Below are 41,486 nucleotides of genomic sequence, written 5' to 3'. Positions count from 1 at the left end.
AATCCCAATCCAGATACCCAATTGAGCCTGCTGTAGTGGCAACTTGCGATCGTGGCCTATACGAATCAAGGACTTACAGCGCTTCGTGTCGAACTCGGGTGCGCCAGGTACTGATGCGCCAGCATCACCGAGAGCTTCATCTTGCGCACCTCGGAAAGCATGCCCGCACTGCTGCCCGTGAGGAAGTGCTCGAATTCATCCAGATAGAGAAAACAAGGCACTCGACTTGTCTCGGGGAGACTGGTGCGTGACAGTGCCGCAAGGGTAATCGTGGTGACCAAGAGGCTTCCAAGCAAGTGGGCGCTGTCACTGCCGCTGCGGCCCCTGCACAAATTCACGATAAGCATCTCTTCCCTATCCATGATGCGGCGCAGTGAGATTTCCTCCTCATAGTCCACCAGTGTTTTGTAGAGGTGGGGGTCTGCAAGATAGGCCCCCACTTTGCTTTGTATGGGGGCGATGGCCTCCTGGCGTGTACGCGGCAGGAGCTTGTCATATTCCTCACGGAAAAAATACAGAACTTGCGGGTTGTGTACATGACCTAAAACTTCATGCCGATAGTCCTTGTCATCCAAAAGGCGCAGGATGTCCGGCAATGTGGCCGTGCCGTATTCAAGGAGCGCATAGAGGCAACACCTCAAGATGTGCTCCATGCGATGCCCCCATGCCTTTTCACCAAAGTGATGGCGGAACGTGTCCAAGATGCCTGATGCGGCGAGTGGGATGAGGTGCGGAGCCACCGCTTTCAATGGGTTGTATCCATAGCGCCCCGGCTTGCCGAGGGATAGGTATGTGAGCCGCTGTGTGTCCTGTTCACTCATGTTTTTGGTGATGCGATGCGCGAGGTCACCATCAGGATCAAGCAGGATGATTCCCCTCCCTGCCGCGATGTCTTGCCGGATGAAATTTTCAATCAGAGTGGTTTTTCCGGTTCCTGTTTTTCCAATGACATAGAGGTGCTGAAAACGGTCTTCGGTATAGATTCCCACGGGGCGATGTGGGAGCCGTGCATTGGTCAATCCAAAAAATGTGATGTCCTTTCTCATGAGGACAGCCTACGGGTTTGGCATCTTTTTTGGGAGAGGGTGCGAGGTCACCACGCGTGACGTTTTGGCTTCGTTTCTTTTGTGCGTGATTTTTCTACTCTGTGTAAGGACACAGCTCTTTACTGAAAGGAAATCTCATGAACCTGCGCACTGCAATCACAGAACGACTGGCGGGACATCCGCTCTACAGCCAGGAGGCTTCACGCAACCCCATCGTGTACTGCATTCTGTTTTCACCTTTCCTGAGTGCTCGGTGGTATCTCACCGAGCATGACGGCGAAGACATTTGCTTTGGCTTCGTCACGGGTCTTGCCTGTGATGAATGGGGCTATGTTTCCATCACCGAACTGGAAAGCGTGTGCTTCTCCGAGAACTTCGCACTCATCGAGTGTGATCTGTCATTTAAGCCCACCGCATGGAATGACCTGTTCCCCGGGAGAACGTCATGAGTGAAAGCGATGCACAACTCCTGGCCATCCTCACCGGAGAAAAAGAATGGCTTACCTATGAAGGGACGCTCACACCGCTTTTCTACCCTGCGGATGAAATGCGGATTCACTACAAACTGCGGGCGGCACGGGAACTGGTGACGCGGCTCCTGTGTGAAGGCATCTACCGTGACGAATCATTTTCATCACCGGACAGTGTGACCCGCTATCTCAAGCTGCACTACAAAGAGCGGCATCATGAGGTGTTCACCGTGTTGTTTGTCGATTCACAAAACAGGCTCATCGAAATCGAAGACATGTTCAGGGGCACGCTCTCACAAACCAGCGTGTATCCCCGTGAGGTGGTACGCAAAGCCTTGGCTGTTCATGCGGCTGCGGTGGTGCTGGCACACAATCACCCCAGTGGTGTAGCCGAGCCTTCACGCGCCGATGAAGTGCTCACCCAATCACTCAAGAGCGCTTTGGCACTCGTCGATGTGCGGGTGCTCGATCATGTGGTCATTGCCGGAACGACACACATCAGCATGGCCGAGCGCGGCCTCATCTGACCTTTTTGGCCACGCACCTGGTGCGTGGTTTTCTATTGGAAAGAGATCAGCAGCATCCCAGTCCATCAGGCTATCAAAGAGCTTTTCCATGAAGGAGTTAGTTTCGTCACTCGCGGTGATTTTTTGTATTGCATTTCGGTGGAGTTTTCGAAACGGTGCACCACCATGGATGCCCTCATGCTCAAAGAGCACTTGAAAAGGTTTTTCCCAAGTGAATTCAATGTTTTTTTGCTGCACAGAGGCGTTCGAAATTGTCAGTCTGAGGATGTCGCGATGATTCGCGGCATTTTCTGTTTCAGGCAATACATACAAGGCATTTACCAGTTCGAGAAATTTCTTGGCTCTTGCATGCCGAATCGCATCCCCTTCTGTGGCTTTGGTCTTTTCCGCGTCAATGACCAGCAGGGTGTTGTTCACTTCAGCCATGCGGGACTCATAGCTTTCTTTTGACAGCGTACCGTCGATCAAGAGGTCAGTCAGTCTTTCTTTCAGGGCAAGAGCGTTCGAGGTGCGAAGCTTCCAAGGCTTTTCACGATCATCTTCACCGTGAGCCTTCTTGTTTTCATCCATCTCAAAGTGAAGCTGCAACATCTCTGTGAGCAGGTCACGCTGCGGCAGCTGTGACAAGTGCGCTTTCATTGTTTCGCGAAAATGGTCTTCACGCACACAGGTGCCTTTGCAACTGCCAGAGTGACAGCGGTAATAGACACGACCCTTTTGTCTTTCACCGTACAAGGCCCGTCCACATGTGGCGCAGTGAGCCAGTCTTCGGAATAGAAATTCGCTGCGAGCGTGGTCAGGCTTTCGCGTGAAGGTTCTTCCTTCTGCAACTGCACGGCATTCGTCAAAGAGCCTTTTGCTGATGAGCGGCTCATGCTTGCCGACATAGGTCTCACCACGAACGGTGATGAGGCCATAGTAAAAACGATTGTCGAGCATCTTTGAGAAGTTGGACACAAACAGCTTTTGACCGCGTGCACCACGCAAGCCCTTGGCCGTCATATGCGTCAGCAATTCCTTGAGACTGTACCGACCGCTGGCATAGAGCGCGAATGCCTCTTTGACAAGTGGCCCTTGCACTGGATGAATGGTCTTGAGCATTCCTTTGCCGTTGTCACAATAGCCTGGTGGTGCACCGAAGGGAAAGAAACCTTGCCTTAGTCTTCCATACATCCCTTTCTTCACCTCTTGGCGCAGGTTGCGGATGTAATCAGCGGCCACCACAGCCTGAATGTCGGCAGAAAGACGTCCACCCCGTGATGAAAGATCAAGCGCTTCATGGGCGAAGTGAATGGGTATCCCTTGATCCATGAGGGTGCCGAGTTCTGCCCAGTCAGCCAGATTACGCGCCCCCCGGTCTACCTTGTGAATAACGATGCCCTCAGCGTCTCCTTTTTGCAGCCGTGTGAGCATGCGCCGAAAAAGTCTGCGGCCTGTTTTGGCGGCAGTTTCTGTTTCTTCAAACCATTCGCTGATGAAAAGCCCTTGCTTGCTGGCATAGGTTTCGATGGCGATTTTTTGTTCTGTCAGTGAGGCTCCCTTCTCACCTTGTTTGACCGTGGAGACACGGATGTATCCGAAATACTTTTTCATGTTTTTGTTGTTATGAGTACAGACTACCATTTCAGACGGTTTCGTCAAGGAGCGCCTGCAAGCGGCGGTACAGCTCTTCTACTTGAGCATGAAAATGCTCCCGCTCTTCTGTGGCTGCATTCGGCAAACACTGTGCCGCGAGTTCTTGTAAGCGTCTCATGATGTCTTCCTCCGTCATCATCACAGTGTGCGCAATAGGGGGCGTTTTTTCATGAAGGCAGGTGGTCACCCAGAGCGTCCTTTGTGCCCCTGCCTAAACAGCACTGCTTTTTCTATGCTGTGCTGATGGAACAAAAAAAACCAAAGACAGATAAATCTCAGCTCTATGGGAGCGGCTACGCAGACGAAGGTCATGCACTCATTGCCGAGCAAGTGCTGACAGAAAAAGGCAGCCGTTTTGTGGTGTGGCAGGGCGGTGAAGTTTCAGAGGAAGAAACGCTCTCACTGCCACACGCGCGTTCACTGCTCCCCATCCCCGCCACAAACAATCTGCTGGCACATAAGGTGGTGCTCTTGCCGACTGCGGTCGGTGACTGGCGCGATGTGCAAACCCTGGCCTCAGAAATTTCGGAACACCTAGAGCGCTATGTCGCACTCTCGGATGACTTCCGAGTCATTGCCAGTTGGTACATCATTCTGTCGTGGGTGTATGACCGCTTTCCACAGATGCCCTATCTCCGGCTGCGGGGTGACTATGGCAGCGGCAAGACACGCGGGCTGTCAGTGATTGGGGGTCTGCTGTACAAGCCGATGTTTGCCAGTGGTGCCACCACCATCTCCCCGATCTTTCACACGCTTGATCTCTTTCGTGGGTCACTGGTTTTTGATGAGGCGGATTTCCGATTTTCTGATGAACGAGCCGAGATCACAAAGATACTCAACAGCGGCACGGTGGCGGGGTTTCCCGTACTGCGCAGTGTGCAGCAGGAAGGAAAAGTGTTTGACCCAAAAGCCTTTGCTGTCTTTGGCCCCAAGCTCGTCGCCATGCGCCATGAGTTTTCCGATCTGGCGCTTGAATCACGCTTTCTGACAGAAGAAATGGGGGTGCGGCCAGTGCCTGCACATATTCCCAAGCAGTTACCCAAAAGTGCAGAGATGGAGGCTGAAGTCTTGCGCGGCAGGCTCTTGCGGTTTCGGCTGGATATGCTGTGGAAGATCACTCCTCTTGAAAGTGTGGATGTCGCAGATGTAAGCCCGAGAGGGCTTCAAATGCTGCTGCCACTTTTGTCCCTCACGCCACCGCCCGAAGTGCGCACCACCTTGTTGCGGCATGTCATGCGTGAAGAGAAAGAGCGAGGCACTACACGCGCCATGTCCCCGGTCTCACTCCTTTTGCAAGTCACGCTTGCTGTTGCCCGCAAACAAAACACGGACACCGTGAAGTTGCGGGATGTCGTCAGTGATGCGATGCTGCTACACGGCGAAGAGTTTGAGCGCCCGCTCACCTCTCGCTATGTGGGAAGTCTCATGCGCACGGCGCTGCGATTTACCCTGTGGAAGAGTAGCGTCTATTGGGTGAAGCTACCAGGAGAAGCAGAACTTCGGGAACTGTGCAGCCGCTATGGCGTGCAGCTCGGACAATGGGACGTTGGGAGTAAGTAAAAGAGGAAGGGGGAACCCTTCCTCTTGCTGTATATGGCTTTGTTTCTGGGGATGATGGAAGGCTTCCTTGTCTGGGTGAAGTCCCAATGTCCCAATGTCCCAAAAAAACGACCAAGGCTTACGCCCCGGTCGTTTTTCTTACTTGCCTCGGCGTAAGCGGTCTTTACGACCCTGTTGGTAACCCGAATTTCTCTGACGCTGCTTTTGCGGCGTATCGAAGACTCCTTCGAGTAAACCAGCAGAACTGCCTTTGCCATCTCGACCTCGGCGGTATCCCTCCTCGAAGGCTGTGTTGGGAAATTCTGAAGGCTTGGTCATTTCTTCGACTCCTTCACTGCTGCATCTACCAAGCTCTTCGGAACTCCGATTGTTGCGGCGCTAAACACGTCAACGCACAAATCGGTAAAACCGTACCCCGAACCTTGGGGCGTTTGAGTTGCTGACTCGGTTTGGGAGGTCGGTTTCTCGTCTGGAACTTCTCTACAGTGGCAAATTTTAGTCATGGTGGTCTCTCCAAAAAATATTGAAAACCACGCCAAAATCAACCCATCGACACAACGCTTGCAAAATTTACTGCATCGTGTATTATGTAATTATTCACATGCTCTGACAAGCAGGTGAATTCGCGACTAGGTTTCTACCTTGGCGTGTGGTCCAACGGCTTCTAGCCACCCTCAGCCCCAAGATGCGTAGACTGCATCTTGGGGCTTTCTTATTCCGCGATCCTATCGCGGAGGAGGCATCGTATGCACGTGGCAAGAAGTTACCACAAAGCCAGCCCCAAAGCAATACGCAAAATGCAAAAAACCTGCCTACCCCCTCAAGAGGTAGCAAGTGATGCAAGAAGCAAAAAAGAAATTTTCCGAGAGTTAGTCTTCTCGGGAGACTTCCAGCTTTAGGCGCTGGAATGGATGAAAGTATGCATAGGGAGTCCTCTAGGTCTAGATCAACAGTTGCCATCGTGTGCAGGAAACTCCTGCACTCTTTTGCCTCTTACAAGGCTTCGCCACCTTCTTTGTGTGGCGTGCTCCTGACCCTCGCCAGTAAGCGATTCAAATTTTGAGCGGATTATAAGGGGTTGTCAAGCGGAGTGCTTTCCCTACTGTAGGACTGGCGTCACCCCCAGTGACCTTCCCCCTCCTTCATCTTTCCCCTTCCTTTTGCGACACTGTAGAAGCACGCTGATGCTAATGTCAGCGGCACACATATCTATGGTGGAACAGAAAACATCATTTCCCATTTATCTGCGCACGTTGCGGCGCACCCATGCGCTCACACAAAAAGACCTGGCATTTCTTTTAGGACTGGAGTCGCGCAGCTCCGTATCCATGCTGGAAAACGGCACCCGGCTTCCCCAGCGGCAGCAGGTGGTCATCTGCGAACTCTTGTTTGGCAAGACCCATGAGGCGCTTTTCCCTGGCGAACACGCCGCCTTTGCCGCCAGTCTCAAAGAGCGGTGCTATGACCTTTTGGGCGCTGACGGCGAATCACCAGCCGCCCGCACCAAAGTGCTAGAGGCTGCCATTACCAATTTAGAACTGGCGGAGGTGGTCGCGGCATAGAGGCATGAAAAGATCACCTCACATGCCGCGCGTTCTCGCGCTTTATCCGACAACACGCGGATTTTCTTTTGTCCTTTTTGAATCCCCGCTGTCTCCCTTTGACTGGGGTGTTCGCACCATCACGGATGCGAACAAAAATGAGGGCGTACTGTCCGCAGTGGAAAACTTGCTGGACAAGTATGTCCCCGATGCCCTTGTCATTGAAGATGTCAGCAGCTGGGAGTCAAGGCGCACCTCACGGGTACGCAGGCTTTATGCCCGCATCGCAGAACTCGGCAGTGCCAAAGGCTTTTCAGTCTATGCCTATGACAAGAGCGCCATCCGTCATGCATTTAGCCCGTTTAAAGTAACGCGCAAACATGACATTGCACGGGTAATTGCGCTCCACATCGACTGCCTCGCGCCCAAGCTTCCACCCAAGCGGAAAATCTGGCTCCCCCAAGACCCGCGTCAATCTTTGTTTGACGCAGCGGCTCTCGGACTTACCTTTTATGCGCTGCACGGGGATACCTGGGCGCAAGACTCACACACACCTTAGGGTGTGTGTTTTTGTATTGCAGACGCCCCCGCCATTTGCTACCCTTTTGCCTACAAAGACAATCGGAGACTTTCATGGAAATGCTACTGTCTAAATCCCAGAAGTCAGGAATGATGGGCCTTGGCTCCATCATCTTTGTGCTCGACATCAAGGCGCGGCTGACTGATGAAGAAGCAGCCTTGGTGAAACGCTACAAAATGGGCGGCACCGTGCTCTATGAAAAAGTGCCCGGTGTCACGGGACTTGCAAACAAAATGGGCACCATGGCCAGCATCGGCATGCACCTCGCCGCCAAAGCCTTGCAGCTTTCGTTTACCGTCGATGAACTTTTAAAGGGCCGCACCATCGAGTGCAAAGACATCACGGAAATGATGGCCGCCAAAGCACAGATTGAAGAGGCGGCAGAAAATTTCCACCAGATTCTGGTGGCCGCCAAAAACTTTGAAGGCGAAGAGGTCAAGACCTACAACTTGGGATGATGCCCATGTGGCCGTTTTCTCCCCGCCTGTCCAAAGAAGAAAAAGAAACTCAGCGACTGTTTGCTGAGGTGCGCCGCCTGCGGGCGGCTTCTTTTTTTGACACTGACGAAAAGGCTTTTGAATTCATCCGCGAACTATTGGGTGAAGCGTTGGAAGAGGCGGGGGTCTCGGTTGATGAAGCCATGGGCACGCCGCTTCTCCACCTGGTGCTTTCCCTCCTGTCTTCGGAAGACTTTTTGATTGACTTGCCCGAGACATTGAGCGCACAGGATGGCAGTCTCAAGGAAGGCGTGATGATTCGCCAGAGACTTACGGGCATCCGAGACATGCTCGTCCGCGAAGAAGAGCTTCTGCCACTCTGGCGCAGCACCATGAAAAGCGTCTTGGTGCTCCTTCTCCAGTCGCTCCCCACTGAAGCCCTTGCCGATCCGCGCACCGATGGCAGCGTCGAGGCACCACCCCGGCTTTCAGGCAGTCTCCCCCTATGCGACATGATCGAAGACTTTCCGGTCTTTCTTGAAAAGCTGATGCTGCTTATCGGCACACCGGATGTGCAAGCGACTGATCTTTTTGATGGACTACTCAAGAAGTTTGAGCGCGGTATCTATGCCGCATCGGGCATTGCCTATGAAGACAGACTACGCTCCAAAAAGAAAATCATTGCTCCGCCACAGTATGCGCGGGACGACCCACGAGAGCTACTGGATGTGTATGCGGGCAGCACCCCCTTTGTGCCACTTCTTTCAAGCGCGGTCACACTACCCATCCCCCGCAGCATCCGCTTTGAGCACACCCACATCGTGGCGGGCACCGGGCATGGCAAAACCCAGCTGCTCCAATACCTGATTGATGATGATCTGGAGCAAGGCACCAAAGAACGCCAGTCGCTCGTCATCTTTGACCCCCATGGTGACCTTATGCGCACCATGTCGCGCAGCATTCACTTGAGCGCCGCCGCGTATCACGGCAAGGTGATCTTTATTGACCCGACTGACCGGGACTTTCCGGTACACCTCAATCTCTTTGACAGCAGCGGCATGGAGAAGCTGCCCCCGGAAGTGCGCGAAGGAGTGCAAAACAACAGCCTCGACTTCTTTGAATATTTCTTTCAAAGCTTTTTAGGAAGTGAACTCACCGGAAGACAGTCAGCACTTTTTCGCTATGTCGGCATCTTGCTTTTGAGCATACCCGGCGCGTCCATTCACACCCTGCGCAAACTGATGGAAGACGGGCGCGAGTTTCAGCCATACATGGAGAGGCTGGATGGCACGGCCAAACTCTTTTTTGAAACACGCTTCTTTGATGCGTCACTGCGAGAAACCAAAAAGCAGGTGCTGTCCCGCATCTATGGGGTGCTATCGAATCAAACCCTCGACCGCATGATGAGCGGCACGGGCCGTAGTCTCGATCTGTATCAAGCGCTCCAGGACGGTTCCGTCATTTTTGTGAACACCTCACTGACATACATGGGAGCCGAAGCCTCGGGGATTTTTACGCGGGCACTGGTGGCACTCTTGGGGCAGGCACTCTTGAGGCGGTCAGCCCTTCACCCCGCAGACCGCACCCCGACTTTTGTCTATCTTGATGAAGCGGGTGAAGTCATTGACCCTGTGCTCATCAGGCTGCTCACCGCCGTGCGCAAATACAAGGGAGCGTTTACCTTCGCCCATCAGCACATGGGCCAACTGGGTGCGGCTGAACGGGATGGCGTGCTCACGAACACCTCCATCAAACTCTATGGCGGACTGAGCCACAAAGACGCGCTGCTTTTAGCACCCGAGATGCGCACCAGCGCTGACTTTTTGGAGTCGCGCACCCGCAAAGAATCCACGACGCAGTTTGCCTTGTTCGCCAAGAATGTGACAGAAACAGCGCTCACCTTTTCTGTGCCACTGGGTTTTGCGGAGAAGAAGGCCACGCTTCCCGCTTCTTTCTACGAAACGATGCGCGAAGCATCACGGGCACGGTTCCCGCAGGTCGAACCCACTTCGCCCCTGCCAGAAGTTGTACCCGAAGATGTGCCGCTCAGTGAGAAGACGGTTGAAGAAGCGCCTGCATCTGATCACGTCACGGACGTTTTTGAAGTGCCTGATGTCATTGAAGACACACCGCCAAATGTTGTCCCTCTACGGAAAACATCCTCTGCTTCCCTTCCCGTTGTTCGCGTAAAGCCCACGGGGGGCGGTGGTGTGCGTCACCAATATTTGGCGAGCCTGCTTCAGTCCACAGGGGAAAGCTGCGGCTTCAAGGCAAGTCTTGAATATGAGGTGCAGGATAGTGGGCGCGTCGATGTGCTTCTGTCTCGCAACGATGAAACACTCTTCTGTGAAATCTCTGTCACCACCAGCCGCGAACATGAGCTCGGGAATGTGCGCAAGTGTTTTGAGGCAGGCGGGACAAGTGTCGTGGTGCTGGCATCTACCGAGCGACAGCGCACTTCGCTGCGCAACTACATGGGGTTGAAGCTCTCTGCGGATGAACTGCCTCGGGTCACGTTCTTGGTGCCCGAAGAAGTGGAAAACTTCTTTGAGGCATTCCGGCAAGTATCCCCTACCCCTGAAGCAGTCCCGACCGTCACACGGGGCTACACGGTCAAGAGCAAGGTGAAATTTTCCTCACCTGATGAGGCGCTGGCCCGCCGGAATGCACTCGCTCGGGTGATGAGTTCGGCGCATCTAGATCGCAAAGAAGCGGCTTGAAACTTAAGGTGCGCTATTAAAGAGCACGCCTTTGTTTTTCTTGTAATCGTAGATGTCGATCAGCATCATCCGACCAATCGTGTTTTGTACCGTGTCCCAAGTAATGGAAAAAGAAACTTGATAGCTGTGAACCTTCGCCGCATCAAAGGCATCATATGTCCACTGAGTAGTTTCTCCTGTGTCCGTCTGAATGAAAAATTTGCGGCCATACCATGTGTCTGTACTTGATGATCCATCTGGGCAGGTTCTCGTCACAGTCACGCCTGATGTGCTGTACGTATTTCCAACAGTCAGAGGAATATCTGCTGGCAACTGTAGGGGTCGTGAATAGGTGCAGCCCCGGGGGTCTTGCAGCATTCCCCACTGACTATCAAGCTTCATCGTCGTGGTATTTACTCCCCCAGGACTTTTCAAAGAAAGAGTGATGCCCCCATCGGCAGAAACTGCCTGGCTTGCCGTTCCGTTTTCATACGAAATTTCTGTTGCCCCCATGTCACAGTCTTTTCCCGCCGAAACGCAGGCAAGTTCAAAAAGGCCGTTCTGGCCGTAAAGACGCATTCCACTGGACATGAGCGCGGTGTAGTTTGTTCCGCGAATATTCACCTGAGAAGGAAATGTTCTTTCTCCCGTTGCCGGAGCGGGCGAACTTTCACCACCTCCTCCACCACCACCGCAGGCAGCAAGAGCCAGGGTCATGACCATGCAGGTAGATATCTGTACTGACTGCCTCATGGTGCATACCCCATGATGGTCTTACCGTAGGCGAGCACCTTGTCTGCATCATCAACAGCAAAGACGGCCACTGTATAGCGCCACGACCCTCCCGAGGGACACGGTGCGGAGTACACCCGCCCCCATGAGTTTCCCCCTGCATAGGGCTTGACTCGTTTGGGCAGTTTGTCCAATTCTCGGTTGCTTCCAATCGAGGGAATAACCCATGGTGTCCCTGCATCTCGATTTGAGGCTGGCATCACACGAAACAGTCCATGATTGTCCCAAGAAGGCGGCTCATTGAGAACATACACAATCAGGCTGCTTGTTCCTTCCGGCGCGCCGTCAATGGACATCTTTGGTGATGCGGGCTTGTCCCCACCATTGCGAGCACATTGCATTTTGGGGGCAATACGTTTATCTCCCCAGCCCTCTTCTTCAAACTGAATCTGGAGACTAGGAATATTTTTTGGCACTTCCAGTTTTGGGCCACCAAAAGAATTTTTCTCTTCTGTCGGGGTCTGCGCGTATGCAGTGCTCACAGCAAAACTCATACACAAGGCAGCAATACAAAGGTTTTTCATTGTGCGCCCCCAAAGAGTGAGATCACCTGCTTGCTCATCGCCAGCCCCACAACCTTATCGATTTCGCTCGGGTCAGGTGTCTTGGCACCAATGTCCACCTCCACGGTTCCCGTCATCTCACGCAGCGCTTTGCCATCACAGGTGAAGACGCCCAGCGTCATCTTGTCTTTGCGCTTGGTGTTCATTCCAAAGGAAAGCATGGCCTGCATGCCGTCGATGCTCCCCGGCCCCATCGAAGGCTGATAGTTCGGGATCACAAATGCATCCGCCCGTTTACTGCCGCACAGGGCCAGCAAGTCATCCGACACATCGGCTTTGGTTTTGCCGCTGACGTTTGCGCCGCGTCCTCCTTCACTGAGATAGCGCGTCACTTGCGCGGGGGTTACCACCGCAAAAGACTTTTGCGCACTCAATTCTTCGGCCACGGCCACGGCAACACCACCGCCCCCACCAATCACATGCGGGCTGGTGCTCACCACACCTACCGTGCGAACGAGGACATTCCCTTTCTGCGCAGTGACTGCTTCAACTGATTTTTCGTCGAAGGTGACAGCTACGCCGCGCTCTTTGGTTACGAGTGCAGCGGTATGTGCACCCATGAGAAGTGTCGGGGCCATCAGGAGTGGTGCGGCACACCCGCTGAGCAGGAGCGATGTCAGCGCGAACATGATCTGGACTTTTTGTTTCATGATTCTTCCTTGGTATTCATTACTTCTTCACACACTGGAACGCAGTGCCGTTTGCCGTGGTGCCCGTGGCCACGTTTCCATCCGCGCTTTTTGTCACCGCATAGTTGCCGCCGGAGCTGAAGCCTTGCAGGTGAATGAGTGCACTGTCGCCGCCCGTGTAATGCGAGTTCACGAGGCCGCTGGCTGTGCATCCCCACGACGAACCAGAGCCTGGTGACGCGCAGGCGCTTAGCAGCCCTACCGCCAGCACCGACACCAGCCACATACTTTTCGTTTCCATCGCGTCATCTCCTATGAAGTTTTGTGTTCTTGTATTTGTACCACAAAACATATATGTGAGACGTAATGTATAGTCTATGATTGGCGGGTGTGTTTTGTAAGACTTAGCCATGACTACAATTCTTGAATGGTCAGAAAGCGCCTTCACGCCCCTCAGAACACCCCGATCAGCGGGGGTGCTTTGGGTAGTAGCGCCCTTTCCCTTAAACGGCTTGCGGGGATCGCTGCGCCTGTGTCAAACAGAAGTGAGAACGTGACGCTCAGACTTGCAGGGGTGTGGCTTGAGCTGTGGGAATCGCTCAAGCAAGCCAACCCCACACTCACCGACAGCGAACTGCTTCGGCAGGCGCTGGCGCTCCGGGCTGCGCTTTCTGCTGTGGACGAGACTGGCAACCGCCCGCGTGCCCTTATAGAGTACGTAAATGAGAAGGGTGAAAAAGTGGTGGCCGACCTCGAAGAGCATGTCGGCATCAAGCAGCCTTCAGCTACCCCGTAGCTTTTCACTCACTTCAAAATTCCTTAGAATACGTTCCTGATTTTGTGGTCAGTAGCTTTCCCGCTGGGGACTTGCCGCTCACCGTCTTCGCAAGAGATACACGCCTGCAGGCACTTGCGAAAACGGAGGTGGCCTTATGGCACAACGACGAAAACCGCTGACACAAAAAACTCTGCTGACCATGCTTGCGCGGGCTCGGAAGGAGGATTTGCTGGTGGTCAAGCGGACAACAAAACAAGCGCAAAAAGTCTTGAAGGGTGGACAGCAAAAGTCTGTGCGCCGTGTGAAAAAACCTTTGTGAAAACCGCCTGCATGGTCAGGCATCTCAGTTCGTAGTGACATTCTTTCTGGCGACACTGTGTTTTTTCAAAGTCCAGAGAGTCAGTCACTTCGTGATAGTTGATTTTTACTCGATGCATCAAGAGGCGCTGGGGGAAACGCGAGAACCCGCGCACAAGACAAAAGCCGAAGGTCGCTCCTTCGGCTTTTTGTTTTATGCAAGCACCCTTTCAAGTAGCCTCTGATGCCTTGCCTGCGTGACCTTCTTCCCGGCTTCCCAGCCCGCAAGCGTTTCTTCATCTATGCCCCAGACTTTGGCCGCCGCCTTGCGTGACAGTCCCGCCAAGAGGCGGTGACGAAGAAGACGCACCGCTAGATCACTACCTTCCGGCAAGATATCTTCCCCGGCAAAGGCAACGAGCTGCGGGTAGTCACTGGGGGCAGGTTCAGTACTCCCCCTTTCCCAGTGCAGCACCGTTTCAGGGCAGACACCCAAAAGCTTGGCGGCTTCCTTCTGTGTGAGTCCCTGCGCCATTCTTGCCGTCCGAATCCGCTCCCCCAGAGTACGCGGGACGGGTTCTTTGGGGTGAACGCGCCTGATGGAAAGACCCGGAAGGATGATTTGGAGGCTTCGCAAAAAGGCAACGCTGCCATGCCCCTGCGGTTACCTGGGCAGCGTGACCAGGTCGTGCCGTTGCACGCCCGACCAAGTCAGCCGCTACCAGGGCAAGCTGAGTGGCCCGCTGCTGGACCGGATTGACCTGCACATCGAAGTGCCCAGCCTCAGCGCACAAGATCTCTTGAACGCACCGCCGGGCGAAAGCACCGAGCAGATTGCGGCCCGCAGCTTGGCCGCACGCGAACGCGCCATGGCACGGCAGCACTGCGCCAATGCCGAGCTGCAAGGCCAAGCCATCGACGCACAGGCGCGGCTCGAGGACAGCGCCACCGTTTTGCTGCAAAGGGCCGCCGACAAACTCGGCTGGAGTGGGCGCAGCACGCACCGCAGCCTCAAAGTGGCACGCACCATTGCCGATTTGGCAGGCAGCGACACCATCGCCGCCGCCCATGTGGCCGAAGCGGTGCAGTACCGGCGGGTACTCAAGGGGCAGTGAAGCCCCCAAGATGGGCGCGCAGACACGACAGGTGAAGCACTGGGGCATCGGGATAATCAACGCATGCCCCATGCTCGCCCGCACGCCCCGAGCGCTTTAGCCCTAGGCCCCTTCAGCTTTTGGCTGTCGCTGCCCCAGCTCATCACCTGGGGCAGTGTGTTCTACACCTTTTCACTGCTGATGGCGCCCCTTGAAGCCGAGCTGGGCATGAACCGGGCCGAGTCATCGCTGGCCTTCAGCATGGCGCTGCTGGCAGAGGGTTTGATGGCTTACGGGGTGGGGCGCTGGATCGATGCTGGGCGTGAGCGCTGGGTCATGACGCTGGGCTCCTTGTGGATGGCCGTGGGCTTGGTGGGGCACAGTTTTGTCACCACGGTGGCGGGTTTTTATGCCGCCTGGATTTGGCTGGGCTTGGGGATGGCGGCCACCTTGTACAACCCGGTCTTTGCGGTGGTGACGCGGCGTTTTCCTCAGGACTTTCGGCGTGCCATCATCACGCTGACTTTTTTGGGCGGCTTGGCCAGCACGGTGTTCATTCCGCTGTTTGCCTGGTGGATGGAGCTGTGGGGCTGGCGGCAAGCGCTGTGGGCACTGGCTGCGCTGCAGCTTTTGGTGTGCGCGCCCCTGCATGGCTGGCTGCTGAAAGGGGCGCCGCGCACCCTGATCGAGCCCTCGGCTGCACAGGACGCAGCGCCACTGACCTCGGTGCGCGAACACCTGCGCCATCCGCCCTTTTGGTTGTTGGCTTTGTTCATGGTGCTCACCATGTCGGTCACCTCGGCCTTGCCTGCACACATGATCGCCTTGCTGCAAGAGTCGGGCTTGTCCCCGGTCTGGGTCATCGCCATCCCGGCGGCCATTGGGGTGATCCAGGTGCTGGGTCGGCTGGTGCTGTTTGTGTTTGAGCGCTACTGGGACGTGCACGCCGCCAACCGCTGGATTCCGACCTTGATCCCGGCCGGCGTACTGGCTTTGCTGATGGGCGGCCTCAGTCCAGTCGCCTCGCTGGTGTTTGTGCTGCTGTATGGCCTGGGCAATGGGATGAACACCATCGTCAAAGGCACGGCCATGGCACAGTATGTGAGCCGTCAGCATGTCGGGCAGCTCAATGGTCTGCTGGGTTTGCCGATTGCGCTGGCCCGCGCCGCTGCGCCTTTGACGCTGGGTCTGCTGTGGTCGCCCGAGCTGGGCTACACCCTGGCGCTGTGGTGGCTGCTGCTGGCCAGCTTGCTGGGCACTGCCGCGCTGTGGGCGGCGCAAATCTACGCCCGCGCCGCACGGCACTGAACACGGCATCCGAATGAACGGGGTCAGCTTTCAACCTTCATGGCTTGCTTGTCGTCGTCAGGTATCGGCGCTGTACCCACTTGATGCCTTCAAACCACAACAAGCTCAGCAAACCCAGCGCACAGGCCGACACGAACTCGTGGGCGGGTAAGGGCGCAAAGCGCAATACATCCACCGCCCAGGGCAGATAGAGCGAGACCCACAACAACCCATAAGCCAGCCCCAAGACAACCCACAAGGTCCGATTCGGTGCCCGTAACGCAGCCCACAGCGAGCGCTGGCTTGAACGGTTGGAGAGGATCAGGGCCAAATTGCCCACAACCAAAGTGGCAAAAGCAAAGGCCCGTGCCTCGGGTTCGGCCAAACGCGCTTGGGCCCATGCAAAGGCCAACATCACGACAGCCAGCGCACCCAGTCCTTGAACGAAGGCCAAGAGCAAGGTGGCACCACCAAACAGCGGCTCTGTCGCATCACGTGGCGGGCGATGCATCACGTCGTCTTCTGCAGGCTCGTTCTCGAAAGCGACCGCGCACGCGGGGTCGATGATGAGCTCGAGCAAGGCGATATGCATCGGGTAGAGCAGGCTGGGCCAAGCCAAAAGCACCGGCAGCATCGCCATGCCGGCAATGGGAACGTGCACGGCCAAGATGTACGACATGGCTTTGCGCAGGTTGTCGAAAATCCTGCGCCCTAAGCGAATCGAGGCCACGATGGCCGCGAAATTGTCATCGATCAGCACCAGCGCGGCCGACTCGCGGGCCACGTCGGTGCCACGCCGGCCCATGGCCACGCCCACATGCGCCGCACGAAGTGCCGGAGCGTCGTTCACGCCATCGCCGGTCATGGCGACGATGTCACCCCGTTTTTTGAGCGCTTGAACAATGCGCAGTTTCTGTTCGGGTGAGATGCGGGCACAAACGCTCACGCTGGCGATGCGGCGGCAAAGCGCCTCATCGCCAAGCCCCGCCATCTCCTCACCCGTCAGCACATCACCCTCTCGCAGGTCCAGTCCTGCTTGATGAGCGATCGTTCGCGCAGTGGTGGGGTAGTCGCCGGTGATCATGATCACGCGGATGCCCGCGCCACGGCATTCGGCCACAGCTGCGGGCACTTCATCGCGAACCGGGTCTGCCAGCCCAAGAAGCCCGATGAATTCAAAATCAAAATCATGCGCCTGGGCTGGCCAGTCTTGCCCTGCAAAGGATCCACGCGCTACGGCCAACACACGCAAACCCTCGGCGGCCAGACTGTCGACCACCCCACTGATGTGGGAACGCTGTGCGCTGTTGAGGTGGCACAGGTCCATCACCGCTTCGGGTGCGCCTTTGGCGGCAACGGTCTGAACGCCGTCACCCGGCGCGGCCCACACGTGTGACATGGCGCGCAATTGCGGGCTGAGCGCATAGGTGTGCACCAGTAGCCAGTCGCGGTGCAGGTGTTCTGTGCCGGCCAGAAAACGCTGCCCGAGTTGATGGAAGGCTTTCTCCATCGGATCAAAGGGGTCGATCACGCTGGCCAAAATGGCCAGCTCCAACAGAGGGTGAAAGGTTTCGGGCAGGGGGCCTTCGGCCAGTGCATCCAGGGCGAGGCGCTCTGTCAGATCGACGCCGCCCGCAACCAGGTGGGTCACGGTCATGCGGTTCTCGGTCAAGGTGCCGGTTTTGTCGGTGCACAGCACGGTGGTGGCGCCCAAGGTCTCAATGGCGTTGATGCGTCGGGTGAGCACCCCTGCTTGCGTGAGACGCTTGGCGCCCAGTGCTGGAAACACGGTGAGCACCACCGGGTATTCCTCGGGCAGCAAGGCCATGGCCAGCGCAATGCCGGCCAGCAAGGCTTGCAACCAATCACCTTGGAGCCATCCATGAACCAAGACCAGCACAAGACTCAGACCCAGCGCCAGCAAGGCCAAGTTGCGCACCAGCCGGTTTGTTTGTTGCTGAAGGGGCGATCGCTCGTGCGCCAAGCTGAGCATCGAATCCCCGATGCGACCGATTTGGCTGCGCGCACCCGTGGCCATCACACGCGCCAGCGCACTGCCTTGCACGATCAAGGTGCCTGCACAGACCATTGGGCGATCGTCACCACCCGCCATCCACTGCGCCGAGTCCACCTGGCTTGCTGAGCTGATTTCATCGGGCAACGCCACCCGCTTGCTCACCGGAACCGCTTCGCCCGTCAGCAAGGACTCGTCAGCCTGCAGCCCGTCGACAAGCACCAGCAAGGCGTCGGCGGGCACGCGATCGCCTTCGCTCAGCTTGATCAGGTCGCCGCGTACCACCTCACTCCCAGCAATACGCAGAGCTTGGCCGTCACGAATGACCAAGGCACGCGGGCTGGTGAGGTCGCGCAGCGCTTCGATGGCCCGCTCGGTCCGGCCCTCTTGGTAGAGCGTGAGCCCCAAGGTGAGCAGCACGAAGCCAAAAAGGGTCAAGCCCTCCTGAAGATCCCCAAACGTGATGTACAGAATCCCGGCGGCCAACAGCAACAAGAACATCGGCTCTCGCAGGGTGTTCACAGCGATCGACCACAGCGTACGGCGTGCACTACCGGGCAGGGCATTGGCGCCCTCATCCGCCAGGCGCCGAGCGGCTTGGGCCGAGGTCAGCCCCCATTCGGTGCCCATATTTCATCCTTTGAATTGCATGGATCGATGTGCTCGCAGACAGTGCCCACAAGATGACCCTTGGATACACCCATGCCATGCTCGAAAAGACACGCCACGTCCAGCTTGGGGACCACGGTACACAAGGGCACCGATGCACGTTGTGGGGCAACACACACTGCGCAATGCAAACCAGAAAATCAGGGCATCAGCCCGATGACCCAGAGGTCTTGACCCTCAGGCCTGGCGCAAATGCAGCGCCGCTGCGGCCTTGACCGCTTGGGTCAGGCGCTGGGCTGACGGGGCCTCGCGCGCCCAGTGCTGCCAATACAGGGCCACATCCACCGTTGCCCCCGGCAACAGTTCTTGCAGCGTCGGGCGTTGGGCCAAATGCTGCTCGGGCACCATGCCCCAGCCCAGGCCGAGTTCGATGGCGGTCTCAAACGCGCCCACGGCAGGGGCAAAGTGGCGCGGGTAATGGGGCTGCTGCAGGCCAAAGTGCTGGGCCAAAAAGGCGTCTTGCAAGGCGTCCTTGCGGTTAAAAATCACGGCCGGTTGCGCCAGCAGTTTGTGCACGGACACCGCCCCGGCGCTGGTGCGGCAGCGCTTGAGCACGGCCGGAGTGGCTACGCAGCGATAGCGCATGCGCCCCAAGGGCTCGGCCACGCAACCGCGCATGGGCTCGGCCAAGGTGGTCACGCAGCCCATCACATCGCCGCTTTTGAGGGCATCGTGCGTGTGGTCCTGGTCGTCGATCATGATGTCGAGCAACACATGGTGGCGCAACAGCATCGCGGCCACCCCCGGCAAAAACCAGCTGTCCACTGAATCGGCGTTGATGGCCACGCTCAGCGATTGCCAGCGCACGGCCTTGCGCGCACCGCTTGGGTCAGACGTACCCTGCAGCCCGCCCAGCACATCGGCTTCCATCATGCGCACTTGCTTGACGTGGGCCAACAAGGCTTGTCCGGCGGGGGTGGCCCGCACCTGCTTGCCACGCACCAGCAAGCGCTGGCCCAAGCCTTCTTCGAGCGCCTTGATGCGCAAGGACACCGCCGCCAGCGTGATGGACAAGGCTTGCGCCGCCGCGCCAAAGCCGCCATGTTCGACCACGGCGGCCAGGGCTTCGAGTTGACGGGCGTCGAGCATGTTTGATTTAAAAAATATTGAGTATTATGAGTTTAATTGAACATCATTTAATTCAATGCCTGTCTGGCGCACACTCCAGCCCATTCGCAGCCGCCCCTCAGGAGATTTGCCATGGTTTTGAGCCTTCCTACTTTCACCGCCGGCATGGTGCTGAGCATCTCCTTGATCATGGCCATCGGCCCTCAAAACGCCCACGTGTTGCGCATGGGCCTGCAGCGCCAGCACCTGTGGCTGACGGTGGCGGTTTGCGCCATGGCCGACATCGCCTTGATTGGCCTGGGCGTGCTCAGCCTGGCGCAGTTGGGCGGCCTGAGTGACAAACTGCACGGCGCCTTGGTCGGTGCAGGCATGCTGTTTTTGGCGGTCTATGGATGGCAAGCGTTTCAGCGGTTTTTGCACCCCACGGCTTTGGTGCTGAACCAGCCCGAAGAGGCCAAGGCTGAGGCCGGAAAATCCACAGGGCATGTACAAGCAGCCTCCGTCACACGCCGCCAAGCGCTTGTGTCGGCGCTGGCGTTTTCATGGCTCAACCCGCATGCCTGGCTGGACACGGCGGTGCTGATCGGCACCGCATCACTGGCCTATGGGCAAGGCAGCACCAGCTTTGGCCTGGGCGCGGCCGCGGGTTCGATGCTGTGGTTCCTGAGCTTGGGCGTGGCCGCCTTCTGGCTGGGTCGGCGTCTGAACTCACTGCACGTTTGGCGCGCACTGGACGGCGCGGTAGCCCTGATGATGTGGGGCACAGCCGCGTGGTTGGGGTTCAGCCTGATTTGAATGCGGGCGCCTCAACGGGTTAGCCAGCGACGCGCCGCAAAGCTCAGCGCATCCACACAGGCCACCATGAGCAGCATCGCGCCCAAAATGGTTGCGGTCTTGTTCATGTGGAACAGACCCATGTGAAAGGACAACATTTGGCCCAAGCCACCCGCGCCCACCACGCCCAGCACGGCGGCGGCGCGGATGTTGTTTTCCCATCGATACAGCGTGTAGCTCATGAGCTGCGGCAAGACCTGGGGCAAGGTGGCATAAAAGAACACGCGCAGCGGACCAACGCCTTGCGTGCGCAGGGCGTCGCCAGGCCCGGTGGGGATGTTCTCCATCGCCTCGGCAAACAAGCGACCCAGCACGCCGCTGGTGTGCAGTGCCAAGGCCAAAGTGCCCGCCATGGGCCCCAAGCCCGCAGAGATCAAAAGCAAGGCAGCCCACACCAATTCAGGGATGGCGCGCAGGGCATTGAGCAACCAGCGCGTAGGGCTGCGCAGCCAAGCCGGGTCTTGGGCGGACATGCGGCTGGCGGGAACAGCCAGCGCCAAGCCCAGCGCCGCCGCCATCACGGTGCCCAGCGCCGACATGGCCAGGGTTTCCCAAGCAGCCCAAGCCACTTTCTTCACAAACACGGACGACAAATCAGGCGGGAAAAATTCCGCCACAAAGCGGCCCATGCTGCGCGCGGCCTCCATGGACGCAAAAGACGCCCAGTCCAAATCCAGCGAGACAAAACTGGCCACCACCAACACCAGCAGAGCGGCGGTGAACCAACAGGCACGGCAGCGGGCGTCAAACAAGGGCGGCGGCAATTTGTAGGGCGGGTTGGCCGCCTCGCGTGGGAAAGGCTTCATGCCAAGGCCTTTCTCAACCAAGCGCTCAAGCGGTCGGCCAGCGCCACCAGCGCGATGAACACCAGCAGCAAGGTGGCCACTTCACCACCATTGAACATCTTCATTGAGTTGTCCAGTTGCTGGCCCAAACCACCCGCACCCACAAAGCCCAACACCACCGACGAGCGGATAGCGCATTCCCAGCGGTACACCGTATAAGACGCCAGCTCGGCCGCATGGCTGGGCAGCAGCGCATACACAAAAGCCTGCAGGCGGCCACTGCCGTTGCGCATCAGGGTTTGGGTGGCGTGGCTTTCGCCGCTTTCCAAAATTTCGGCGTACACCTTGCCCAGCATGCCGCCATAGGTCAGCGCAATGGCCAGCACCCCCGCCGTGGGCCCCAAACCCACCACACGCACAAACACCAGCGCCCACACCAGCTCGGGCACACTGCGCAGCACAATCAAAGTGGCGCGCACGCACCAACGCAGCACAGCGGGCCAGCGGTCCATGCGGCCGGACAAGGCCGAGAGCGACAACACCCGGGTGGCCAGCAGGCTCAAAGGCACGGCCAGCACCAGCGCCAGCGTGACGCCCGCGGTGGCCATGGCCACGGTGCGCCATGTTTCGCGCACCACCATGTCCATGAACTCGGCGTTGTGGATCAGCGGCCAAAAGGTGGACAAGAACTGCGCCGTCACTTTTCGGTTTTCAGGCTCCCACAGCACCCACAAACGGAACTCGGTGGCCACGCCCAATGGCCACAACAGCACCAAAGCCAGGCTCAGCCAAAACACCCGAGATAAAAACGCCGGGTCTCGCGCAGGCGCACCCGGGCGCGCGCTGACCGGTGGCAACCCAGGCGGGCGCGCATCGGGCATTCGGGAAACGGTGGCAGACATCTCGCGGACTTGAGGTTCAGAGCGCAGTGCGCGTCAGCGGCAATGCATCACAGCCGGCGCAGCCGGGGCCGGCTCGTCCACGCTGATCGGCGCTTCGCCGCGCAACTCGTGTTCGTGCTGGTCATACAGGTGGGCCAAGTGCTCGCGGCTGACTTGTGCAGACGGCAAGTCAAAAACCAGCTGTCCGTCGCGCAAACCCACAATGCGCGGGAAATGCGCCAAGGCCATGTCCACCTGGTGCAAGGTGGCCACCAGCGTGACTTGACGTTCGGCGGCCAAGCCCACCAAGGCCGTCATGGCCATGCGGGCGCGCATCGGGTCAAGGGCCGACAGCGGCTCGTCGATCAGCCACAGGCTGGCCGGTGCCAACAGGGCGCGGGCCAAACCCACGCGCTGGCGTTCGCCGCCCGACAAGCGGTCCACCCGCTCGAACAATTTGTCACCCAAATCAAAGTGCGCCAGCGCTTCATAAGCCGCCGGGATGTCGGTGGGATAGAAAAGCGAGCGCAAACTGGCCCATAAACCCATGGCAGGCAAGCGCCCGGCCAGCACCGATGTCACCACGCGTTGGCGCGGCGGCAGCGGCGGCACCTGCGGGGCCAAAAACAACTGACCGCGCAAACCGCGCAGTGCCCCGGGCGATTGCGTCCAAGGGTTCACGCCCGACAGCTGCAGCGTGCCCTGGGTGGGCCGCTGCGCGCAAGCCAACACCTGCAGCAAGGTCGTCTTGCCCGCGCCCGAGGGGCCGATGATGGCCACCTGCTCGCCAGCGCCCAAACGCAGGTTGAGCGCACGCAAGGCCGCTGGGGCACCCGGCAGAGCGGCCGGGTGGCGCGCCTCCAAAGACTGCAGATCGATGTTCACGGCGCAAGGGCTCAGGCTTTAGAGCAAACCTGCACTGCGGGCCGCCGACTCCAAGCCCTTGTAGTTCTCGGGCGTGGTGGAGATGTAGCGGGTCGAGCGGTTGAGCTTCAAGATCTCGGCGTGCTCGGGGTTGGACGGGTTCAGCGCCAGCAAGGCGGCCTTGATCTTTTCGCGCAAATCGGCGGGCATGTCGGCATGAACAGACCAGTTGTAGTTGAAGTAAGGCGCGGTGGTGAAGAACACGTTCACGTCTTGCGTGTTGACCTTGTTTTCGGACACAAACTTGCGCCAAACCGTGATGTCCAGCGCAGCGGCATCGACCTTGCCACTGACCACCGAGGCGATGGTGGCGTCGTGCGCGCCGCTGTAGGCGATGCGCTTGAAGTCTTTTTCAGGGTCGATGTTGGCTTGCAGCAAAAAGCTGCGCGGCATCAGGTGGCCCGAGGTGCTGCTTTGCGAGCCAAACGAGACCTGCTTGCCTTTCATGTCGGCCAAGCTTTTGATGCCCGAGTTGGTCTTGGCGATGAAGACCGATTGGAATCGTGTGTCCTCTTCGCGCTGGGCGATGGGCACGATTTTGCCGCCCGAGCGGATACTGGCCTGCACAAAGGTGAAGCCACCAAACCAGACCACATCGACCTTCTTGTTCACCAAAGACTCCACCGCAGCCGGGTAATCGGTCACGGGCGTGAACACCACCTTCATGCCCAATTGCTTTTCCAAGTAGTTGGCCAAGGGCGTGAACTTGCGCACCTGCTCGGTGGCGGCTTCCTCGGGGATGGTGGTCACGCGCAGCGTGGTTTGGGCTTGTGCCGTCGTTGCCACAGTGGCCGACAGTGCCAGCAGGCCGATAAAAGCGCCGGACAAAATGGGGGAGAGAAAAGCTTTGAACATGGTGCCCTTGCGTTAAATCAAACAAACTCGATTACAACCTGAATTCAAGACGCTTGGCGCCGATGGCGCGAAACAACCCCGTTGGGCAAGACGCTGATCGACCCCAAAGCAAGGACCCAGGCCTTGTTCCACCCCCAGTGACACCGGCAAGATCTCTGACCTAACATACCGCATGACCATCCCCCAATTCATCCAGCTGCACCAGCACGACGCCGCCGCTGTAGCGCAAGAACTCTTGCAGGGCTTGAGCGCCCCACAGGCCTACACCTCGCCCAAATACCTCTACGACGCGCTGGGCTCGCGCCTGTTCGAGGCCATCACCGAACTGCCCGAATACGACCTGACGCGCACCGAGGCGCAGCTCATGTGCCTGCACAGCGCTGACATGGCCCAACATTTGCCCAAAGGGGCTTGCTGGGTGGACTTGGGTGCAGGCAACTGCGAAAAAGCCGGGCGACTGCTCGGCCCCATGCAGGCCGCGCGCTATGTGGCGGTGGACATTTCGGTGGACTTTGTGCGCCAAGCCTTGGGCCACCTGCAACACCAACACCCGGGTCTGCCAATGGTGGGCTTGGGCACCGACTTTTCGGGTGGCCTTGATTTGCCGGAGGCGCTGGCGCTGGATCCTGCTCAGCCGCGCGTGCTGTTTTACCCGGGCTCAAGCATCGGCAATTTCACGCCCGTGCAAGCGCTGGGCTTTTTGCAAAGTCTGCACCGCGCTTGCGGTACGGCCATGGGCAGTGGCCTGCTGATCGGGGTGGACTTGCTCAAAGATCCGGTTGAATTGGCAGCCGCCTACGACGACGCCCTGGGCGTCACCGCCGCTTTTGATTTGAACTTGTTGCTGCACATCAACCGCTTGGCGGGCAGCGACTTTGCGGTGCGCGACTGGCGGCACTTGTCGCGCTTCAACGCAGCGCAATCGCGGGTCGAAATGCACCTGCAAGCGCGCCACGTGGTCACCGTCCGGTGGCCAGGCGGGCTACGCCAGTTTGCAGCAGACGAAACCATCCACACCGAAAACGCTTGCAAGTGGACCGTGCCCGACTTTGCCGCTCTGCTTCACGCAGCAGGCTTTGCCAAGACACACGCATGGACCGATCCTGCCCAGCGTTTTGCGGTATTTTGGGCACAGTCTTGAGCTTGTCGCCGATATGATTGGTGCCCCTGGCGGGCCTGCTCATAATCCATTGAACCCAGCGCTTGTGCTGTGCCAAAAAGAAATGAACAGGAGACGTGCATGTTGAACGATCTGAAAAACAAAGTGGTGTTGATCACCGGCTCCAGCACCGGCATTGGGGCAGCTGCTGCCCTGGCCTTTGGCCAACTGGGCGCACGCGTGGCGGTGCACTACAACAGCAGCAAAGGCCCTGCTGAAGAGGTGCTCCAAGCCGTGAAGGCCACGGGCGCACAAGCCATCTTGCTCCAAGGCAACGTGCTTGAAACGGCTCAATGCCATCGCCTGGTCGAAGAAACTGTCAAAGCCTTTGGCCGCATCGACATCCTGATCAACAACGCAGGGGCCTTGGTCCAGCGCGTGCCCATTGAAGAGATCACCGACGAGCTCTTTGACAATGTGGTTCACCTGAATGTGCGCTCAGCCATGATGTGCACCGCTGCGGCCGTAGCAGCCATGCGCAAGCAGGGCCAGGGAGGCGCCATCATCAACGTGACCTCGGTGGCGGCTCGCCACGGTGGCGGGGCCGGCGCCTCGTTGTACGCCGGCTCCAAAGGCTTCGTGGCCACCATGACCAAAGGTCTGGCCAAAGAATTGGTCAAGGACAACATTCGCGTCAACGCGGTGTCACCCGGCGTGATCACCACCCCGTTTCATGAGCGATTTTCAACACCCCAAATGCTCGAAGGCTTCAGAGCCACGATCCCCATGAACCGCCTGGGCACTGCCGATGAGTGTGCAGGTGCATTCGTGTACCTGGGATCTGAGCAAATGTCGGGTTATGTGACCGGTCAAATCATCGACATCAACGGTGGGCAATACATGCCCTGATGCTCAATGCCCTGACGGGTACAGCACGGTCACGCGCCACAAGGTGCGTGGCCGAGTCAAATCGATCAAAGGCGCGCTGTGCAGCAGCAAGGCGTTGTCCCAAACAATGACGTCGCCGTTTTCATAGTTGTGCGTGTAGCAATATTTGTCCTGCGTGGCATGTGCTGCCAACTCGCGCAGCAGTGCCAAAGCAGGCTCATCCATCATGCCCTCAATGCCAAAGGAACTGCCGCTCACCGCATACAAAGCAGGCTGCCCGGTGAAGGGGTGTTTTTTGACCAAGGGGTGACGCACCCAGTTGACTTTCTTCACCTGGTCGGGGTTGAGCACCGAGGCCACGCTGCGCGATTGCGGGTTCAGGTCGTCGCGGTTGCCATAGTGGTGCTTGACCACCAGCCCCTCAATTCTCTCTTTCATGCGGGGTGACAGATCGGCGTAGGCCTTGGCCTGGTTGGCAAAGCGGGTGCCATTGGGCGCTGGCGGCACGTCTTGGGCGTGCAAGATGGTGCAACGCGCCACGTCGTCCAGGTACGAGTAGTCGGTGTGAAAGTAGGTGCCCGCGTCAACCAGCCCCGTGGGTTGTCCGTCCTTAAAGACATTCGACAGCAGCAAAATATTGGGGTCTTGTGGGTGGTGAAAGGTGTCGATGACATGCGGCGACGGCTGGCCCCACTGCCGGGCAAAGCCCACCATTTGTGCAGCGCTGAGCGTCTGGTTTTTCAGCACGATGAAGCCATGCCGGTGCAAGGCATTGGCAAGCCACTGCTGTTGGCTTGCGTCCAAGGGCTCGGACACGTCTAGCCCGTCGATGCGGGCGCCCAGCACATCACTCAAAGGTGTCAACACAGGCATGGGGCTGGCTTTTGTCAATTGATCATTTCGGGAGAAAAAATCCGCGGCAAAAACAACGCAATTTCAGGAAAGACGATGACCGCAAACAACACCAACAGCATCGGCACGACCATGATCATGGTGTCCTTCAATGCATATCGGAGCGGCACTTTGGCCACCGCACAACAAATCATGAGGCACATGCCATAAGGTGGTGTGACCAACCCAAAGGCCAAAGACAAAATGCCGATGATGGCAAAGTGCACAGGGTGCATGTCCACCGATTGGGCCAGAGGTTGCAAGGTGGTGCCCACGATGATGATGGCGGGAATCGCATCCAGAAAACAGCCCACAATGAGGAAGGCCACTGCGATGAAAATGCCGACGCCAATCACATCCATGCCCCATGTTTGGACATTGGTCAGCAAGGCTTTGGGAATTTGGTAGTAGGCCAACAGCCAGCCAAAAACCGAGGCCGTGCCCACACAAAACAAGGCCACGGCCGACAGTTTTCCGGTGTCCAACACTGCAGCCATGAACTGCTTGAAGCCCATCTCTCGGTAAAACAACAAAGACAGCACGGCGGCATACAGCACCGCAGCAGCCGCCGACTCGGTTGCCGTGAACCAGCCCAGCAAAATACCGCCCACGATGATCACAGGGGTGAACAGGGCTGGAATAGCGATAAGGGCTGATTTGAAAATTTCAGCGAAGTTGGCGCGCGGGTAGACCGGGTAATTGCGCTTGACCGAATAGGCGTGCACAGTCGCCATTTGGGCCAAACACAGCAACACGCCTGGCACGATGCCCGCCAAGTACATCGCACCGATCGAGGTGGAGATCACGCCCCCCCACACCACCATCAGAATGGACGGAGGAATGATGACAGCCAACACAGACGAAACCGCTGTGACAGCGATCGAAAACGACAAGTCATAGCCTTCCTTGACCTGGGCCTCGATGAACAGTTTGCCTTGTCCAGCAGCATCAGCGCTGGCCGAACCCGAGATGCCGGCAAAAAACACCGACAGCAGCACATTGATCTGTGCCAACCCACCCGGGAAGTGGCCCACCAGCGCCCTGGACAATCGCATCATGCGCACGGTGATGCCACCGCCGTTCATCAAATTGGCCGTCAACAGGAAAAATGGTACCGCCAACAAGATGAACGAGTTGTAGGTCTTGAAGGTCTCATTGAACAAGACCATGGGCGAAAGCCGGGGTTCGAGCAACAAAACAGGCAAAGAAGCCAGCCCTAACGCGAAGGCTACGGGAACCCGTATGGCCAACAAAAAGAAAAAGGCACCAAAGAGTACCAAAGCCGCCACTCCTGGCGAAAACATGACAGAGCTCAAACTGCTGACTCCTGTTGAAGGCTTTCATCGACGCCTGTGGGGTTGAACATGTGGTGCAACAAAAAAACCATCCACAGAAAACCCGAAATGGGCCAGGCAATGAAAATCCACCACATGGGCATATCGGCCAATTCAGAGGTTTGATTCCAGCCAAATTGGGTGAACTCAATGCCCCAGTAAAAAATCACAGCCGAAAAAATCAGCATGAAAAATTGGCAAACAAACAACAGCCGTCGGTTGACCTTGTCAGACAGTTGCGGCAAAAAGTCCACGTCAAAGTGCATCTTTTCACGCACACCCAGCGTGGCCCCCAGCATGATCAGCCAGACGAAAAAAAACCGACTCATCTCTTCGGTCCACATGTAGCGCGGTATCAAATCGGTGTACCGCGAAAAAATCTGCAGACTCACCGGCACCAACAAAAGCAGCACCGTGAAAATCAAAAGAAATGACAGCAATCCGTCGATGATGAACAACAGTTTTTTCATACGCCATGTCGGTGAGGCAAAAAACAAGGCGGCAGCTTGTAGGCCACCGCCTTGAAGGGGATCACTTCAAGCTGTTGATCCTGGCATAAATGGCATCAGCTCCGACCTCTTTGGCGTAGGCGGCCATGACCGGATCGACCAGTCTTTGCATCTCTGCACGTTGGCTGAAAGGCACCTGCTTGAGCTTGCCTTCTTTGGCGTACTTGTCCAACTTGGCCTGGTCTTCGGACGATTCAACTTGTCGGCCATAGGCGCCCGCCTCTTTGCCAGCCTTCAAAATCGCGTCTTGTAAATCGGCTGGCAATCTCTTCAAGGTCTTGACCGAGAAGCACAGGGGGCGGATCGTGATGGCGTGGCGGGTCATCAAGATGTTGGGGGCGACTTCAAAAAACTTCATGGCTTCAACGCCGGCCGCTTCGTTTTCACCGGCATTGATCACACCGTTTTGAATGGCGTTGTAGACCTCGTTATAAGCAATCACGGTGGGTGTCATGCCCACGGCGTTGAAGGTGCGGCTCCAAATGGGTGCGCCTTGCACGCGCACTTTGAGGTTTTTCAAGTCGGCCAAGTTGCCCGCCGTCTTGTTGGAGAAGATGTTGCGCACACCACCCCCGGCATAACCGATCAGCTTGACTTCGGCTTTTTGCTCCACCTCATCGGCAATGGGCTTGAGCACGTCTTGGTCCAGCACCTTGTTCCAATGGGTCAGGTCGCTGAACAAAAAGGGCGCATCGATGAAGGGCGCGGCTTTGGAAAAGGTGGACATGTGGGCGGGCGAGACAATGGCGTAGTCCACCGCCTTGCCTTGGTTCATGTAGGCGAAGTAATCCTTTTCCAAGCCCAAAGAACTGTTCTTGTGCAACACGAAGTTGATGGGCTTGCCATAGTATTTTTTGACCAGTTCTTCAAAACGAACCAATGATTTTGTAAATGCATGGTCATCGCCAAATTGCGATGCCCCATGGAGCGTGATGGGCGCTTGTTGGGCGTGCGCGCTCAAGGCCAGCACTGAAGAAAGAAAAGCGCCAATCAATGGCTTGAAAATTTTCATGTCGATGTCTCCTGTCGTGAATTGTTGAGCACACCCTCTGTGTGGCACTTTCACTCTAGGCCTTTGCCATTGGAGCTGTGCTAGGGTTAACCATAAGACCTGTCGCTGTGTGTCACCAAAGTGTCCCGGGTGACTGGTCAAGTTCGGTGCAAAAAGATAACTTGAAGTCCGGTTTGAGTCGGGGTTTACACAGACCCCATCACACCTCAGTGTCTGCTGATCGGGTACAGGTAGGCCAAGACTTTTTTCACCCCCAACGAAAGACACTGTTATGCAACACATCGGTTTTATTGGTGCTTCAGGCCTGATGGGCCACGGTATGGCCAAAAATTTGTTGTCCAAAGGTTTTCAGGTTTCTTTGACAGCGCATTCACGACGCGAGCCTTTGCAGGACCTGTTGGCTGCTGGCGCCAAGCTGGTAGAGCACCATGCGGATCTGTCGGCCTGCGACGCGGTCATCATTTGTGTCACGGGATCTCCACAAGTTGAAGCCGCCTTGGAGGGCCCAAGCGGCTTGTTCAGTCAAGCCCGCTCGGGACTGGTGGTGGTCGATGCATCGACCAGCGAGCCCGACTCCACTCGCCGCTTGGCTGCACGTTGCCAGGCCTTGGGCATGACCCTGGTCGATGCCCCTTTGGCGCGCACCCCAGTAGAGGCCGAAGCCGGAAAACTCAACACCATGGTGGGCGCATCGCCCGAGGTTTTTGCCCGCCTGGAGCCGGTGTTCAAGGCCTATTGCGAAAATATTTTCCACGTTGGAGAGATGGGCGCAGCCCATGTCATTAAGCTGCTGAACAACTTTTTGGGCCAGGCCATCACCACCGCTGCAGCCGAAGCCTTTGCCGTGGGTGCCAAGGCTGGGATCGATGTAGGGCAGTTGGTGCGCGTGGTGTCGGCCGGCGCCGTCAATTCGGGTTTGTTTCAGGCCATGGCCAAAACACTGGAGGGCGATTACACCGGACTGAAGTTCGAATTGAACAACGCATCGAAAGACTTGCGCTACTACGTGCATTTGACCGAAAGCGTGAAAGCACCTTCGTTGGTTGGCACCAGCGTACACCAGAGTTTGGTGACGGCCTGTGCGTTGGGATATGGTCAAGAACTGGTGCCCTCTTTGGTCAAGGCCCAAGCGCAAATCAATCAAGTCAGAATTGGTCAAGCTCGCTGATGTCTGAGCGTTTTGGTATGGCTCTGGTGGGTCTGGGTGCGGCAAGCCAACCGCATCTGCTCAGCCTGCAAGACTTGAGCGAGCGCATCGACCTGCGCTATGCCGTCACGCGCCACCCCCACCCTGATCGCATCAGGCCTTTCACCGGCCCTGTTCGTTTGGTCAGTGCACTGGATGAGGCCCTGAACGACCCACTGGTTCAAGCGGTCATTGTGGCCACACCGCCGTCCACCCATTTGGACATTTGTCAACGTTGCTTCGCTGCTGGCAAACATGTCTTGCTCGAAAAGCCGCTGGAGCTCAACTTGGAAAGGTCCAAACAACTGGTGTCGCTGGCCCAGCAATATGGTCTTCATTTGGGTGTTGTCTTTCAACACCGGTTCCGTCAAGCATCGCTTGTTTTGCAGGATGTGCTGGAGACAGGGCGCCTGGGTGAGGTCCAAGCCGCATCGGTGCGGGTGCCGTGGTGGCGATCGCAAGCCTATTACAACGAACTGGGCAGGGGCACGTTGGCACGTGATGGCGGTGGTGTTTTGCTGACGCAGGCCATCCACACCCTCAACCTGTTTCAGGTGCTGGTCGGGGTGAAATCCGTTACGGCTTCGCTGGTGCAGAAAACCCGTTTACACCAGATGGAAACAGAAGACCACGTGAGTGCACTCTTGGTTTTGGGCAATGGTGCAGCAGGCGACCTGATGGCCACAACCGCCATGTACCCCGGGTTCCCGGAAACGATCGAGGTGATTGGCACTTTGGGCAGCGCACGGCTGACCGGAGCCGATCTGCAGGTGCACTTTTTGACGGGCGAACTTTTGACTGTTCGCAGTGAAGGCGGCACCGGCAGCGGTGCCAACATGATGGATTTTTCACATGCGCCACACCGCGATCTTTTGACCGATTTCATGGACGCGATTGCCCAAAAACGTGCGCCGCGGGTCACCGGCGAAGATGCTTTGAAAACCCATCTGCTGATCGATGCTTTGCTGCGCAAGGCGCAAGTGTCCAAAGTCTGACGCCTCAAATTTTGACTGAGCGAAAACCCGCCAAGATATCTTGCCGCTCGGGCACGAAAAAGTTGCGGTAACGCGCATCGACCAGATGCTGCGACGTGGCCCAGCATGCGCCCTTGAGCACGCGGTGACCCTGCCACCAAGGCTCTGAATACTCTCGATAAGGGTGGGGTAAAAAGCCCGGGTAAGGCGCAAAATCGTCGGCCGTCCATTCCCAAACCCTGCCCCACTCAAACCCGTGTGTGTTCGCAGCGCAAGTCCATTGCGCCTCGGTGGGCAAACGCCTGCCAGCCCAGTGGCACCAGGCCTGGGCATCCCATGCATTCACATGCACCACGGGTGCGCTCATTGGCATCGCTCGCCAGTGGCCAAACACTTGGACCTGCCACCCCCCCTGAACGCAGCGCACATGGGGCGGCAGGGCATGCCCTGTTTCTTGCAAGAAAGGCAGGTACTGCGCCCACGACACCGCCTGGGCATCGATCTCGTAAGCCGCCAAGGCCACCGTGTGCGCTGGGCATTCGTTGTCAAAAGCAAATCCAGTCCCTGAATGGCCCAACTGACAGACTTGGGATGGGATGCGCAATCCTGCCCTTGGGACCATTTCTTGGTGCCATGACAGCGCATGACCCACACACCAGGCTTCGGGCAAAGCCACACCCAGGTTTTGTGCCATGTAGACCGAAGCCTCGTTGTGCATGGCCTCGTGTTGCAAAACCAGCCGCCAAAAGTAAAGGGCCTCGTCGCTGGCGTCGGGCGCAGCCCGCAAATGGGCCAGGCTGTGCGCCAGCACATCGGACAGGTAACGCTGGGTGTGTTCAAAGTCCGGCAGGGCCAGCGACCAGCGGCTGTCGTGCGCCACTTCACTGGAGTTGTACAGCGCATCGGCATGGGGCATGAGTGAGGGGGCAAAGCCATCGCCCGAAGAAGCGCTGCGTATGCCTTCGTGGCGCTGTCGGTTGCGCACCGTCCACCACTCCTGAAACCAAGCGATGTGGCCCCACTCCCAAAGCGGCGGATTCACTCGAGGTGACAGTGGCACCGATAAATCGGAGACCGCGGCCTGCCAGGCTTGCATCAAGCCCAGCGTGCGCTGCCGGGTTTGTGACAAAGCCGCTGCCAAGGCTCTGGTGCCATCTGTGCGCAGCGTATTGAAGAAAGGCCCTGTCAAGATAATCGTAAATAGGGTGAATGAACAGTCAAGGTGAAAGCAAACAAAGACACAAAATGCTCGCCATGGCGAAACTCAGGGCGGTCTCAAGCCATGGGCTCACCGTTGCGAACCCGGTGTACAGACGCCACGTCCAGCACCCAGACAAGGCCATCTCCGAAATTGCCAGTACCGCAAGAGGCGACGATAACATTGCGAATGGTTTCCACCATGTCATCGGGGCACAGCACACAGACCATGTATTTCTCTGTGAAATCGGTCAGCTCGTCGCGCACAGAGCGCTTGTCGATGGAGGCCGGGGCCGTGAAGCCCTGGGCACTGAACATGGACATGCCCGGAAAATTGGGGATCGCACGCAAGGCTTCTCGCAAGCGATCACGGCGATTGGGGCGAATGATGGCGCGTACTTCTTTCATCAACTGTCTCCAAATTTAAGCTTCTTGTGGCACGTCGTCGAACCACCTGTAAAGCGCAGGCAAAACGACCAGTGTCAGTAATGTAGAGGAAATCAAACCCCCAATGACCACCACGGCCAAGGGGCGTTGAACTTCTGATCCAGGGCCCGTGGCAAACAGGAAGGGCACCAGGGCCAACAGCGCCACCGTGGCGGTCATGAGCACAGGCCGAAAGCGTTGCACGCAACCCTCGCGCACCGCAGCGGCGACCGACATGCCGTCTTCGCGCAGCTTGCGAATGCTGCTGACCAGCACCACACCATTGAGCACCGCAATGCCCCACAAGGCGATGAAGCCCACCGAGGCCGGCACGCTGATGTACTCACCCGACACAAACAGGGCCAAGATGCCGCCAATCGATGCAAACGGCAGAACCAGAATGATCAAGGTCGCCAATTTGACCGAATTGAACAGCATGAACAACAAGAAGAAGATGGCGACGATGGTCAGCGGCACGATGATGGTGAGCGTTTCCATGGCGCGCTCCATGTTTTCAAACTGACCACCCCAAGACAGGTAATACCCATCTGGCAGGGTCAGTTCGGCATCGACGCGTTGCTGCACCTCTTGCACAAAGCCACCCAAGTCTCGGCCACTCACGTTGGCACCCACCACCACACGGCGTTTGCCAAACTCGCGGCTGATGGTGGGCGGGCTGTCCACGAGTTCAATGCTGGCCACGGCTGACAGGGGAACCAAAGTCCCGTCCCTGGTTTTCAAGGTCGTGTTGCGGATGGACTGAATCGAATTGCGGTTTTCTTGTGGGTAGCGCACCACGATTTCAAAGCGCCTTTGGCCTTCGTACAACTGGCCAACTGCCTTACCGCCAAAAGCGGTTTCGATCAGGTCGTTGACATCCGAGACATTGATGCCATAGCGGGCAATCGATTGCCGGTCGATTTCAATGGTCAAGGTCTGCTGCCCCGACAAGCGCTCCACACGCAAGTCAATGGCACCGGGCACGGTGCTGGTGATGCGGGCCACCTCTTCAGAGATGCGCTTGAGTTCGGCCAAATCGTCACCAAACACCTTGATGGCCAACTGCGAACGCACGCCGGTCACCATCTCGTCCACCCGCTGTGCGATGGGCTGGTTCATGATGACCTGCACACCCGGCAAGACGGCCAGCGCTTTGCGAATGTCTTCTTCGATCTCGGTCTGGGTGCGCCCGGCTTCGCGGTCAATCACCACAATCGGATCGGACTCATTGGGACCGGCTGGATCGGCCAAGGACTCACCCCGGCCCAGCTTGGCCACCACCGATTTGACCCCCGGCACTTGCGAGACGATTTTCATCGCCTCGTACTCCACCTTGAGCGATTCCTCGAGTGAAATGCTGGGCACCCGAATGATCTGAGGAACGATGTTGCCCTCTTTCATGGTGGGGATGAAGCTTTTACCGAGCAGCGGAAACAAGGACAAGGAGCCGACCAACAAAGCCACGGCGATCGTGATCGTCTTCTTTTCAGCGCCCAAGGCCACATGCAAAACCGTCAGGTAGTGGCGCTTCAAAAAGGCGATCGGCTTGGTGTCGTGGTCGCTGCCGCCGCGCAGCACATAGCTGCACAGCACGGGCGACAAAAACAGCGACACCACCAAAGACACGGCCAATGCGATCGCAATGGTCAAAGCCAAAGGCGCGAACATCTTGCCTTCCATGCCCGTCAAGGTCATCAGGGGCAAGAACACCAAGATGATGATGGACATGCCATAGACCGTGGGCTTGGCGATTTCACTGGTGGCCTCCAGGATGGTTCGCAGCCTGGACGCTCGGCTGGGGCCGGCTTGCCCCAATTTGTGGAAGACGTTTTCGACCACCACCACCGTGCCATCGACCATCAGACCGATCGCGATCGCCAACCCCCCCAGCGACATCAGGTTGGCCGACAAGCCCAACTGGTTCATCATCATGAAAGTGACCAAGGGCGTGATGACGATGGTGGCCACCACCACCAAGCTGGAACGCACATCACCCAAGAACAGCAACAAGATGATGATGATGAAGACAATGCCTTCCAGCAGCACCTTGGTCACCATCCACAAGGCCGAATCCACCAACTCGGTGCGGTCGTAAAAGGCTTCGATTTGCAAGCCACCAGGCAACATGCCCTTTTGGTTGATCTCTTCGACCTTGGTCTTGACCCGGCCCACCACCTCTTTGGCGTTGGCACCGCGCAGCATCATCACGATGCCGGCCACCGCTTCGGTCTCGCCATTTCGCACGATGGCGCCCTGCCGCACGGCAGCGCCCACCTGGACCTGCGCCACATCGCGTACGAACACGGGCACGTCACCCGACTCTTTCAAGATGATGTTGCCAATGTCGTCGGCGGTTTGGATCAAGCCCACGCCGCGGATCAAATACTGCTCGGCCGACGATCGCAGCAAACCGCCACCCGAGTTGGCGTTGTTGCGCTCAATCGATTCGAGCACCTCACGCAGCGACAAGCGGTAGTGGCGCAGGCGGTCTGGGTTGACCAGCACCTGGAATTGGCGCTCCAGGCCGCCCATCGAGTTGATCTCGGCCACGCCAGGGATGGAACGCAACATGGGGCGCAGCACCCAGTCCTGGATGACGCGGCGCTCCATCAGTTCGTTGTCGGAGAGTTTGCGCTGGCCATCGTCCGGATGGACCAAGGTGTATTGGTAGACCTCGCCCAAGCCGGTGGAGACAGGCCCCAAAACCGGCACCACCCCCTCGGGCATGCGGGGCGTGACTTCGAGCAACCGCTCCATCACCAGTTGGCGCGCAAAGTACACATCGGTTTTGTCGGTGAACACCAGGGTGACCAATGACAAACCCGCGCGGTTGAGCGCACGCATTTCGGTCAGGCCTGGCAAACCGGTCATGGCCACTTCGAGTGGCATGGTGACAAAGCGCTCTACCTCTTCGGGTGAACGGCCCGGCACCTCGGTGGCCACCTGAACCTGCACGTTCGTCACATCGGGGAACGCGTCCACCGACAGGCGCATGGCGGCGCGCCCGCCAAAGCCGAGCAACACAAGCGCCACCACCAACACCAGCAAACGCTGGGTCAGGGCGGCACGGATCAAAGACTTCAGCATGGGGTTGTTCCTTGTTACTGAAGTTCAGCGCGCTTGCGCTCGTTGTGCAAATGGAATGCCCCCTCGACCACCACCAGATCACCCAACTTGACACCCTTGAGTACAGGCCTCAGGTCATCGTGCGCAGGGGCCAATTCAACCGGTGTGAAACGGAAAGTGCCTTCACCGACTTTCAGGTAGACGTGATCGCGATCACCCTCGCGGATGACGGCGTCTTGAGGCACCACCAACTCACTGGTGGCCTCGCCCCGGATGCGCATGGTGGCCAGCATTTGGGGTTTCAGGTCACGGCTGAGGTTGTCCACCTGGGTGCGAAACGGCACCGTGCGTGTCTCGGGTGACACCGCGTCGCCCACGTAGATGATTTTTCCGGACAACTGGCGGTTGCCCAGAGCCGGTACTTCGATGTCCACCCGTTGACCGATGCGCACCGAGCGCGCGGTTTGCTCGGGCAAAGCGCCGCTCACCCAAACGTTGCCTAAATCGGCCACCGTAAAGAGGTGGTCACCCGGCTGAACCACCTGGCCATTGCTGATTTTTCGCTCCAGCAGAACGCCAGACTGGGTGGCCAAGATGGGCGCATGGGATTGCAAAGCACCTTGGTCGCGCAGGGCTTCCAATGGGGCACCTGAGATGCCGAGCAACTTGAGCTGGTCACTCAATGCGCGCATTTCGGCGCGGGCCACCGACAACTCTGACTCACGGCGCTGCAGCTCGGCAGCACCGATCACATCGGCTTGAAAGAGTTGGCGCGCGCGGTCTACGGCGCGCTCGGCCAAGCCTGCATTGGAATGTGCGCGCAAAAAGGCCATCTGGGCTTGCGTCAACTCAGGGCTGGCAATCCGCGCCAGGGGTTGGCCCGCTTTGATGCGGTCACCCACCTCCACCAGCAGCTCGGTCACGCGGCCGGTGACCGAAGCGCCAATGCGGGTCACTTGTCGCTCATTCGCCTCGATTCGGCCAGGCACTTCTTGGATCGGAACCAGGTTACTCATGCGTACTTCTCCGGCCACAAAGCGGCTGGCCATGGAAGGCTCGACCTTGATTTGCAAAGGATCACCTGCGGGTTTGGCCGCTTCGGCAGCCACTGGGGCAGAGGGCTTGCCGCAGCCGCTCAAAACAAGGGCACTCAATGCAGCGGACAACAGCAGGACACGCGTGTTCACGAAAGGTCTGACATGGTTGGACATAAGTTTCATTTCACGGATGGGTTGGAATCGGCGGCGTAGCGGCCACTGAGTTGAACAAGGGTGATGCGGGCGACCTGCATCTGGTAGCGGGCCTGCAACAGGTCGGCACGCACACCGCGCAAAACACGTTGGGCGTCCAGCACATCCAAAATGCCACGCTCGCCAAAACGGTAAGCTGCTTCGGCCACACGCAAGGCCGACTCGGCCTCACGAACAACGCCTTGGCTCAAGGCATCCACCCGCAGACGGGACATTTCAAGAGACCGCCAAGCCAACAAAATTTGCTGGGTCATCTCGGCTTGTCGGCCCTCATAACGGGTGCGCGCCCTTTCAAGCTCGGCCACCGCTTCGGCGATCGGGCCGCTGCGCTGGTCTAAAAGGGGGATCTGCACGCCAATACCCCACTGTGATTGACGAACCTGCGGGTCTGACATTTGCGAATAACGCAGGTCCAACGAAGGCATCACGCTGGCGCGCACAGCCGCCAGTCGGGACTTGGCACGGTCTAACTCGTGCTGCAGGATCCTCAACTCGGGGTTGAACTGGCTGGCACTGGCTTGCAATTGCTCCAGGCTCTGGTTGAGCGCTCTTTCACTGGGCGTAGGCGGCTTGAGCTTCCAGCGTGCTGGCAACTGGCCTGCAGCCAATCGGTTGATTTCAAGCAGCGTGCTGTCGGCGCGCAAGGCGGCGGTTTGCTGGCGCTCGCGGGCATTGATGACTTCGGAGTCGGCTTTGATCAGCTCATAGCGCGGCGCCTCACCACTGTTGACCCGAACGCGCACCCGCTGCTGAACTTGCTCCAGCAGCGCCAAAGACTCTGCTGCTGCTTCGGATTCGCCTTGGTGCAGCAAGGCCTCATGAATACGCATGCGCAACTGCGCCAACAGGTCGTTGCGAACATTGGCCTTTTGTTGCTCTGCGCTGGAAACACCGGCTTGGGCAGTGTCCATGCGCGCCCGGCGCAGCTGGGGGTTTTCGATGGGTTGAGTGAAGGTCCAGCTTTGGCTGGAAGCAGAGCCAGAGCCCAACTGTTGCCAAGGTCCGCGTGACAAGTCCATGCGCGGGTTGAGCAAAGCACCTGCCGAGGTGACCGATGCCCGAGCGGCATCGACGGACTGGCTGGTGGCCCGAAGCAAGGGGTTGAACTGCAGAACCAGGGCCTCCAAACTGGCCGTGTCAAATTCTTGCAACTCAGCCGCGCGGTTGGGGCCTGTAGCCTGCACTGCGCTGGCAGTGCTGGTGGGGGTGGAGGCCAAAGCCGGGATGGCCCCTGTGCCAACGAACACCGAGATGGCCCAACACGCCATGGTGTTCAAAGAATGTGTCTGCAGTGGCAGCGGTGCGCGCCTAGAGCGAATCATGAAATGGTCCTGGGTGTGAGGGAGTCGCAATCGAGGTTGATATTCTACAAAAAACGGAACGATCAAATAAAACATTCAGATTTATCCGAAATCTAAAGGGGGAATTGAACACAAAAAGCGGAGTTTTATCCAAAGCCACTGCTCTTGACTGCGTTTCAGCGTGCTCGGCTATAAACAGGCCATGAATTCTCTGCGCATCGTCATCGTCAGCCCCGCCTTGGCCGACGCGAACAACGGCAACTGGCAAACCGCACGCCGCTGGCAGCGCTTGCTGCAGCCGCACCGAGCGCGCATCGTGCGTCAGTGGCCTGACGCGCAGGGCAATGGCGATGGTGTGATGCTGGCCTTGCACGCCCGCCGCTCGGCCGACTCGATTCAGGCTTGGCATGCCCGACATGGCCAACGCGGCTTGGGCGTGGTGCTGACCGGCACCGACCTGTACCGTGACATCGCGCACGACCCGCAGGCGCAGCGCTCCTTGGCCATGGCGCATTCGCTGGTGGTGCTGCAAAGCCTGGGCGTGCAAAGCCTGCCCGGCGAACACCAAGCCAAAGCGCGCGTGATCTTTCAGTCAACCGGCACGCGCCAGACCCTGCCCAAAACCTCGCGCCATTTGCGGGTGGTCATGGTGGGCCATTTGCGTGAAGAAAAAGACCCGCTGACCCTGATGGCCGCAGCGCGTCTGTTGCCCCCAGACGCAGGCGTGTTCATCGACCACATTGGCGCACCACTCGACCCAGCACTGGGCCAAGCGGCTGAGTCCACGCAGGCGCAGTGCCCGTATTACCGCTGGTTGGGAGCGCTGCCGCATGCCCAAACCTTGCAGCGCATCCAGCGCGCGCACCTGCTGGTGCACTGCAGCCGCATGGAAGGCGGCGCGCATGTGCTGATGGAGGCGATGTGCAGCGGCACGCCCGTGCTGGCCTCGCGCATCGACGGCAATGTGGGCCTGCTGGGCAAGGGTTACGCGGGCTACTTCGAGCCCGGTGATGCGCACGCATTGGCCCACGCCTTGTTGGCGCTGCGCACAAATGCACCCGCGCTGGATCAACTCAAGGCCCAGTGCACTGTGCGCGCCCCTTTGTTTGCGCCGCCCGCCGAGCGCGCCGCTTTGCACCGCTGGGTACAAGACCTGAGCAGCTGAGCCGCTCAGCGCCGCAATACCGCCATCCACTGAGCCTGCTCGGGCGTGAGTGCCGCATCGGGTGTGAGCATGGCGCTGGCCAAGGCCTGACGGCTGGCCGGGTCCGGCTCGGGCAGGGGCTGCGACAACAAAGCGTCGAGCACCTGCGCGGCTTTGCCCAAAGTCTTGCCATACAAATCAAAAATGCCAGACACGCTGACGTGCTGCGTTGGGTCGTCCAGCCAGCAGTCGTAGTCGGTGACCAGCCCCACGGTGGCGTAGGCCATCTGGGCTTCGCGGGCCAAAAAGACCTCGGGCACATTGGTCATGCCCACCAGGTGGCAACCGGCTTGGCGCAGGAAATGGCTTTCGGCCTGCGTGCCCAGGCGCGGGCCTTCCACACAGCCGTAGGTCAGGCCCCGGCGCACCGACAGGGCGCAGCGCTGCGCGGCCTGAGAGACGGCATCTACCAAACCAGCACTGACGGGCTTGGCAGTGGACACATGGGCGGCCACGCCTTGGCCAAAAAAGGTGCGTTCGCGCTGGCCACGGGTCCAGTCAAAGTACTGCTCGGGCATGGCCATGTCGCCGGGCTTGACCTCCAGACTCAAGCTGCCCACAGCCGAAAAACCGAGCAACTGCGTGGCCCCGGCTTGCTTGAGGGCAAAGATGTTGGCGCGGTAATTGACCTCGTGCGGCAAGAGGCGGTGGCCGCTGCCGTGGCGCGCCAAAAACAGCACCTCCTGGTCGTGGTACTGCCCGCGCAGGACATCGCCCGAAGCCTGCCCAAAGGGCGTGGTGTCCGCGATGCGCTGCGTGATGCGCAAGCCAGGCAGTTCGTAGAGGCCGGTGCCTCCGATGATGGCCAACATGTTCAAGTCTCCCAACGAATGACATCGGCTTCACGGTAGGCCGGGCCTGCCGCGATGCGCGAAAAATAAGACGCGTGTGCGTCGGAACCCTCGGGCCACTGCTGCAAAAAGCGCGCTTGTGCAGACGCAGCAGGGGTATCGATGGCGATGGCTTCGAAGTGCAGGCTCTGGGTTTGCACCGTGCAGCGGCGCTGCGGCCCCTCAAAAGGCGCGGTGGCGATGCGCGTGAGCAAGCCCGCAGTGTCACCTTGGAAATTGGGCATGCCCGCCGCGCCGTTGTTGAGCACCCAGGCGCTGCGGGCACGACCGGGCACGCTGAACTGCTTAAACACTGGCAAGCAGGTGTGTGTGCTGGCAAAGACGTCCACTTGC

40 protein-coding genes and 2 pseudogenes are annotated in these 41,486 nt (G+C 58.1%); 16 read left to right on the top strand and 26 right to left on the bottom strand.

The window, feature by feature from the left end; genetic code table 11:
* Window positions 1-65: 65 nt before the first annotated feature.
* On the bottom strand, window positions 66-1,046 hold the full coding sequence (locus ABWQ00_RS13080; protein WP_353239114.1) for a type IV secretory system conjugative DNA transfer family protein: 981 nt from the start codon (window positions 1,044-1,046) through the stop codon (window positions 66-68).
* A 137-nt stretch (window positions 1,047-1,183) separates the two neighbouring features.
* Between ABWQ00_RS13080 and ABWQ00_RS13075 the strand changes: the two genes are divergently transcribed.
* Both ABWQ00_RS13075 and radC read left to right on the top strand, forming a co-directional pair.
* Window positions 1,184-1,495: a DUF2958 domain-containing protein gene (locus ABWQ00_RS13075; protein WP_353239113.1), complete on the top strand. Its 312-nt coding sequence runs from the start codon at window positions 1,184-1,186 to the stop codon at window positions 1,493-1,495.
* Window positions 1,492-2,043 carry a RadC family protein gene (gene radC, locus ABWQ00_RS13070; protein ID WP_502908135.1) on the top strand — a complete coding sequence of 184 codons (552 nt, stop codon included), beginning with the start codon at window positions 1,492-1,494 and terminating at the stop codon, window positions 2,041-2,043. The genes ABWQ00_RS13075 and radC overlap by 4 nt, the downstream gene beginning before the upstream one ends.
* On the opposite strand, the gene ABWQ00_RS13065 is transcribed toward radC, so the two are convergent.
* Window positions 1,942-3,636: a recombinase family protein gene (locus ABWQ00_RS13065; protein ID WP_353239112.1), complete on the bottom strand. Its 1,695-nt coding sequence runs from the start codon at window positions 3,634-3,636 to the stop codon at window positions 1,942-1,944. The genes radC and ABWQ00_RS13065 overlap by 102 nt on opposite strands.
* A 31-nt stretch (window positions 3,637-3,667) precedes the next feature.
* Window positions 3,668-3,796 (bottom strand): hypothetical protein, encoded by a 129-nt coding sequence (locus ABWQ00_RS13060; protein ID WP_353239111.1) that lies wholly within the window; start codon window positions 3,794-3,796, stop codon window positions 3,668-3,670.
* An 83-nt stretch (window positions 3,797-3,879) separates the two neighbouring features.
* On the opposite strand from ABWQ00_RS13060, the gene ABWQ00_RS13055 reads away from it, so the two are divergent.
* Window positions 3,880-5,238, top strand: coding sequence for a hypothetical protein (locus ABWQ00_RS13055; protein ID WP_353239110.1), 1,359 nt, complete (start codon window positions 3,880-3,882; stop codon window positions 5,236-5,238).
* 314 nt (window positions 5,239-5,552) lie between these two features.
* Here ABWQ00_RS13055 and ABWQ00_RS13050 read toward each other — a convergent pair whose 3' ends face one another.
* Window positions 5,553-5,741, bottom strand: a complete 189-nt coding sequence (locus ABWQ00_RS13050; protein ID WP_353239109.1) for a hypothetical protein — start codon at window positions 5,739-5,741, stop codon at window positions 5,553-5,555.
* A gap of 708 nt (window positions 5,742-6,449) precedes the next feature.
* Here ABWQ00_RS13050 and ABWQ00_RS13045 point away from each other — a divergent pair.
* Genes ABWQ00_RS13045 through ABWQ00_RS13030 form a run of 4 tightly spaced genes read left to right on the top strand, consistent with a single transcriptional unit; the run spans window position 6,450 to window position 10,516 of the window.
* Complete coding sequence (locus tag ABWQ00_RS13045) at window positions 6,450-6,800, top strand: helix-turn-helix transcriptional regulator (RefSeq protein WP_353239108.1); 351 nt, start codon at window positions 6,450-6,452, stop codon at window positions 6,798-6,800.
* A 22-nt stretch (window positions 6,801-6,822) separates the two neighbouring features.
* The gene (locus ABWQ00_RS13040; protein ID WP_353239107.1) at window positions 6,823-7,338 is read left to right on the top strand and encodes a hypothetical protein; all 516 of its coding nucleotides are present in this window, start codon (window positions 6,823-6,825) and stop codon (window positions 7,336-7,338) included.
* A gap of 11 nt (window positions 7,339-7,349) precedes the next feature.
* Window positions 7,350-7,817 (top strand): hypothetical protein, encoded by a 468-nt coding sequence (locus ABWQ00_RS13035; RefSeq protein WP_353239106.1) that lies wholly within the window; start codon window positions 7,350-7,352, stop codon window positions 7,815-7,817.
* Window positions 7,818-7,822: 5 nt separating this feature from the next.
* Window positions 7,823-10,516: a type IV secretory system conjugative DNA transfer family protein gene (locus ABWQ00_RS13030; RefSeq protein WP_353239105.1), complete on the top strand. Its 2,694-nt coding sequence runs from the start codon at window positions 7,823-7,825 to the stop codon at window positions 10,514-10,516.
* Window positions 10,517-10,519: 3 nt separating this feature from the next.
* Here ABWQ00_RS13030 and ABWQ00_RS13025 read toward each other — a convergent pair whose 3' ends face one another.
* The 4 genes from ABWQ00_RS13025 to ABWQ00_RS13010 are packed head-to-tail and all read right to left on the bottom strand — an operon-like array spanning window position 10,520 to window position 12,891.
* Complete coding sequence (locus ABWQ00_RS13025; protein ID WP_353239104.1) at window positions 10,520-11,218, bottom strand: hypothetical protein; 699 nt, start codon at window positions 11,216-11,218, stop codon at window positions 10,520-10,522.
* A gap of 26 nt (window positions 11,219-11,244) precedes the next feature.
* On the bottom strand, window positions 11,245-11,811 hold the full coding sequence (locus tag ABWQ00_RS13020) for a YbhB/YbcL family Raf kinase inhibitor-like protein (protein WP_353239103.1): 567 nt from the start codon (window positions 11,809-11,811) through the stop codon (window positions 11,245-11,247).
* A complete protein-coding gene (locus ABWQ00_RS13015; protein ID WP_353239102.1) occupies window positions 11,808-12,500 on the bottom strand; it encodes a hypothetical protein in 693 nt (230 codons plus the stop codon). Before ABWQ00_RS13015 ends, ABWQ00_RS13020 begins: the two co-directional genes overlap by 4 nt.
* A 19-nt stretch (window positions 12,501-12,519) precedes the next feature.
* Window positions 12,520-12,891 carry a hypothetical protein gene (locus ABWQ00_RS13010; protein WP_353239101.1) on the bottom strand — a complete coding sequence of 124 codons (372 nt, stop codon included), beginning with the start codon at window positions 12,889-12,891 and terminating at the stop codon, window positions 12,520-12,522.
* 141 nt (window positions 12,892-13,032) lie between these two features.
* Between ABWQ00_RS13010 and ABWQ00_RS13005 the strand changes: the two genes are divergently transcribed.
* Window positions 13,033-13,275 carry a hypothetical protein gene (locus ABWQ00_RS13005; RefSeq protein ID WP_353239100.1) on the top strand — a complete coding sequence of 81 codons (243 nt, stop codon included), beginning with the start codon at window positions 13,033-13,035 and terminating at the stop codon, window positions 13,273-13,275.
* Between the two features lie 493 nt (window positions 13,276-13,768).
* On the opposite strand, the gene ABWQ00_RS13000 is transcribed toward ABWQ00_RS13005, so the two are convergent.
* Window positions 13,769-14,191 carry a helix-turn-helix domain-containing protein gene (locus tag ABWQ00_RS13000; protein WP_353239099.1) on the bottom strand — a complete coding sequence of 141 codons (423 nt, stop codon included), beginning with the start codon at window positions 14,189-14,191 and terminating at the stop codon, window positions 13,769-13,771.
* A gap of 13 nt (window positions 14,192-14,204) precedes the next feature.
* Here ABWQ00_RS13000 and ABWQ00_RS12995 point away from each other — a divergent pair.
* Window positions 14,205-14,669 (top strand): annotated as a pseudogene (locus tag ABWQ00_RS12995) (magnesium chelatase subunit ChlI family protein); the annotation flags it as partial.
* 63 nt (window positions 14,670-14,732) lie between these two features.
* The gene (locus tag ABWQ00_RS12990; protein ID WP_353239098.1) at window positions 14,733-15,956 is read left to right on the top strand and encodes an MFS transporter; all 1,224 of its coding nucleotides are present in this window, start codon (window positions 14,733-14,735) and stop codon (window positions 15,954-15,956) included.
* A gap of 37 nt (window positions 15,957-15,993) precedes the next feature.
* Here the strand turns inward: ABWQ00_RS12990 and ABWQ00_RS12985 are convergent, their stop codons facing one another.
* Both ABWQ00_RS12985 and ABWQ00_RS12980 read right to left on the bottom strand, forming a co-directional pair.
* Complete coding sequence (locus ABWQ00_RS12985; protein WP_353239097.1) at window positions 15,994-18,579, bottom strand: cation-translocating P-type ATPase; 2,586 nt, start codon at window positions 18,577-18,579, stop codon at window positions 15,994-15,996.
* A gap of 216 nt (window positions 18,580-18,795) precedes the next feature.
* Window positions 18,796-19,707 (bottom strand): HTH-type transcriptional regulator ArgP, encoded by a 912-nt coding sequence (locus ABWQ00_RS12980; protein WP_353239096.1) that lies wholly within the window; start codon window positions 19,705-19,707, stop codon window positions 18,796-18,798.
* A gap of 111 nt (window positions 19,708-19,818) precedes the next feature.
* On the opposite strand from ABWQ00_RS12980, the gene ABWQ00_RS12975 reads away from it, so the two are divergent.
* Complete coding sequence (locus ABWQ00_RS12975; RefSeq protein WP_353239095.1) at window positions 19,819-20,481, top strand: LysE/ArgO family amino acid transporter; 663 nt, start codon at window positions 19,819-19,821, stop codon at window positions 20,479-20,481.
* An 11-nt stretch (window positions 20,482-20,492) separates the two neighbouring features.
* Here ABWQ00_RS12975 and phnE read toward each other — a convergent pair whose 3' ends face one another.
* From phnE to ABWQ00_RS12955, 4 genes are read right to left on the bottom strand one after another with little or no spacing between them, the layout of a single operon-like run.
* Window positions 20,493-21,326, bottom strand: coding sequence for a phosphonate ABC transporter, permease protein PhnE (gene phnE / locus ABWQ00_RS12970; protein WP_353239094.1), 834 nt, complete (start codon window positions 21,324-21,326; stop codon window positions 20,493-20,495).
* Window positions 21,323-22,186: a PhnE/PtxC family ABC transporter permease gene (locus ABWQ00_RS12965; RefSeq protein ID WP_353239117.1), complete on the bottom strand. Its 864-nt coding sequence runs from the start codon at window positions 22,184-22,186 to the stop codon at window positions 21,323-21,325. The genes phnE and ABWQ00_RS12965 overlap by 4 nt, the downstream gene beginning before the upstream one ends.
* 54 nt (window positions 22,187-22,240) lie before the next feature.
* Window positions 22,241-23,071: a phosphonate ABC transporter ATP-binding protein gene (locus ABWQ00_RS12960; protein ID WP_353239093.1), complete on the bottom strand. Its 831-nt coding sequence runs from the start codon at window positions 23,069-23,071 to the stop codon at window positions 22,241-22,243.
* Window positions 23,072-23,089: 18 nt separating this feature from the next.
* Window positions 23,090-23,965 (bottom strand): putative selenate ABC transporter substrate-binding protein, encoded by an 876-nt coding sequence (locus tag ABWQ00_RS12955; RefSeq protein WP_353239092.1) that lies wholly within the window; start codon window positions 23,963-23,965, stop codon window positions 23,090-23,092.
* 172 nt (window positions 23,966-24,137) lie between these two features.
* On the opposite strand from ABWQ00_RS12955, the gene egtD reads away from it, so the two are divergent.
* Both egtD and ABWQ00_RS12945 read left to right on the top strand, forming a co-directional pair.
* Window positions 24,138-25,106, top strand: a complete 969-nt coding sequence (egtD, locus tag ABWQ00_RS12950; protein ID WP_353239091.1) for an L-histidine N(alpha)-methyltransferase — start codon at window positions 24,138-24,140, stop codon at window positions 25,104-25,106.
* A gap of 102 nt (window positions 25,107-25,208) precedes the next feature.
* Window positions 25,209-25,973 (top strand): SDR family NAD(P)-dependent oxidoreductase, encoded by a 765-nt coding sequence (locus tag ABWQ00_RS12945; protein WP_353239116.1) that lies wholly within the window; start codon window positions 25,209-25,211, stop codon window positions 25,971-25,973.
* A gap of 3 nt (window positions 25,974-25,976) precedes the next feature.
* Here the strand turns inward: ABWQ00_RS12945 and ABWQ00_RS12940 are convergent, their stop codons facing one another.
* The 4 genes from ABWQ00_RS12940 to ABWQ00_RS12925 all read right to left on the bottom strand — a co-directional run bounded on the left by ABWQ00_RS12940 (window position 25,977) and on the right by ABWQ00_RS12925 (window position 29,698).
* Window positions 25,977-26,843 (bottom strand): TauD/TfdA dioxygenase family protein, encoded by an 867-nt coding sequence (locus tag ABWQ00_RS12940; protein ID WP_353239090.1) that lies wholly within the window; start codon window positions 26,841-26,843, stop codon window positions 25,977-25,979.
* Window positions 26,840-28,147: a TRAP transporter large permease gene (locus ABWQ00_RS12935; RefSeq protein WP_353239089.1), complete on the bottom strand. Its 1,308-nt coding sequence runs from the start codon at window positions 28,145-28,147 to the stop codon at window positions 26,840-26,842. The genes ABWQ00_RS12940 and ABWQ00_RS12935 overlap by 4 nt, the downstream gene beginning before the upstream one ends.
* Window positions 28,148-28,155: 8 nt before the next feature.
* The gene (locus ABWQ00_RS12930; RefSeq protein ID WP_353239088.1) at window positions 28,156-28,647 is read right to left on the bottom strand and encodes a TRAP transporter small permease; all 492 of its coding nucleotides are present in this window, start codon (window positions 28,645-28,647) and stop codon (window positions 28,156-28,158) included.
* Window positions 28,648-28,708: 61 nt separating this feature from the next.
* Window positions 28,709-29,698, bottom strand: coding sequence for a TRAP transporter substrate-binding protein (locus ABWQ00_RS12925; protein ID WP_353239087.1), 990 nt, complete (start codon window positions 29,696-29,698; stop codon window positions 28,709-28,711).
* 271 nt (window positions 29,699-29,969) lie between these two features.
* Here ABWQ00_RS12925 and ABWQ00_RS12920 point away from each other — a divergent pair, with 271 nt between their 5' ends.
* Window positions 29,970-30,866 (top strand): NAD(P)-dependent oxidoreductase, encoded by an 897-nt coding sequence (locus tag ABWQ00_RS12920; protein ID WP_353239086.1) that lies wholly within the window; start codon window positions 29,970-29,972, stop codon window positions 30,864-30,866.
* Window positions 30,866-31,879, top strand: a complete 1,014-nt coding sequence (locus ABWQ00_RS12915) for a Gfo/Idh/MocA family protein (protein ID WP_353239085.1) — start codon at window positions 30,866-30,868, stop codon at window positions 31,877-31,879. Before ABWQ00_RS12920 ends, ABWQ00_RS12915 begins: the two co-directional genes overlap by 1 nt.
* Window positions 31,880-31,883: 4 nt before the next feature.
* On the opposite strand, the gene senA is transcribed toward ABWQ00_RS12915, so the two are convergent.
* The 5 genes from senA to ABWQ00_RS12890 all read right to left on the bottom strand — a co-directional run bounded on the left by senA (window position 31,884) and on the right by ABWQ00_RS12890 (window position 39,065).
* Complete coding sequence (gene senA / locus ABWQ00_RS12910) at window positions 31,884-33,047, bottom strand: selenoneine synthase SenA (protein WP_353239084.1); 1,164 nt, start codon at window positions 33,045-33,047, stop codon at window positions 31,884-31,886.
* 86 nt (window positions 33,048-33,133) lie between these two features.
* Window positions 33,134-33,463 carry a P-II family nitrogen regulator gene (locus ABWQ00_RS12905; RefSeq protein ID WP_353239083.1) on the bottom strand — a complete coding sequence of 110 codons (330 nt, stop codon included), beginning with the start codon at window positions 33,461-33,463 and terminating at the stop codon, window positions 33,134-33,136.
* Between the two features lie 15 nt (window positions 33,464-33,478).
* Entirely contained in the window at window positions 33,479-36,568 is a 3,090-nt protein-coding gene (locus ABWQ00_RS12900; protein ID WP_353239082.1) for an efflux RND transporter permease subunit, read from the bottom strand.
* 14 nt (window positions 36,569-36,582) lie between these two features.
* Window positions 36,583-37,767 carry an efflux RND transporter periplasmic adaptor subunit gene (locus ABWQ00_RS12895; RefSeq protein ID WP_502908134.1) on the bottom strand — a complete coding sequence of 395 codons (1,185 nt, stop codon included), beginning with the start codon at window positions 37,765-37,767 and terminating at the stop codon, window positions 36,583-36,585.
* Window positions 37,764-39,065: a TolC family protein gene (locus ABWQ00_RS12890; RefSeq protein ID WP_353239081.1), complete on the bottom strand. Its 1,302-nt coding sequence runs from the start codon at window positions 39,063-39,065 to the stop codon at window positions 37,764-37,766. The genes ABWQ00_RS12895 and ABWQ00_RS12890 overlap by 4 nt, the downstream gene beginning before the upstream one ends.
* Window positions 39,066-39,300: 235 nt before the next feature.
* On the opposite strand from ABWQ00_RS12890, the gene senB reads away from it, so the two are divergent.
* Complete coding sequence (gene senB / locus ABWQ00_RS12885) at window positions 39,301-40,263, top strand: selenoneine biosynthesis selenosugar synthase SenB (RefSeq protein WP_353239080.1); 963 nt, start codon at window positions 39,301-39,303, stop codon at window positions 40,261-40,263.
* A gap of 5 nt (window positions 40,264-40,268) precedes the next feature.
* Here senB and ABWQ00_RS12880 read toward each other — a convergent pair whose 3' ends face one another.
* Both ABWQ00_RS12880 and ABWQ00_RS12875 read right to left on the bottom strand, forming a co-directional pair.
* Window positions 40,269-41,114: an MTAP family purine nucleoside phosphorylase gene (locus ABWQ00_RS12880; protein ID WP_353239079.1), complete on the bottom strand. Its 846-nt coding sequence runs from the start codon at window positions 41,112-41,114 to the stop codon at window positions 40,269-40,271.
* A gap of 2 nt (window positions 41,115-41,116) precedes the next feature.
* Window positions 41,117-41,486, bottom strand: a pseudogene (locus tag ABWQ00_RS12875) (hypothetical protein); the annotation flags it as partial.

The organism is Limnohabitans sp., assembly GCF_040400975.1.
In the GTDB taxonomy this organism is placed as follows: domain Bacteria; phylum Pseudomonadota; class Gammaproteobacteria; order Burkholderiales; family Burkholderiaceae_C; genus Limnohabitans_A.
Note: the sequence above shows the minus strand (reverse complement) of the source record. Positions and strands in the feature narration are given on the sequence as shown.

Coding starts and splice junctions, on each gene's coding strand:
- ABWQ00_RS13020 (WP_353239103.1), bottom strand. CDS start 11,811: ATGAAAAACCTTTGTATTGCTGCCTTGTGTATGAGTTTTGCTGTGAGC.
- ABWQ00_RS12920 (WP_353239086.1), top strand. CDS start 29,970: ATGCAACACATCGGTTTTATTGGTGCTTCAGGCCTGATGGGCCACGGT.
- egtD (WP_353239091.1), top strand. CDS start 24,138: ATGACCATCCCCCAATTCATCCAGCTGCACCAGCACGACGCCGCCGCT.
- phnE (WP_353239094.1), bottom strand. CDS start 21,326: ATGAAGCCTTTCCCACGCGAGGCGGCCAACCCGCCCTACAAATTGCCG.
- ABWQ00_RS13030 (WP_353239105.1), top strand. CDS start 7,823: ATGTGGCCGTTTTCTCCCCGCCTGTCCAAAGAAGAAAAAGAAACTCAG.
- ABWQ00_RS13045 (WP_353239108.1), top strand. CDS start 6,450: ATGGTGGAACAGAAAACATCATTTCCCATTTATCTGCGCACGTTGCGG.
- ABWQ00_RS12975 (WP_353239095.1), top strand. CDS start 19,819: ATGGTTTTGAGCCTTCCTACTTTCACCGCCGGCATGGTGCTGAGCATC.
- radC (WP_502908135.1), top strand. CDS start 1,492: ATGAGTGAAAGCGATGCACAACTCCTGGCCATCCTCACCGGAGAAAAA.
- ABWQ00_RS12990 (WP_353239098.1), top strand. CDS start 14,733: ATGCCCCATGCTCGCCCGCACGCCCCGAGCGCTTTAGCCCTAGGCCCC.
- ABWQ00_RS12895 (WP_502908134.1), bottom strand. CDS start 37,767: ATGAAACTTATGTCCAACCATGTCAGACCTTTCGTGAACACGCGTGTC.
- ABWQ00_RS12980 (WP_353239096.1), bottom strand. CDS start 19,707: ATGCTCGACGCCCGTCAACTCGAAGCCCTGGCCGCCGTGGTCGAACAT.
- ABWQ00_RS12930 (WP_353239088.1), bottom strand. CDS start 28,647: ATGAAAAAACTGTTGTTCATCATCGACGGATTGCTGTCATTTCTTTTG.
- ABWQ00_RS13050 (WP_353239109.1), bottom strand. CDS start 5,741: ATGACTAAAATTTGCCACTGTAGAGAAGTTCCAGACGAGAAACCGACC.
- ABWQ00_RS12880 (WP_353239079.1), bottom strand. CDS start 41,114: ATGTTGGCCATCATCGGAGGCACCGGCCTCTACGAACTGCCTGGCTTG.
- ABWQ00_RS12935 (WP_353239089.1), bottom strand. CDS start 28,147: ATGTTTTCGCCAGGAGTGGCGGCTTTGGTACTCTTTGGTGCCTTTTTC.
- ABWQ00_RS12965 (WP_353239117.1), bottom strand. CDS start 22,186: ATGCCCGATGCGCGCCCGCCTGGGTTGCCACCGGTCAGCGCGCGCCCG.
- ABWQ00_RS12890 (WP_353239081.1), bottom strand. CDS start 39,065: ATGGCGTGTTGGGCCATCTCGGTGTTCGTTGGCACAGGGGCCATCCCG.
- ABWQ00_RS12985 (WP_353239097.1), bottom strand. CDS start 18,579: ATGGGCACCGAATGGGGGCTGACCTCGGCCCAAGCCGCTCGGCGCCTG.
- ABWQ00_RS13075 (WP_353239113.1), top strand. CDS start 1,184: ATGAACCTGCGCACTGCAATCACAGAACGACTGGCGGGACATCCGCTC.
- ABWQ00_RS12955 (WP_353239092.1), bottom strand. CDS start 23,965: ATGTTCAAAGCTTTTCTCTCCCCCATTTTGTCCGGCGCTTTTATCGGC.
- ABWQ00_RS13060 (WP_353239111.1), bottom strand. CDS start 3,796: ATGAGACGCTTACAAGAACTCGCGGCACAGTGTTTGCCGAATGCAGCC.
- ABWQ00_RS13015 (WP_353239102.1), bottom strand. CDS start 12,500: ATGAAACAAAAAGTCCAGATCATGTTCGCGCTGACATCGCTCCTGCTC.
- ABWQ00_RS12900 (WP_353239082.1), bottom strand. CDS start 36,568: ATGCTGAAGTCTTTGATCCGTGCCGCCCTGACCCAGCGTTTGCTGGTG.
- ABWQ00_RS13025 (WP_353239104.1), bottom strand. CDS start 11,218: ATGGTCATGACCCTGGCTCTTGCTGCCTGCGGTGGTGGTGGAGGAGGT.
- ABWQ00_RS12915 (WP_353239085.1), top strand. CDS start 30,866: ATGTCTGAGCGTTTTGGTATGGCTCTGGTGGGTCTGGGTGCGGCAAGC.
- ABWQ00_RS13080 (WP_353239114.1), bottom strand. CDS start 1,046: ATGAGAAAGGACATCACATTTTTTGGATTGACCAATGCACGGCTCCCA.
- ABWQ00_RS12905 (WP_353239083.1), bottom strand. CDS start 33,463: ATGAAAGAAGTACGCGCCATCATTCGCCCCAATCGCCGTGATCGCTTG.
- ABWQ00_RS13065 (WP_353239112.1), bottom strand. CDS start 3,636: ATGAAAAAGTATTTCGGATACATCCGTGTCTCCACGGTCAAACAAGGT.
- ABWQ00_RS12925 (WP_353239087.1), bottom strand. CDS start 29,698: ATGAAAATTTTCAAGCCATTGATTGGCGCTTTTCTTTCTTCAGTGCTG.
- ABWQ00_RS13010 (WP_353239101.1), bottom strand. CDS start 12,891: ATGGCTAAGTCTTACAAAACACACCCGCCAATCATAGACTATACATTA.
- ABWQ00_RS13040 (WP_353239107.1), top strand. CDS start 6,823: ATGCCGCGCGTTCTCGCGCTTTATCCGACAACACGCGGATTTTCTTTT.
- senB (WP_353239080.1), top strand. CDS start 39,301: ATGAATTCTCTGCGCATCGTCATCGTCAGCCCCGCCTTGGCCGACGCG.